The sequence below is a fragment of the Streptomyces sp. NPDC052682 genome (assembly GCF_040678435.1).
In the GTDB taxonomy this organism is placed as follows: Bacteria; Actinomycetota; Actinomycetes; order Streptomycetales; family Streptomycetaceae; genus Streptomyces.
In genome coordinates this window covers 1-54,664 of record NZ_JBFATS010000031.1, presented here as the reverse complement: position 1 = coordinate 54,664, position 54,664 = coordinate 1, and the positions used below count along the sequence as shown (strand labels likewise).

Below are 54,664 nucleotides of genomic sequence, written 5' to 3'. Positions count from 1 at the left end.
CGGCACCACCCGCCGGAACAGCATCCATAACTCGTCCGGTACCAACCGCTCAACCAGATCCATCATGGACGGATCAACGAACGATCACACCAAAGGAAACGGTATCTAAGTAGAACTCACGTTCACGCCAGTCCCCCTCAGATCCCTCCTCTTCCCTACCTGCTCTGTCCTGCCGAATCAAGGTTTCCCCGAAGGACTCCGGGGCCGGCCGCTCACAGTGGGCTCCGTTCGGACAACCGCGCCCGGAACAAGGATCACTTCATGCGCATCCGGATCGGAACTCTCTGCGATCGCCTGGCACACCGCACGGGCCATGCAGTCGGCGGTGACGTTCGGCACATCCCCGCGGGTGCGGGGAGCACCGCCGGTCAGCCAGCCCAACGGCAGCTCATCCGGATCATCCCCGCGGGTGCAGGGAGCTGGCCGTAGTTGACGCCTGCGGCGACCTGCGGGCCCCGGTCGGACTGGAGGGTGACCTCGTCGATGTCGTCCCAACGCCGCGGGTGCGGGACGGTCGGGCAGGAGCAGACTGTGGATGTCGGCGACGGCGCAACATCGGCATGGTCACCCGCGCCGGTGTGCGCGTCTACCTCGACATCGGCCCCGGCGGAGAACTGCCTTCCTCCTTCCGCATCACCAGACTCATCCCGGCCCGCACCCAAGACGGGCGGCCGCAACTGCGTGTGCGGGTCCACAACACCGGGGCCCGCGCGGTCGATATCAGCGGCAGCCTTCGCCTCGACGGCGGACCGGACGGGCTGACCGCCGGACCTTTCACCAACGACCGTGTCCTCGCCCTGGCCCCACGCCACAAGGGCACCCTGGCGTTCACCCTGGGCAAGAGCCTGCCGAAGGGCCCTTGGAAAGCGGTGGTCACCCTGCAGTCCGGCATGCTGAAGCAAACCGCCGGCGGCCGCATCAGGTTCCCTGACGCCGGCACGGGCCATCCCGTTCTCGCCGTGCTGACCTCCACCAGGTCTTTGCCGCTGCTGTGGATCCTCCTCGCTCTCCTCGCCGCAGCACCGTTGGGCTACGCCGTCCGCAAGCGGCTGATCAAACAACGCTGAGGGAGGCCGAGTGCGCCCCGTTGCCCTCCTGAGCGCCGCCCTCCTCACCACGGTCGCCCACCCGGCACACCCCGCAGCCGCTGCACCACAAGCAGCGGTCGCCTGAAACCGGCATCGCCGCGGACGCCGACACCACCGTCACACTGCTGACATCGTGGACGGGTGAGTCTTCGGCCTTCTGGTGGCAGCGGCGCTGCGCTGAACCAGCCTGTCCGTGTGCTACTGCTCCCCGCCCCCGCGGGATGGTCCCCGGGCTACCTGCCGACTGCTGCCCGCATCCTTCCCTGCTCTCCGCGCCCGCTCCTGCCGCTGCCGGTGGCGGCCGCGATGCGGGCCTCACGGAGCGTGCGGTAGTCGCCCTAGTGGTCTGGCGGACTGAAGCAGGGGCCCTTCTGGGTCGGCGAGAACCGGGCCGCGTCGCTTGTTTCCGATCCGTACGGCGGCGGGCAGTGCGTGGCGCAGGTGCGACTCAGCGACGAGCCAGTGGGTGCCAGAGGCTAGGGGGCGAACGTTCCCTTGCTCCCCGCCTTTCGTACGAGGACCGGATCCGCCAAGCAGTTGGCGAGCCACGCGTCACCAGCCTCGTACCGGCGGGGCGCGGCTGTGTTCGCGTGCACACCGAGTGGTCCTCTCGCCGGAGTGCGTCCGCCAGCCGCATGGCTACGTCGGCGCGTACGCGTCCCAGCTCCACGAGGCGGAGGCTCGGCGAGGCCAGGTCTACCGCAACGACGGCAGCACGATTCCGGCTTGGTCCAAGGCTGCCCTGAGGGCTTCCACGGCCGTGAAGGGGTCGACGTCTGGCGTCGAGGGTGCTGATGCCATGCCGGACCGTATGGAGTGGCGTGGGCCGCTGCCATGCGGTGGTCTCTAATGTTCTCGGGGAATGACCGGATGTTCTCTCGTGGTCTCACGGAGTTGGGCGCAGGCTGTAGTACGCGGCCTCTGGCGTGGTGATGCTGAAGACACCAGCGACAACGGGAGGACGTCCATGACGCGACGACTGCGGTTCACGGACACCGCCTCCTCTGGGACGTCATCGGCTGCTCCCCGCGCCTGCGGGGATGGTCCCGGCGCCGCAGCCGCCCGCGCGACCACGTCCCGCTGTTCCCCGCGCCTGCGGAGATGGTCCCGAGGGTGCCCTTGGTAACGTTCGTCGACTGCTCCTCGCGACCTGCAGGGATAGCCCGGGCCCACAGCGCCCGTCCTTCTCGTCTCTAACGAGCGGCGCGCGAACTGGCCGCAAGTGTCCACCGCCCTGACCAGCCCACCGTCTGCCAGTCCACCGAGTAGCGCAGGGGTGGCGCACGGCCTCTTCCTCCAGTCAAGGGCAGCGTGGAGGCCCGCCTGGTAGACAGTGTGGGTGCAGGCCCCCGCCCATCTCCCCTGTCCCAAGGTTATCGGCGCTGATCTGCTATCAGGGCGAGATAGCGGTCGTACTGGGTGTCGGCGTTCTGCCAGTTGCGGACGAGGCTCCCCTCCTCCATGCGGTACGTGCGATCCGGATCACCCTTGAAGGAGAGCCAGTTGAAGGAGGTGGTTACCCATACATCGTCGTAGACGAGGACCTTGGCGTGGGTTGCCTTGAGCCGGGTGAAGGTGAATTTGTCCGGGTAGCGGTTGGCGAGGTTGGTCAGTTTACGGACAGCGGCTGCGTCGGTTTTGGTGTCGTTTTCTTCGTAGCCGTAGGCGATGTCCACCTTCACGCCGCGGGTGAGGCGGCTTTCCAGCTTGCTGAGGAAGGTGGTGGTGATGATCGCGTTCTTGATCCAGGGCGAGATGATCAAAAGGCGGCGACGTGCCTGGCTGAGGGCCTCGTCGAGGATGTCGGGGTGCTCGAAGACTCCGATGGCGCGGATCTCGTCGGCCTGTGGCCGGAGGGCGGCTGGTGGGCCAGGGATGGGGGGCTGGGAGCCGAGTTGGAAGGCGGCCTGCTCGGCGCGGTGCTGGGTCACCTCCTCCAGGGGGATGCGGGCCTTCTCCAGGTCAGGGGCGAGCAGGGGGCGCTCGGGCGGCGGGGCGACGGTGATATTGAGGGCCTTAGCGCCGCCATGACCGATGAGCGCAAGTTCGTGGGCCTTGCTCAGTTCACCGTCGATGACCACGCCGATTTCGATGTCGCTGCGGTCGCTGTCAGTGTAGACGAGCAGTTTCACCGGCAGGACGTGCCGGGCCTTGGCCTGGGTGATGCTCTTGACCTGAAGGACTTCTCGGTCGGTGATGCCTTGTTCGCGCAGAAGTGCCGTGAGCTCGGCTGCGGTGACGTCGCCATCGTCGAGCGGTCCGGACCGGGCGACAGGCAGCGTGATCATGCCGCTCTCTTCGGCCTGGCCGCGCGGGATCGTGGTGCGCCGGTCGTAGGGCGCCCCCTTCCACAGCATCTGGTCGAAGATGAGGGGCTGGTTGGTTCGCACGGGCGCTACAGCGGCCGCCTTCTGGGCCGTGAGATGGCCTTTGTCGGTCAGGCGCAGGTTTCGAGTCTGGCCGGTGTCGCCTGCCGGCCTTGACCATCGCAGGTCGTCTGAACTGAACAGTACGGCGACGGTCTGGTCGACCATGGCCTTGGGCAGGCCGAGTACACCGGCGATGCCGGGGGTGCTGGTGACGTTGTGGTTGACCAGGCGCAGTACGAACTCCTCCAGCAGTGGGAGTTCCTTGCTGTCCTGGGCGAGGACGTCGGCCGTAATGCGGGCGACGGGTAGTGCAGCGTCGACGATCTGGACCAGTTCGAGTCCTGGGCGAGTGTTCTGGAAGCGGACGGCCAGGAGGCTGTCGGCACTAAACGTAGGCATCGCGGATCTCGCAGTCTTCCGGGTGGCCGCTCATGTAGTCGAGGACTTCGCGCAGGGCGCCGGGTTTGCTGCGGCAGAAACCGGCGTCGCCCACGATGATCAGGCCGTAGCGGGCACGGGAGAGCGCGACGTTGATGCGGCGCCAGTAGGGCTGGCCGAGGAAGCCGAAACGCCCGTGGACGTTGCTGCGGGTCACCGAGAACACAGCGAGGTCGCACTCGCGGCCCTGTACCGCGTCGACGGACAACACCTCCGGTGTGATGTGCTTGAGCTTCTTGGAGGCCAGGCGCCGGGTGAGTTCCTCGACCTGGCGGCCATAGGGGGCGATCACCAGAACGTCCAGGGGCCTGCCGTTGGGCGTCTTGATGACCTGCTTGTCGATCGCTTGGTCGATGACTTCCAGGCGGCGCAGGGCGAGCTGGGCTTCGAGGCGGTTGGAGATGCTGGTCTCTCCTGCAGACCGCTCGGATTCGCGCCGTCCGGGCAGGGCGCTGGTGTCCAACCAGAGCACGGGCTTGTTGACCGTGTCGTAGCCGGGCAGCGCATGGTCGTTCGGTGAGATGAGCTGGCCCCGGTAGAAGCAGGTGCTGATCATGTTTCCGATCGCCGGGGTCATGCGGTATTGCTCGCGCAGCAGGTGCTTGACCGGCGCGTCAGTGTGGTTGGCGAAGTATTGGAACAGGGTGGTTTCGACCAGTTCTGGGATGAGCTGGTGATCGGACATGATCTTTTCGTTGCGCAGCAGATCCTCGTCGACGGGCGGCAGCTGGTTGGTGTCGCCGACCAGCACCCATCGCTTAGCGCGGGCAAGCGGCACCAGTGCCTCGGTCGCGGTCGCCTTGGACGCCTCGTCGAAGATGCACAGGTCGAAATCGAGGTCCCGCGCGGCCGGGTGGCCGAGGAAGCCGAGTGCGGTGCCTCCGATGACGTGCCTGGTGCGCAGGAAGCCGGCGACCAGGTTCTGGTCGGTGCCGATGCGTTGCAGCCACTCGCCTTGCAGACGCAGCAGCTTCATGAGGTCGCGGCCCGGTCCGGTGGGGCCCAGGAGTGCCTCGACCGCGTGGCGGGCGTCAGCGGCGCTGAGGTCTTCGCGCAGGGTGAGCTCACCGGCGAGCATGGACTGCACCTCGGCGAAAAGCTCGGCGCGCTGCTCAAGGAGCTGTTCGCGCCGAGCGCGGGTGTTGACGACTTCCTCGCCGAGTTCCCTCGCGGACGTGGTGCGATCAGGGACGGGTTGGTTCGCCAGATCCTCGAGCCGGGCCTCGATATGAGCCTGGTTGGCGGCTACTGCGGCCAGTTCTTCCAGCACTAGGGCGGCCTTGAGGTGGCTGGCGTGCTGTCCACTGTCGGCGGCCACTGTCTCCAGGTACTTCTCGGCTCGTGCCCGCACGCCCTGGGTCCACTTCTTGACCTGTTTGTCGAGCAGTAGCGGCTGGGCGCTGTCGGCGACCCGGGGATCGTCCACGCGACCGAGGCGGACCAGGCCGCTGATACCGGCGTCCTCGAGCCGCTTGAGCGCGTTATCGATGGCGATGTGCGTCTGGCTGACGATGAGGATGCGGGCGTTCGGGTTGCGGCTGAGGGTCTGTTCGACGATCTCGGCGATCACCGTGGTCTTGCCGGTACCGGGCGGCCCTTCGACGAGCAGGAGGTCCTGGGTGCCCAGGGCATGGGCGACGACGTTTTGTTTGCTCTTGTCGAGGTCGGCACGGACCCAAGTGGCAACTTCGGTGGGCGGACGTACGGGGATGGCCGCCGGGTTGTCGATAATCTCCCGCAGACGGGGGTTGCTGGTCTGACCTGTGGCGACGGCCGTGAGGGCGTCGCGCTGCCGGTTGATGCCGTTCTGGCTGGGCCCAAGGAAGGGCAGTAGGACACCCCGGGCGGGCAGGAGAGCGTTGGGGCGGCTCATCCGCAGCACGACGGTGTCGTCGGTGCGGTTGGTCACCTCGCCACGGTCGACGGGCCGACTGTATGGGTACTCCGCCACCGACCACTCGTCACCGATCTCCACCGTGGTATCGGGGGCGGGCAGGTGGAAGACGCGGGTTCGGCCAGTTCCCTCCAGACGTTCATAGTCGATGGGCTGCCGCCCGTTGGCAGCGGCCTCCTCGCGTGCTTCCAGCACCCGCCGCCAGCCGTCAAAGAGGTCACCCAGTTGCTGCCGCTTGCCCTCCCTGGCCCGCTGCTCGCGGGCATCGAGTTCAGCCTCCAACTGGTCCAGCACGAGGTCGAGACCGTACCTGGCCGGGTCTTCACCGGGATCATCGAAGGTCCAGTTGAGGACAGGCCCTAGTCTGACCGCGGCCTCGCGGCGCCTGGCCATCCACTCCTCGGCCCGCTCCTCCGCCGAGATGATCACGCACCGATCGCGGAACTCCTCGTCGTTGACGAGTCGCAGGAACATGGCCCGGCCGAACACTCGAATGGTGCTCGTGTCGACCGTTCCGTCTTGGGCGTTATAGCCGTAGTCGACGTACACGGTGCCGGAGACGTCCTCAAGTACCGCGGCCTTGACCTGGGCCCAATCCTCATCACTTGCCGGTGTGGTGCCGAGGCCCTCGGCCGCGCGGAGGGTCATCTTGAGCCACAGTGCGTTGCGGCGCCGGGCTTCACGGTTACCGCAGACCTGTTCGGCCTGAAGGAGCCGGTGCTCCAACACGCTGGCGTTGGCCGGCCGCTTCTTCGGGTCGTAGTCGATGCACGACTTCAAAATGGTGCGGATGCTGGAGTCAAGGTCCAGTTCATCAAGGATGGACGCCAAGTCAGGGTAGTCACGGGCCTTGCTGCGTGACAGGACCTGGATCGCGAGCACGGCGTACGCGTATACGTCGCGGACGTAGGGGATCGCATCGCTCTGTTCCGGTGGCGCGTACAGCGCGGAGCGGAAGTCGGCTACGGTCTCGTCCGTGGCCACAGCAGCCTTGGAAAGGATCTTGGCGATACCGAAATCGGCGAGCTTGACCGTGCCGTCATCGGCCAGCAGGACGTTGCCCGGCTTCAGATCGCGGTGCTCGACCTGACGCTCGTGCGCGTACGCAAGAGCGGACACCAGCGGCTTGCCGATCCGTGAGAAGTAGGACGACCAGTCGAGCGGCCGACCGTCGGTCATATCCTCTTTTAGGGTGCGATCGATCCACTCCAGCGCGATGAAGTACCGCTCCAGTTCGCTGTCCCAGCCAGAGTCGAGCATCCTTACGATGTGCGGATGCTCGAGCGCTTTGAGCGCCGATGTTTCCCGCTCCAGGAAGATCTGAGTGATCGCGTCGTCCTCGCGCTGCTTGAGCAGTTTCACGGCTACGTGATCGCCGCTCGGACTGGTGACGTCCACCGCCCTGCGGACCTCAGACAGGCCGCCCTTGCGCGCCTCATCCGGGAGCAGCAGAAACCGGCCGTTGATCGTCGTCCCCACCTACTGCTCCTTGTTCACCCCTGCTGCCCTGCAGCCCGCCCTTGCGCCATCTTGCCAGCGACGTGCAATGCTGATCAGCACTTTTCACAGATTCCCGCAAAGTTGAAGAGCTTGAGGCAGCAAGGCAAAGGCCGTAAGGGTGACACGTCGCGTTTGCCGGTGGGAAGCTGAGCACGACTGACACTAAGACGATCGGAGCTCCGCACGGTCGGAGCTCCGACTGCACGCCGGTTCGGTATACGGGGCTGCTGACGGCAGGCCAGCATGCCTGGAGATGTCGGACGACCCACGCGCAGATCGGAGTAGACGCTGCTCCCCGCGTGTGGAGCGGGATACTGATGCCTTCTCAGCACGGGGCGACCAGGGGAGTGGATCGGTGAACTCTGCCGGAGGCAAGGGCGGTCGGGGCGGGCGGCATGCGGTGGTCGTGGGCGGGAGCCTCGCGGGGCTCCTGGCGGCGCACGCCCTGGCCGGGTACGCCGACCGGGTGACCGTCGTCGAGCGCGACCGGTTGCCGGACGGCAGCGCGCCGCGGCCCGGCGTGCCGCAGGGCCGGCATCCGCATGTCCTGCTGGAGGGCGGGCAGGTGGCGCTGGAGTCGCTGCTGCCGGGCTTCCTGGCACAGCTGCGGGCGGCGGGGGCGCCGCGGGTGGGCATGCCGTCGGACATGGTGCAGTGGCAGGACGGGCGCTGGTTCCGGCGGCTGCCCGCGACGACGCACATCTACACCGGTTCCCGCGCGCAGCTGGAGGATCTGGTGCGGCGGCGGGTGCTCGCCAACCCGGTGATCAGCGTGGTGGAGGGGACCGACGTCACCGGGCTGCTCGGTGACGCCTCCCGGGTGCGGGGCGTGCTGCTGCGGGACCGCTCCGGCGACGGCGACGCCCGCGGACAGCGGCGGGATCTTCAGGCCGACCTGGTCGTGGACGCCTCCGGCGCCGGCACGAAGGCGCCGCAGTGGCTGACGGCGCTCGGGGCGCAGGCACCGTACGAGGAGACCATCGACACGGGGCTGGCGTACGCCTCCCGCGTCTACCGCGGCAGGAAGGGCGTCCTCGACGGCGACACCGTCGGCTACTACGTCTATCCCAGCCCCGCCCAGGTCCATGGCGGCGGGGCGCTGCCGCTGGAGGACGGCACCCATCTGGTCATCGTCTCCGGGCTGCGCGGCGACGAACCGCCCACGGACGACGACGCGTTCGTGACGTACCTCAAGAGGCTGCCGCACCCGCTGCTGCACCGGTGGCTGGAGGAGGCCGAACCGGTCACCCCGGCGTTCGGCTTCCGGCGGACCGCGAACATCCGCCGCCGCTACGACCTGTCCGGCCCGCGCCCGGCCGGGTTCCTCGCCACCGGCGACGCCCTGTGCACCTTCAACCCGATCTACGGGCAGGGCATGGCCGTCGCCGCGATGAGCGCGGTGGCGCTGCGCGACGCGCTGGCCGATCCGCGCCGGACCGCCACGACGCGGCGCGTGCAGCAGGCGCTGCTCACGGCGTCCCGGCAGGCGTGGGACATCTCCGCCGGGGCGGACCGCAAGATGCCGGGCGCGGTCGGCACGGCGGTCGACGGCGGGCCCGCGGACCGCGTCGCCGGCTGGTACCTGCGGCGCGTCCAGGAGCGCTACCCCAGCGACCCCGTCGTGGGACGCGCCTTCCGCTCGGTCCTGACCCTGTCCGCGCCCGTCAGCGCCCTGTTCGCCCCGCCCGTGGCCCGGGCGGTGCTGCTGCGCCCGCCCGCGCCGACGCCCACCGAGCCGCCGTCGGCACCGGAGCGCCCCGGGGCGTGAGCTCACCGGCCGGCCGCGCGCGCGGTGGGGCCCTCGGTGTCGAGGTGGGGCAGCAGCCGGTCGAGCCACCGCGGGGTCCACCAGGCCGCCCGGCCGAGCAGGGTCATCACGGCCGGCACCAGCAGCAGCCGTACGACGGTGGCGTCGATGAGGACGCTGGCGGCCAGGCCCAGGCCGAGCATCTTGACCACGACGTTGTCGCTGAGGATGAAGGCCGCGAAGACACTGACCATGATCAGTGCCGCGCAGGTGATGACGCGGGCCGTGATCTCCAGGGCGTGGGCCACCGCGGCCCGGGGGTCGCCGGTGCGCAGCCAGGCCTCATGGACGCGGGAGAGGAGGAAGATCTCGTAGTCCATGCTCAGGCCGAAGATGATGGCGAACATCATCATGGGCACGTAGCTCTCGATCGGCACGGTGCCGGACACGCCGAGGGCGGGGCCTCCCCAGCCCCACTGGAAGACCGCCACGACGACGCCGTAACTGGCCGCGATGGACAGCACGTTGAGCACGGCGGCCTTCAGGGCGACGACGGGGCCGCGGAAGACGACCAGGATGACGAGGAAGGCCAGGCCCACGACCACGGCGATGATCAGCGGCAGGCGGCTGGAGACGATGTCGAGGAAGTCGATCTGCGCCGCGGTCGTACCCGTGACGTAGGTGCGGGCGGGCGTGCCCGACACCGCCCGGGGCAGCACGTCGTCGCGCAGACGGTCGGCCAGGTCGGTGGTCCGGGCGTCCTGCGGCGCGGCGGTGGAGTACGCCGTGGCGATCAGGACGTCCTGGTCCTTCGTCGGCGTCAGGGGGCTGATGTACGCGGCGTCCGGCACCGAGCTCAGTGCCTTCTTCGCCTGGTCGGCGAGCGCGGAGCGCTGGGAGGCGGCGACTGCGCTCTGGTCGACGACGAGGGTGAGCGGCCCGTTGGAGCCGGGCCCGAACGCGTCGGACATCAGGTCGAAGGCGCGGCGGTCCGTGAAGGAGGTCGGGTCGGCGCCGTCACCGATGTGCCCCAGCCGCATCGAGAAGACCGGCACGGAGAGCACGGCCAGCAGCACGAGACCGCCGAGCAGGAACCACCAGGGGCGGCGCTCCACGCGCTGCGCGTAGCGGTGCCAGGTGCCCTGCGGTCGCGCACCGTGGGAGGTGCCGGTCTCGGCGACCGGGGTGCGCACCCGCAGCCGGTCGACGCGCCGGCCCAGCAGGCCCAGCAGGGCGGGGACGAGCGTGAGGGCCCCGATGACGGCGGTGACCACGGTGACGGCGGCCGCCAGCCCCAGCTTCCCGATGAACGACACTCCGGAGACCCACAGTCCGGCCAGGGCGATGATGACGGTGCAGCCGGAGACGAGGACGGCCTTGCCGCTGGTCGCCGTGGCGTGTCCGGCGGCGTGGACGGGGTCGGCGCCGTCCATCAGGTTCTGCCGGTGGCGGGTGACCAGGAACAGGGCGTAGTCGATGCCGACCCCGAGCCCGATCATGGTGGCCAGGGTGGGCGAGACCGTGGCGAAGACGAACGCCGCGGCGAGCAGCCCCAGCAGGGCCAGCCCGCAGATGACCGCGATCAGCGCGGTGACCAGCGGCAGTCCCGCGGCGAGTACGCTGCCGAACCCGAGGAGCAGCACCAGGATCGCCACGCCGAAGCCGATGGCCTCACTGCTGCGGTCGTCCGCCTTGGGCCGGGCCAGCTCGCCGAGCGGACCGCCGTACTCCACCTGCACCCCGGCCTGCCGCAGGGGCCGTACGGCCTGGTCGACGCCGTGCAGGTAGCCGTCGCCCAGGGTGCTCGGCTGCACGTCGAAGCGCACCGTGATGTACGCCGTCCTGCCGTCCTTGGACAGCGGGCCGACGTCCGGGGCGTTCGAGGGCTGCTGGGGCGGTGTGCCGCCGCCGCCCGGCAGCGGGTTCTGGGCGGAGAGCACGTGCGGCAGCTTCTGGAGGCTGCTCACCGCCGAGGAGACCTGGCTGCCCACGTCGGTCAGGGGTGCGCCGGCGTCGTGCAGCACGATCTGCGAGGAGTAGCCTCCCGCGGCCCTGTCGTGGGCCCGAAGGACCTCCAGGCCCTCCTGCGACTGCGTGCCGGGCAGCGAGAAGTCGTCGCTGTAGTCGCCGCCCCAGTTCCGGTCGGCGACCTGGAGCAGGGCCAGCGCGGCCAGCCACGCCACGAGTACGACGATCCAGTGACGGGCGCACCAGCGCCCCGTCGCCTCCAGCGGGCCGCTGCGGGGCCGCACGGCGGTCCGCCGGGCGGTTTCGGTGACGGGCATGCGTTGCTCCCAGCTGCGTCGGGTGCGCCGTGGCTCCCCCTGACGGCATTCAATGCCGAGCACGCCGTGGCGGGCACGCCGGGCGGCTCGCCAGGGTGATGACGGCCCTGGCGCCCGTGCGCGGGCGGGGCATCATGCGGCACCGGCGCCGCGCGCTCGGCGTCGGTGAAGCCACCGAGCACCGGCTGCATCAGGTGGCCGCATCAGATCCGTGTTCGAAGTGGTATGGGTCGGGCTGTGCCTGCGCACCGGCACCTCAGGGGGCTGGTTCAGCCCGCGAACTCACGGGCCGGCAGGCCGGTGACGTCGACTCGGGCCCGGAACAGTGAGCCTGCCAGCGGGTCCTGTGCAGGTTCGAGGTTCTCCCGGGACGTGGTGATGAACAGCTCGTCCAGGTGCGGGCCGCCGAAGGTGCAGGCGGTGACCTTCCTCGCCGGCAGCTCGATCACCTCGTCGAGCACACCCGCTGGAGAGTAGCGTCGCACCGCACCACCGTTGTTGAGGGCCACCCAGACGCCGCCTTGTGCGTCGACGGTCAGGCCGTCCGGCCGCCCGGCCTCGGCCGGTACGGTCGCGAAGACACGCTGCCCGGTCAGGCCGGACTCGAAGGTGTAGTCGAACACGGCGATGCGCTGTGTGGGTGTGTCGTTGTAGTAGGCCTGAGTGCCGTCGGGGCTCCATTCCAGGCCGTTGGAGACGCTGACCCCGGTCAGGACCACCGTGACGGATCCGTCGGGCGCCAGCCGGTACAGGGTGCCTGCGCCGGGGCGCTTGTCGTAGGCCATCGAGCCGCAGTAGAAGCGGCCGTCGGGGTCGCAGCCGCCCTCGTTCATCCGTATCCCGCGGTCGCCGTCCCACAGGGCGGGCAGGTGTGTCACGGTGCCGTCGGCGTCCTCCAGGGCGAAGCCCCGCTCGACGCCGATGACCGCGCCTCCGTGGCGGCGGGGACGTACTGCCGCGGCGACATCGCCCACATGGCGGCGGGTGACGGTGGCGTCGTCGGCGAGGGACAGCACGTCCCCGGCCAGCATGTCGACCCAGCGCAGGCCGCCCCAGCCCGGCGACCATACGGGTCCCTCGGCGTGGTACGCGATGGGGTCGGTCACCTGTTCCACGCGCATCGGCGCCTCCCGGTACAGAGGCTAATTTGGGCTGATAGTTCCTTGCATCCTCTCTGTGTCATGGTGCCTGAATCAGGAGATCGCCGTATGGCCCGTTCGCGCACGGCAGCAGCGTTGCGGAGGTGGCTCACCGAGATCTGGCCGTTGGCGCAAGCGGCGGCTGCGGCCACGGTGGCCTGGGTGATCGCCCTGTGGATCGGTGATCACGATGCCCCGTTCTTTGCTCCGATCGCGGCAGTGGTCGCTCTCAGTTTCGGCCGCGGCGAGCGAGGTCTGAACGCCCTGCGGCTGGTGTTCGGGGTGTGCATCGGCATCGTGGTCGGAGAACTCACCATCGCGGTACTCGGCGGAGGCTGGGGGCGGCTGGCGCTGGCCACGTTCGTCGCGCTGGTCGTCGCCCAGGCCGCGGGAGCCCATCGCCTGATGAGGGTCCAGGCCGCCGCCGGGGCGATCCTGACCATTGCGGCGGCCGATGGCGAGGCCGGCTGGAACCGCCTGGTCGATGCGCTGATCGGTGCCGGGGTGGCGCTGGTGTTCACGCAGGTTCTGTTCACCCCCGAGCCGCTGGCCCTGGTGCGCCGCGCGGAGAGGGCGGCGCTGGCGATCATGGCCGATGGGCTTCGGCTGGCGGCTGAGGCGATGGAGGAGGGGACGTACGACGAGGAGCGGCACGCGGGGCTCATCAGGTGCATGTCGGGGGTGCGGGAGCATCTGGCCGAGGTGGGCAGGGCCGGACCGGCCGGCGTACGGGTCGCCGGTCATTCGCTGATCTGGCGGCACCGGCGGCCCGCCGTCACGCGGACGAGTGGGGAGGCGGTCCAGGTGCAGCTGCTCGGAGCCAGCTGTCTGATGCTCATGCGCACAGCGGCCGGCGCGGACCCGCCCGGGCAGGGCAGGCTCGCGCAAGCGGTGCGGGAGCTGGCCGGAGCGCTCGCCGACCTCTCGACCGATCTGGGCAGTCACCGGATCCGCCAGCGCGCGGTGGACCGGGCCGTGACCGTGGCCCGCCGGGCCGGCCAGGCCCCGGCGCCGCATGTGACGCGCGAAGCAGCGGAAGCCGGCGTGCGCTTCCTCTGTCTGGACATCCTGGTCTTCGCCGGGGCCGACCCCGCCGAAGCCTCCGCCGTTCTCCAGCGGGGCGGCGGCGAGCTGCGGGCGGCCGCACCGCCGGACGACTCTCACCTGCTCGGCCTGCCGCACCCTGCGATGCCGAGCCGTCTGCGACGCACGCTGGCGGGCCTCAGGCGTCGGCGTTGACCACCGGTGATACCGGTCGGGCGTCAGGGCGGGCCTGCGCTTCCCGCCGCGTATTCCTCCAGAGGGACCAGTCCGGCGTTCCAGGCGTCCAGGACGGGCGTCACCACGTGCCAGGCCGCTTCGGCCTCGTCGCCGCGGACGGACAGCGCGCTGCCGCCGGAGAGGAGGTCCAGCAGCACATGGCCGTAGGCCGGCAGGTCGGCCGGGGGAGGCGGCGCGGCCAACGTGACAGGCGCAGGGGTCAGCGGATCCAGGGACACTGCGCCGGTCAGGTGCAGAGCGAGCTCATCGGGGCCGTCGAGGCCGATCCGCAGCTCGTTGGCCGGGGCTCTCAGGGGCAAAGGGTGCTCGGCCGGCCGGAAGAGGACCGTGACCTGCTTGCGGCGGCGGTGCAGCGCCTTGCCGGCCCTGAGCAGGAAACGGGTGCCCGCCCACCGCTCGCTGTCGAGGTCCAGCACGACCTCGGCGAAGGTCTCGGTACTGCGGTCCGCGTCGACACCGTCCTCGTCCCGGTACGCGGGAACGGCGCGTCCTGCACCGCCCGCGGGACCGGGGAGCCACCCGGTGGCGTAGCGGGCGCGGCGTGTCCGGGACGCTGCCTCTTCGCGGCTCAGGCGGCGCACTGAGCGCAGGGCGTCGACCTTGCGATCCCGCACCGCCTGCTCGTCGAGACAGGCCGGCAGGTCCATCGCGATCAGGGACAGCACCTGCAGCATGTGGTTCTGCATCACGTCCCGCAGGGTGCCGGAACGGTCGAAGTACCCGGCCCGGCCTTCCAGGGCCAGGTCCTCCTCCCACAGGATGTCGATCTGTTCGATGTGCCGGCTGTTCCATACGGGTTCCAGGACCCGGTTGGCCAGGCGCAGCGCGAGCAGGTTCTGGACGGTCGGGAGCCCGAGGACGTGGTCGACGCGGAACACGGTCTGTTCTCCGGCGGTGCCGGCCACCTGGGCGAGGAGCCGGTTGAGGGCCACGGCGCTGTCGAGGTCCTCGCCGAAGGGCTTCTCCAGTGCGATACGGCTTCCCGCGGGAAGCCCGGTCGTGCCGAGTGTGGTCACCACCGCCGTGTACAGGCCGGGGGGCAGGGCCAGGTAGACCGCCACCGGCTGCCGGACGCCGGACAGCAGGCTGCTGATGCTCGCGGGGTCGGTCATCTCGGTTCGCCGGTAGCGCACACGGCGGACGACGTCCTCGCGGGTCGCGGCCGGCACCAGCGGCGCGTGACGCTCGAGGCTTTCCGCGGCCCTGCGCCGGAAGGCCTCCTCGCCCAGGTCCTGCCGGGCGGCCGCGAGGACCTGGAAGTCGTCGGGAAGCCGCTGCGCGGCACGCAGTACGGCAAGGGCGGGCAGCAGATACCGGCCGGCGAGGTCACCGGTCGCACCGAGCAGCACCAACGTCTTGATCACTTGCCGGCTCCCTGTGCGACGGCATCGACAGCACCCCACAGCCCAAGACGCTGGTTGGCCGACCATTCCGGCTGAGTAGCGAGCTGCTGTCGGTTTGTGAAGAATTTCCAGTATGCCCGATCTTGAGTCCGCAGGTTCGGAACCGCAGCGGCCCCCTGCGGTGGTGACGCTCGCCGCGCTGTACGGCACGGGCGGCGTCGTCATCGGGCCGGAGGTGGCGCGGCGGCTCGGCGTGGCCTTCCTCGATCGTGCCATTCCCGCCACGGTCGCCGCGCAGACCGGCATGCCCGAGGAGGTCGTCGCCGCCGCCGACGAGCGGCCGGTCAGCCGCGGGCAACGGCTGCTGGCGACGCTGGCCAGGGCGCCCAGCCTGACCGCCGGCCCGGCCCAGGAACGCTGGCTCCTGGAAGAGGGCGAGATGCGCGCGGAGATCCGGCGCTTCATGGCCGGTTCCGCCCGCTCCGGGGGCGTGGTGCTGGGGCGCGCCGGCGCGATCGTGCTGCGCGAGGTCCCCCACGCGCTGCACGTGTATCTGGGCGGTCCCCTTCAGGCCCGTATCACGCGGGCCGCGCAGGCCGAAGGAGTCGATCGCGCCACTGCAGAGCGGCGCGTGAAGGCCAACGACTGGGCGCGACGGGAGTACGTCAGGAGGGCCTACGGCGCCGACGGGGATGATCCGGCCCTGTACCACCTCGTGATCGACGCCACCGCCTTCCCTGAGGACGCGTGCGTGGAGCTGATCGTCGCGGCGGCCACCTCGCACGTGCCGCGCCGCACCGACGCCACGAGATGAGGAGCGGCCATGCTCAGGCCACGCGAGACACCCACCCGCGAGCGCACCTCGCTCAACGGCCTGTGGCGGTTCGCCGTCGACACCGACGGTGCCGGCCGGGCTGACGGCTGGTGGCGCCGTCCCCTGCCCGGCAGGCGGGAGGCGCCCGTACCGGCCAGCTACAACGACCTGTTCCCGGACCCGGCCGTCCATGACCATGTGGGTGACGTCTGGTACCAGAGGGCGATCCGGATCCCGGCACGGTGGGAGGGGCAGCGGATCGTGCTGCGTCTGGACTCCGCGACCCACCGGGCGGTGGTCTGGGTCGACGACACCGAGGTCGCGGCACACGAGGGCGGCTACACGCCGTTCGAGGCGGACCTCACCGATGTGGTGACACCGGGCGCCGAGCACCGGGTGACGGTCGTGGTGGACAACAGGCTGTCGTGGCAGTCGATCCCGCCCGGCTACGTCGAGCAGACCCCCGACGGCCCGCGCCAGCGCTACTTCCACGACTTCTTCAACTACGCCGGCCTGCACCGCAGCGTCTGGCTCTACACGACACCCCGCACCCACATCGGCGACATCACCGTCGTCACCCGGCTCGACGGGGCGACCGGGACCATCGACTACCAGGTCCAAGCAGTCGGCAACGAGGAACAGGACGTCCGCGTCGTCCTCAAGGACGCCGACGGCGTCGAGGTCGCGCGGGCCGCCGGCGCCACCGGGAGGCTCACCGTCGAGGACGTGCACCCGTGGCGACCGGGAGAGGGATACCTCTACCACCTGCACGCCGAACTGCGAGGCGCCGGTGACGAACCGGGCGACGCGTACGCGCTGCCGGTGGGGGTGCGGACCGTGGCGGTCGAGGGCAGCCGGTTCCTCATCAACGGAGAGCCGTTCTACTTCACGGGATTCGGCAAGCACGAGGACAGCCCGGTCCGCGGCAAGGGCCACGACGACGCCTTCATGGTCCACGACTTCGCGCTGATGGAATGGCTCGGCGCGAACTCCTTCCGCACCTCGCACTACCCCTACGCGGAGGAGGTCCTCGAGTACGCGGACCGGCACGGCATCGTGGTCATCGGCGAAACCGCCGCGGTCGGACTCAACGCCGAACTCGGCGCCACGCTCGCCGAGGCGGTGTTCTCCACGTTCTCCGAACACACCATCAACACCGCCACGCAGGAGGTCCATCGCCGGGCGATCGGCGAGATGATCGCCCGGGACAAGAACCATCCCAGTGTGGTGCTGTGGAGCATCGCCAACGAGCCGGAGTCCACCACGACCGCCTCCCGCTCCTACTTCGAGCCGCTGGTCGACCACGCCCGGCGCCTGGATCCCTCCCGCCCGCTGGCCTTCGCCAACTTCATGAGCGCCACCCCGGACAACGACGTCATCTCCGGCCTGTTCGACGTCCTCATGCTCAACCGCTACTACGGCTGGTACAAGGACCTCGGCAACCTCGCGGCGGCCGAGCGGAACCTGGAAGACGAGCTCCGGGCCTGGACCCGCAAGCACGACAAGCCGATCATCATGACCGAATACGGCGCGGACACGCTCATGGGCCTGCGCACCCTCATGTCCACTCCGTGGACCGAGGACTACCAGGCCGACGTGCTCGCGATGTACCACCGCGTCTTCGACCGCGTCGAAGCGGTCGTCGGCGAGCAGATCTGGAACTTCGCCGACTTCGCCACCGCCCCGGGCCTGCTGCGGGTCGACGGCAACAAAAAGGGCGTGTTCACCCGCGACCGCAGACCCAAGACCAGCGCCTGGCAGCTGCGCGAACGCTGGCAGGCACGCCGATGACCACCCGGCCGGCCGACCAGGTCCCCAAGCTGCGCACCGTCCAGTACATCGGCTACGGCGCCGGAGACTTCGCCAACAACCTGGCCTTCTCCATGGCGTCGATGTTCCTGCTCCTGTACTACACCGACGTCGTCGGGATCTCCGCCACCACGGCGGGAACGCTCTTCCTGATCGTGCGGGCCTGGGACGGGATCGGCGACGTGATCGCCGGCCGCATCGTCGACCGCACCTCCACCCGTTGGGGCCGATACCGCCCCTACCTGCTGTTCGCCTCGGCTCCCCTGCTCCTGCTGCTCGTCGTGCTCTTCTCCGTACCGGGCGGACTGAGCCAGGGCAGCGCACTCGTGTACGCCTACCTCTCCTACGCGCTGTTCTCCTTCGCCTACGGCCTGGTCAACATCCCCTACGGCTCCCTGGCCACGGCCATGACCCAGGATCCCGACGAGCGTTCCCGCCTCTCCAGCGCCCGGGCCCTCGCCACCAACCTGGTCATCCTGCTGCTGGCCGTCGTCGTCTCACCGCAGATCGCCAACTCCGACGACCTCCAGCGGTCCCTGACGATCACCACCCTGGGGCTGGTGGTGATCGGCATGGCGCTGTACGCGTTCACCTTCTCCACCGCCAAGGAGCGGGTGCAGCGTGAGGTCGAGAAGGTCAGCCTGCGCCAGGCGTGGGACACCGTGAAGCAGAACAAGCCGCTGCTCCGGCTGGGCCTGTCCAGCATGCTGTTCCTGTGCGGCATGTTCGCCCTGGAGACCACCGCCATCTACTACGCCCGGTACGTACTCGACAACGCCGGCCTCTACATCGTCCTCGTCGCCGTGCAGGTCGTCGGCATGCTCCTGGCCACTCTGGTCATTCCCACCGCGGTGAGCCGGATCGGCAAACGGACCTCGTATCTCGCAGGCGGAACCATCACGGTGCTGGGCGGCGTCCTCACCGCCCTCGCACCCGGGTCCGTCCCCGCCATCGCCTTCGTCGGTTTCGGCATCCTCGGTATCGGGATCGGTGCCATCAACACCCTGATCTGGGCGCTGGTCGCCGACACCGTCGAGTACGGGGAATGGAAAACCGGCGTGCGCGCCGAAGGCGCCACCTACTCGGTCCTCTCCCTCAGCCGCAAATTCGGGCAGGCCATCGGGGCCGCCGCCGCGGCCTACATCATCGGCCTCGGTGGCTACGTATCCGGCGCCGCCACCCAGGGCGACAGCGCCGTCACGGCCATCAGAATCGCCGCCGGGGCCGTTCCGGCGCTGGTCACCATTCCCGCGATCGCCGTCATGGCGACCTACCCCCTGACCGAGAAGAAGTTCCGCCGCATCGTCGCCGACATCGCTCAGCGCCAGGCGGGATCCGACCCGGACAGTCGTACGCTCCGCCGAACCGGAAGGCAACAGTCGTGAAGATCAACATTGTGGGCCCCGGCAACATGGGCCGCGCCATCGCCACCCGTGCCCTAGCCGGCGGCCACGGCGTGTGCCTGGTCCACCCCGACGCCGACCCCGCACGGGCACTGGCCGAGGAGCTCAAGCAGCGGTTCCCCGACGGCGAGAGCGACTGGGCCGCCTCGGTGGAGGCGGCCGACGTCACCGTGCTCGCACTGTGGTACGACGCGGCATTGCGGGTCGCCGGATCAGCCGGGGCCGCACTGGCCGGGCAGGTCCTGGTGGACATCTGCAACCCCATCGACGCCTCGACCATGGACGGGCGCCTGACACCCCCGGACAGCTCGGCTGCCGAGGAGATCCAGCAGATCGTCGGCACGGACGTGAAGGTGGTCAAAGCGTTCAACACCACCTTCGCCGGTCCGCTGACGACAGGCGAGGGCCATGACTTCCCGCTCGACGTCCTGATCGCCGGAGACGACTCGGCCGCCAAGGACAAGATCGCGGAATTCGTCCGCTCCGGCGGGATGCGCCCGTTCGACGTCGGACCCCTGCGCAGAGCTCGGGAGCTGGAGGCGATGGGATTTCTGCACATCGCCATCCAGCAGCCCCTCGAGCTGAACTGGCAAAGCACGATCAAGATCCTGCCCTGACCGGATCGCTGCGACTGTCGTGGCCGGCAGACCGGGGCTGGCTGCCGTGCACGGCGTCGGCGTGTGCCCGGGCTGCGGGATCGCGCCGGGACCTGGTCACAAGCAGTGCCGCACCCAGAGCGATGACTCGTACCGACAGCAGATGTTCACCACTTCGGGAGGCACGACGGCCAGTGGTCGTTCGATTTCTGCCGAGGCATGTGAGGTACGGAAAGGGCCGCTGAGATTGATCTTGGTCTGATCTGCCACAGCTGCCGGGATCGGCAGCGGGTGAGGGCTTAGACAAAAGGCCTCGCGCCGGACAGCGGATTCTGAAGGTCCGCGCGAAATCCCCTTGCTCAATGGTCAAGAATCGTTGACCATTGCGGGCATGCCTACCGATGATCTTCCCGAGACGTTTCACGTCACCACGGACGAGCATCTGCGCGCCGTCTCCAATCTCACACGTCACCGGATCATGGCCGTGCTCCGCTTCGAGCCGGCGACGATCACGCAGATCGCCGAGCGGGTAGGCCTTGCGAAGGGGAGTTCCAGCTATCACGTGCGGCTGCTGGAGCGGGCCGGCCTGGTGAAGGTGGTGCGGACGCGGAAGGTGCGGGGTGTCACCGAGCGGTACTACGCGATGGCCGCGCGGTCGATCGTGCTGCCGGATCCGGGCGAGGGAGGGCCGGATGTGCTGATGCGGCATGCGGTGGCGGACCTGGAGGCGTCGCCGGTGGATGGCGAGCGGCACGTACGGATGGCGCATCTGCGGCTCACCGATGAGCAGTTCGCGGAGCTGGGGGCGCGGCTGCAGGCACTGGCGGACGAGTACCGGAAGCTGTCCGATCCGTCGCTGCCGGACGCGTCACTCGTCTTCGCACTCTTTCATCCGGCACCGCGCGAGCAGGCTGAGGGAGGCGCCAAGTGACCTCAGACGTCCGGAAGTTGCCGACCGGGTTCGGACGGCTGTGGACTGCGCAGACGGTGTCCTCGCTCGGTGACGGGGTGTCGCATGCCGCGCTGCCGCTTCTCGCGTTGACGTTGACGCGGGATCCGATGGCGCTCGCCGTCGTCACGGCCGCCGGGACGCTGCCGTGGCTGCTCTTCGGGGTGCTCGGCGGTGCGCTGGTGGACCGCTGGGACCGTCGGCGCACGATGTGGGTCATGGACGCGGCGCGCGCGGTGCTGCTCGCGATAGTGGCGGCGGCGGCCGCGCTCGACAGCTTGAGCATTCCGCTGCTCGCGGCCGTCGCCTTCCTGCTCGGCCTCGGCGGACTCTTCTTCGACACGGCCGCCACGGCCTATCTGCCGGATCTGCTATGCCGCGACCCTGCACTCTTGGAGCGAGCCAACTCTCGCCTGCGCGGTGCCCAGACCGTCATGTCCGGCTTCGCGGGGCCGCCTGCGGGAAGTGCGCTGCTCGCGCTCGGGCGAGCGGTTCCGCTGCTCGCCGACGGGGTGTCGTTCATGCTCTCCGCACTGCTCGTACGGTCGCTTCCCGCCATGCCCCGGCCGGTGCCGGAGGTCCGCGAGTCGCTGCTTCGGCAGGCGCGGGCCGGGGCCTCGTACGTCTTCCGGGACCGGTTGCTGCTCGGGCTCGCGCTCCGCCCGGCGGTCGGGAACGTCGCCTTCCTCGCTGTGGAGACCGTTCTGGCTCTCTTCGCGCACGAGCGTCTCGGCATCGACACCTACGGCTTCGGCCTGCTCCTCGCAGCGGAGGCCACCGGCGGTCTGCTCGGTGCAGGCGTCGCCTCCTGCCTCGGCCGACGATTCGGCACCGGCACAGCGCTGACCTGCACGGCCGCAGTCGAAGGGCTTGCCGTCCTGGGCCTTGCCGCTGCCTCGAACCCGTACGTGGCCGGTCTGGCGCTTGCCGTCTGCGGGGCCGGCATGGGCGCCACGATGGTGCTCGGGCCCTCCCTCCGGCAGGCGATCGTCCCGGCCCACTTCATGGGCCGGGTCGCCTCCACCTCCCGCATGCTGGCCATGTGCGCCGCCCCCATCGGGGCCTTCCTCGGCGGCTGGCTGGCCACCACCTACGACATCCGCACCCCGCTCTACGCCGCCGCCGTTCTCCTCCTGGCGATGACGGCCGTCACAGCATCCATGACCAACAACCGCCGAGTCGAAGCGGCGCTGCGTGCCGCCGACCCGTCCGGCGGTCCGGATCATCCGGCATCCAAGGATCCCGCCCAGAAGAGTGCACCTGACGCGTTGTGACCGCCTGCCGCGCCTTCCGAAGTGGTGAACATCTGCTGTCGGTTCTCGTGAACAGAGCCAAGCGGGCGGGCGGCGAGCCCGGTGAGCCGGTCCTTCCACGGCGCGGGCACGGCCGCCTCGGTCTGGGCGGCCGCCCGCTCGCGCAGCTGCTCCAGCCGCGTCGCCAGCAGGTACCGCGCGGTGCGCTCCCGGGCCGCGTCGGCGGTCTTCGTCGCCGCCGCGACGGCGTCCGCACCGGGCTGTGCTTGTACCAGCGGCGGTTCTGCTCGGTCTTGTACGCCCGCCGGGCCTCCGCCTCGGCTTCCTCGGTCCGTCCGACCCGTCCGAGGGCGCTGCTGCGGTACTCCGGCAGGGCCTGCTCCACGGCCTGGAGCGCGGTGAAGGCGAGCGCGGACGCCGCCAGGACCGGGTCCGCGTCCAGCGCGCCCGGCTCCATGAGCTCCAAAAGCTCTGCGCGGGCACGCTCGATGTCTGCCTTCAGGCAGCCACCAGGGGCAGGCGGTGCACCGCAGGCTCACCGGCGGCGGCCTGCTCGGTGTACCGCTGCGCCGTGCCGGGCGGGCGAGGCTCGCGCTCAGTGCTCCCACGCGTCGGGGCCGCCGCCCCGCCACTCGATCAGCGCCGAGTGCCGCACCCAGTCGTCGTCGACGTCGTCCAGTCCCGCCAGGCGCAGGAACTCGACGATGTCCAGCAGCCCGTACGCCAGCCCGACGAACCGGCCGTCGACGCGGACCCGCCGGCCGCCGTCCTCGGCGGGCGGGTAGATCACGATGGGGTGCGCACCGGCCATGGCATCAGCCTGCCGCCCGTGGGCAGGGGGCGCTCGCTGTGCTGCGCCGTCCGGCGCGCCCGCTCCGTCCCGGTCTGGGAAGATCGGTACGGGCCTGCTGTGCGTGAGGAGGGACGCTCGTGGCCACCGAGGACTTCGACACGGTCGCCGACGACCTGTACGCGCTGCGGCCGGAGGACTTCACGGCCGCCCGCAACGTCCGCGCGGCGGCCGCCCGCACGGCCGGGGACCGTGCTCTCGCCGAGCGGATCGGCGCTCTGCGCCGGCCCAGCCTGTCGGCCTGGGCCAGCAACCTGCTGGTGCGCGAGCAGCCCCGCGAGGCGCAGGCGCTGCTCCGCCTCGGGGAGGGACTGCGCCAGGCCCACCATGACCTGGACGGCGCGCAGCTGCGCGAGCTCAGCCGCCGGCAGCACGCCCTGATCACCGAGCTGTCGCGGCGGGCGCGGCAGCTGGCGGCCCGGTCCGGCCATCCGGTGGGCGACGAGGTCCAGCACGAGGTCGAGGCCACCCTGCACGCCGTCCTGGCCGATCCCGACGCTGCCCGGGAGTGGGCCGGCGGCCGCCTGGTCAGGCCGCTCAGCGCCGCCGTCGGCTTCCCCGCGGCAGCTCCTACGGCGGTGCCGTCCCGGGCGCCTGCCGCGCCGCCGCCGGACCGTGCCGCGCCCGCCGCCCGCCGCGACACCCGCGGCGAGGAGCGGCGGCGGCAGCTCGACCGGGCCCGGACGGCCGCGAAGGACGCCGAGCGGGAGCTGCGGGAGCGCGAGGACGAGGCCGCGGGCGCCCGGCGCGAGGCCGAGGAGGCGGCCGAGCGGGCCGGGCGGCTGCAGCGGCGCGCCGACGCGCTGGCCGAGGAACTGCGCGGGGTGAAGGACGAGCAGCAGCGGGCGCGGGCCGCCGAACGGGCGGCACAGCGCCAAGCCCGGGACGCCGGGCAGCGCGTCACGCAGGCCAGGCGCCGGGCCGAGGAGGCCGCCGCACAGGTCAGGCGCCTGACGGCGCGGGACAAGTGAGGGGCGGCTGCGGCTGCCGGCCGGGGGGCCGCGCCGGGAGCCGGTAGACCGACACGTGCGAGCGTGACTCGGCGGTGAACTCGGCACCGACCCAGTCCGCGTGCCTGGATTCCAGGGCGAATCCGGCGAGGCGCGCCATGAGGTCGAGTTCGGCCGGCCAGATGTAGCGGTGGGGGCTGCGGGCGAGCCGGGCGGAGCCGGTCCCGTCGAACCGGACGTGGTGCGAGACGACCTGCTGGTGCAGCACGTCGTAGGTGTCCAGGCCGATGTAGCCGGGTTCGCAGTGCCACACGGTGGCCGTCTGGCCCGGGGGCAGCTTGCGCAGCTCGGGAACCCACAGTTCGACCACGAACCGGCCGCCGGGCGCGAGGTGACGGGCCGCGTTGCGGAAGCACGCGACCTGCTCGTCCTGGGTGAGCAGGTTGGAGATCGTGTTGAAGACGAGGTAGACCAGACTGTAGGTGCCCGGGGCCACGGTGGTCGCCATGTCGCCGATGATCACGGGGATCGTCGCCTCGTCCGCCTTGGCGCGCAGCCGCTCCACCATCGGCCGCGACAACTCGATGCCGGTGACGGGCACACCCCGCTCGGCGAGCGGGACGGCGATCCGGCCGGTCCCGATGGCGAACTCCAACGCCGCTCCCCCGTCGGCGAGTTCGGCGAGGCGCTCCACGGTCGGCCCCACGACCTCGGGGGCGAACATGCCGGCGCCGGGTGTGTCGTACTCCCGGGCCGTCTCGGCGTTCCAGATGTCCTCCTGTCGCATTCCCCCCACGCTCGCGGCCGCACCGCGTCCTGTCCAACGGTTTTCCCGCGGCGAAGCCCGGGTGTGATGGCCGGTGTGATCGCTGCCGGGCCGTCGGCGTCGCCGGCCCCCGGCGACGCCCCGGAGCCGGTCAAGGCGCAACACGGCTGCGGGGCGGGCGAGTTGCGGGCCGGGCGGGGCCGGTGAGGGGCCCAACGGGTGCGCTACATTTTGCCTCGTCTTGACCACGATCGCGCGTGATCGAACCACGCGTGCTCCCTCACCCCCATGGAGCCGGCACCACCATGACCGACATCGTCAACGGACTGGGCCGGGCCACCGCCTACGGTGCCCTGGGCCTCGTTCTGCTCGTCCTCGGCATCGTCCTGGTCGACGTGCTCACCCCCGGAAAGCTCGGCCGGCAGATCTGGCAGGAGCGCAACCGCAACGCCGCCCTGGTGCTCAGCTCCGCGCTGCTCGGGATCGGCGGCATCGTGTTCACGTCGATCTGGACGACGTACGACGACTTCGGCAAAGGGCTGGCGTCCACCGCGGCGTTCGGGGTGCTGGGGCTGGTGATGATGGCGGTGGCGTTCCTGGTGGTGGATCTGATCACGCCGGGCCGGCTGGGGGCGACGCTGGTGGAGCCGGAGCCCCACCCGGCCGTGTGGGTGACGGCGTGCTGCAACCTCGCCGTGTCCGCCGTGATCTCGGCGTCGATCGCCTGACCCTCACCGGCCCGGGCGGGCCGGCAGGAAGAGGCAGAACGGGTGGCCCGCCGGGTCGTACAGGACGTCAGGCGTGGCGGGCCGGCACGGACGGGTGTAGTGCGGTCCGCGCGAGCCGAGGGGCGTCGGGGGCGTCGAGGGTCGTCGCGGACAACGTGCGGCGCGGTCGGGAATCCATGGCGTGCAGGTGCCCGGCTTCCTCACCGGGACACCGGTCCCCGGGGCTCCTTCCGCTCCGCCCGGACCGGTCAGGAATGAAGAAGCGGGGGCCGCCGGGCCGTGGCTAGTGTGGCCGTCGTGGGCATCGCCGGCCCGGTGCCGGAGCCGGGCCACGGGGCGTTCCAGCGACGAGGGAGAGACGATGAGCATGGCCACGACACCGGACACGTACGCGCCCGGCCCGCACGTTGCCGACAGCCACGACCTGATCCGTGTGCACGGCGCCCGCGAGAACAACCTCAAGGACGTCAGCATCGAGATCCCGAAGCGGCGGCTGACGGTGTTCACCGGTGTCTCCGGCTCGGGCAAGAGCTCGCTCGTCTTCGACACGATCGCCGCCGAGTCGCAGCGCCTGATCAACGAGACGTACAGCGCCTTCGTGCAGGGTTTCATGCCGACGCTGGCGCGGCCCGAGGTGGACGTCCTGGAGGGGCTGACCACCGCGATCATCGTCGACCAGCAGCGGATGGGGGGCGATCCGCGCTCCACGGTCGGCACCGCCACCGACGCCAACGCGATGCTGCGCATCCTCTTCAGCCGGCTCGGGCAGCCGCACATCGGCCCGCCCAGCGCGTACTCCTTCAACACCGCCTCGGTGCGGGCGAGCGGTGCGATCACCGTCGAGCGCGGCAACAAGAAGGCGGTGAAGGCGACGTACTCGCGCACCGGCGGGATGTGTCCGCGCTGCGAGGGCCGCGGCACGGTCACCGACCTCGACCTCACCCGGCTCTACGACGACTCCAAGTCGCTGAACGAGGGCGCGCTGACCATCCCCGGTTACAAGGCGGGCGGCTGGAACTACCGCCTGTACACGGAGTCGGGCCTGTTCGACCCCGACAAGCCCATCCGCGACTTCACCGAGAGGGAGCTGCACGCCTTCCTCCACCACGAGCCGACCCGGATGAAGATCGCGGGCATCAACATGACGTACGAGGGTCTGCTCCCGCGGATCCGGAAGTCGATGCTCGCCAAGGACCGCGAGGCGATGCAGCCGCACATCCGGGAGTTCGTGGACCGGGCGGTCACCTTCACCACCTGCCCCGAGTGCGACGGCACCCGGCTCAGCGAGGGCGCCCGGGCGTCGAAGATCAAGGGCATCAGCATCGCCGACGCGTGCGCGATGGAGATCCGCGACCTGGCCGAGTGGGTGCGCGGCCTGGCCGAGCCGTCGGTGGCGCCGCTGCTCACCGCGCTGCAGCAGACCCTCGACTCGTTCTCGGAGATCGGGCTCGGCTACCTGTCGCTGGACCGGCCCTCGGGCACGCTGTCGGGCGGCGAGGCGCAGCGCGTGAAGATGATCCGCCACCTGGGCTCCTCGCTCACCGACGTCACCTACGTCTTCGACGAGCCCACCGCCGGTCTGCACCCGCACGACATCCAGCGGATGAACGACCTGCTGCTGCGCCTGCGGGACAAGGGCAACACCGTCCTCGTCGTGGAGCACAAGCCGGAGGTCATCGCGATCGCCGACCACGTCGTCGACCTCGGCCCCGGCGCCGGTACGGCGGGCGGCACCGTCTGCTTCGAGGGCACCGTCGAGGGCCTGCGGGCCGGCGGCACCGTCACCGGCCGCCACCTCGACGACCGGGCCGCGCTGAAGGAGTCGGTGCGCAAGCCCACCGGCACGCTGGAGATCCGCGGCGCGACGACGCACAACCTGCGCGGCGTCGACGTCGACATCCCGCTCGGTGTGCTGTGCGTGGTCACCGGGGTGGCCGGCTCGGGCAAGAGCTCGCTCATCCACGGGTCGCTCCCCGCCGGGGCGGGTGTGGTGACGGTCGACCAGACGCCGATCCGCGGCTCGCGGCGCAGCAACCCGGCGACGTACACGGGACTGCTCGACCCGATCCGCAGCGCGTTCGCGAAGGCCAACGGGGTCAAGCCGGCGCTGTTCAGCGCCAACTCCGAGGGCGCCTGCCCGACCTGCAACGGCGCCGGCGTCCTCTACACGGACCTGGCGATGATGGCCGGGGTGGCCACCCCCTGCGAGGACTGCGAGGGCAGGCGGTTCCAGGCGTCGGTGCTGGAGTACCGGCTCGGCGGCCGGGACATCAGCGAGGTGCTGGCGATGCCGGTGACGGAGGCCGAGGAGTTCTTCGGCTCCGGCGAGGCGCGTACGACGGCGGCCCACCGGATCCTGCGGCGGATGGCGGACGTCGGCCTCGGGTACCTGGCCCTCGGCCAGCCGCTCACCACGCTGTCCGGCGGCGAGCGGCAGCGGCTGAAGCTGGCCACGCACATGGCCGACAAGGGCGGGGTGTACGTCCTGGACGAGCCGACCACCGGCCTGCACCTCGCCGACGTGGAGCAGCTGCTCGGCCTGCTCGACCGGCTCGTCGACTCCGGCAAGTCGGTCATCGTCATCGAGCACCACCAGGCGGTCATGGCGCACGCCGACTGGATCATCGACCTGGGCCCGGGCGCCGGTCACGACGGTGGCCGGATCGTCTTCGAGGGCACGCCCGCCGACCTGGTCGCCGCCCGCTCCACCCTCACCGGGGAGCACCTCGCGGCCTACGTCGGCGCCTGACCGGGCCGGCGGACACCCGCCCCGCAGCCGGGCGGCACCGTGGCAGCGCGCCGCCCAACGGGCCCCCACCCCATGTGTGTTCGCGCCGCAGGAAAAGAGCACCATCGTGACGCCGGTGTCCCGGTCGCGCCATGTGAACCGGGCCGCTCGCAAGGCTTCCGGTCGTCGGCCTGTGAGCTTTGCCGGGATGAGAGGGCTGAGCCGCCCGCAGGCGGGTAATCGGGTGCGTAGCGGGTCAAGTACGGGCATCCGAGGAAAGGAGCGTCATGCCAGGCATGCTGGAGCGCATCAAGCGGTTCGCCCGGAGTCCTCAGGGGCGGCGCACGATGGAACAGGCGCGGCGGCAGGCGGCCGATCCCCGGCGCCGGGCCCAGGCGCAGCGTCTCCTGGGCAGGTTCCGCGGCGGCCACGGCCACCGCTGATCCACGCGCGACACCACACGCGCGGCCCGGCCCACGACAGGGCCGGGCCGCGCCGTCGTGTCCGGCCGCGCGCACACCTGGTTCATGCCGCGCGAGCGCGCTGCGCGCGAGGACGCACCGGTCGCTCCTGGGCGGCCCCCGTACGGGTGGCGGCCGTGGCCGGTGTGCGGGCGGTGGTGGCGCGCGTACGGCCGGCGGCGGCCGGCGTACGGGTGGCGGCCCGGACGCGGTAGGTGGTCCTGGCCGGGTCGACGACGGGCTCGCCGAGCGTGATGCGGCCGGCGGCGTGCAGCGCGTCGCATTCCTCGGTGGGCAGGGCCACGTAGCAGCTCCCCCGGCCGGTACCGGGGTCGTAGGGCTGCCAGTAGCTGTACCTGCGGCGCCCGTCCGCGTGCACGGTGAGGAACACGGGGGTGCCGGGGTCGGAGACGATCCGCACGAGGTCGGCCCCCGTGGGGCTGAGCCGCCGGTGCGCGACCTGCTTGGAGCGCGCGGTCGGCAGGACGACGAGGGCCTGTGCCGGGCCGGGGACGGGCTGCATCAGTGATGGCCTTCCTTCACAGCGAGAACTGACGATCGCCTACCCAGCGCGGGCGATGTTGATCTCCTTTGTGACGGCATTGTCGAACATGGCACTGACAACGCGGCCGTGCCGGCCGCCGGTGGGACGGCCGGTCAGGACGTTCCGCCCGGACTCTCGGCCGGGGAAAGGGCCGCGGCCGTCTCCTCGAGGAGAGCCGGGTAGTCGTCCCCGTAGGTGACCACCGCCGCGAAGACCGCGTCCAGCGCCGCCCGGAGCGGGTCGGCGACGGCGGCCGCGAGCACCGCGGGAAGGGCCATGTGCGGCTGGGACAGGCGCAGCGGCGGGCGGGGTCCGCCGCCGACGGCGAGGCGTGCCGTGCCGCCAGGCGCACAGTCGGTGAGCGGGCCCGTCGACGGCAGGCAGGCGGCCGCGGGGCCCACCACGTGCGACGGTCCGGCGGCTGCCGGGTCCTTCGGACCGTCGGCTGCGGGGCCCACCAGCTCCGGCGGACCGTCGGCTGCCGGGCCCACCAAGTCCGGCGGACCGGCCGCATCACGGCCCACCAGATCCAGCGGACCGGCCGCACCAGAGCCCACCAGATTCGACGAATCAGCCGCACCCGGGCCCACCGGATCCGACGAATCAGCCGCACCCGGGCCCACCGGATCCGACAAACCAGCCGCACCAGAGCCCACCAGATCCCACGAACCAGCCGCCCCAGAGCCCACCAGGTCCGACGAACCGGCCGCAGGCTCGAGCGTGGTGCCGGCCGGGGTGGGCGGCCGGAAGGGCGGTCGCTCGGGAGGGACGGCCGCGCAGACGGTCCGGTCGGGCACGCGCGGGTCGGAGTTCAGGACCTGCCACATGCGGTCCCCGTCGTCGAAGGGCGGCGGCAGCGGACGGTCCTCGGCGAGGGCCGCGAGCGCGCCGGCGACCCAGTCGAGACCGGCCAGGCCGGCCGCCTCGCAGGCGCGGCGGGCCGCCAGCACGGCCACCCGCCGCTGGACGGCGGGTCCGGCGGCGTCGATGGCGTGCACCAGGGCCGGGTCGAAGGGCAGCAGCCCGTGTACGTTGCCGCCGGCTTCGCGCAGGGCCCGGCTGGGCAGCTCCCCGCCCCAGTACCAGCGGTCGTAGGCGAGCCGGCGTTCCTCCTCGGCCCGTTCCCGGGCCAGCCGGGCCCGGCGTTCGGCCTCCGCGCGTTCGGCCGGAGTGGGGGCCGGCGGCTGCTCGCGGGCGTAGGCGTGCCAGTAGGCCGCGATCGCCGACGTCTGCTTCAGGACGCGGTCCGGCGCGGGCGGGGCGGGCCAGAACTGGAGGAGGTAGCGGTCGGCCTGGGGCCGGTCGAGCCGGGTGTCCATCCGGTGTCCCGCGTCCATGCCGCGGGCGCAGTAGCGCACCCGGTAGTCGGTCTGTTCCAGGCCGAGGTCCCAGGAGGCCTCGCCCGCCCACTCCATGAGCGTGCTGCTGTCCGACACCGGGCGGAAGGACACCTCGACCACGTCCTCCCACGTCTCGTCCAAGGGCGGTGCCTGGTCGTGCACTTCGACGGTGAACCCGACGCTGCCCGTGTGCAGCCCGGTGTGCAGCCACAGGGCACCCGGTACGGCGGCGCCGCACAGTCCGGCGCTCTGCCCGGCGAACGCCTCATCGAGTGCCGGGCCGTACGCGTCGGGATCGCTCTCGACGTAGATCTGGCCGTAGTGCACGTGCACTTCGCCGTCGACTGGTCGGCGCACCGTGTCATCCCCCTCGCGTCGCGGAACAGGTCGTGACCGGGAGCCTAGGGACGACCACTGACACACCGCGGGGCGGGCCGGCCGCGGGACCTCACCGGCCGGGGGCGGCCGTCGGACGCGAGGGGCCCGTTTCACACCGTCCGGCAGCCGATGCCGAGCAGGCTCGCCGCGGCCCTGAAGTCGGCCGTGTGGTGGCCGAGGGCGAGGGACCAGTGGTGGCCGACGCCGGTGGCGCTCCAGGCGTCGACCCACTCGCCGGGGTCGCGGCCGAAGTCGACCCGGCTGGTGGTGTTGCCGATCTCCAGCAGCGGGCCGGGGACGACGGTGCCCTCGCAGGTGACGAACGACAGGGTGCCGTCGGCGTCCTGGCCGAGGCCGAGCAGGGTGACGGGGCCGGGCCGGACGTCGCACTCCACGCTGACGCCCCAGCCGCGTTTGCCGTGGTAGACGCCGAGACCGCGCAGCAGGGGGTCGTGGGAGCCGACCGCGAGGTGCCCGGGCCCGTCGTGGCCCATCTCCACCACGCCGTCCTCGAAGTCCAGGGCCTGGATCTCGGTGAAGGAGCCTCCGCCGCCGACGCAGTGGGTGGCCAACTGGGCGACGCTGGTGCGCAGTTCGAACTCCCCGGCGGCGGGCACGCCCCGGGCGGTGAGCAGGGAGGCACCGAGGATCATGCCGGCGCCGAGCCGCTCGTGCAGTTCGCCGTCGAGGCCGCGGTGGTAGTACGCGAGGGTGTCGAGCCCGAAGTCCGCCACGAGCCGGTCGAGGGCGACCGACACGGTCGCGCCCCACGCGAAGTCCTCCTCCGCGACGCTGTCGTGCAGGGTGAACACCCGCCGGGCGAGCGCCATGCGCTCCCGGGTCTCCGCCTCGGACACCTGCTCCACCCGGTGCCGCAGGTCGTCGAACTCCAGCACCTCCACGTGGGAGCCGAACGTGGCCGGCAGCAGTGTCAGATCGGTCGACACGTCCAGCATGCCCGGGTACAGGTGCCCCATCAGGCCGTGCCGGGCGTGCCGCAGCGCGGCGCGGACGTGGGCGGCGCGGATCCACTGCTCGATGCGCCGCCAGGCCGGCTCCTGGCGCAGCCACCCGGAGACGGACCGGAAGGGGATGCCGGCGCGGCGGAAGACGTTGCCGACCTCGGGCACCGGGCACTGTCCGCAGTACGCCAGCCAGGCGCCGGTGTCGAAGCGGGCGTGGTCCATCCGCTCCGACGGCTGGAGGTCGATGACCAGCACGGGCGTGTGCGTGCGCTGCGCTATGGGCAGCACCATCGACGAGGTCAGGTAGGTGGTGAGGAACAGCACGATCAGGTCGCAGTCGGCCTGCCGCAGTGTCTCGGCGGCCTGGGCTCCTTCCCGGTCGTCGGAGATGAATCCGACGTCGGTGACGTCGGCGTCCATCTGCCGCAGGCGCCCGGCGACGTACGCGGCCGACTCGCGCAGCTGCGGCAGCAGTCCGGGGAACTGCGGCCAGTACGTGCCGAGTCCGCCGGCGACCAGGCCGATGCGGGTGCGGCGCCGGGTGACCGGCGGGAGCAGTTCGTGCAGGGCGGCGGTGGTCACGGCGGTGCCGTCCGCGGTCGTGGCCATGGCTGGTGCTCCTCGGGGCTGAGGGGAGGCGGGTTCAGGTGCCGGCGACGCGCAGCTCGGTCCGGTCGGGCACCGCGCGGGGAGCGCGTGGGACCAGGACACGGACGATGAAGGCGCCGGCGCACGCGGCCAGCACCATGCAGACGGTGATGGACCACAGCAGGACCGCCGCGCTGTACTCGGCCAGGGCGGGGGTGAAGAACGCGGCGACGGCGAAGATCCCGCGCGACAGGGCGTAGGTGAGCCCCTGGGTGGTGGCGCGGGTGTCGGCGGGCAGGGTGAGCTGCGACCAGACCTTGTAGTTGGCCTCGCCCGCGAAGGGGTTGGACAGCTGGTAGAGGACGAAGAAGACCAGCATCCCGGCGAGGGCCCCGGCCGTCAGGGAGGCGATGACGAACGCGAGGACCTGCACGGCCGCGGCCGTGTGGAACAGCCGGTCGCGCCAGGGGCTGTCGGCGACGCGGACGAAGGCGAGGGTCAGCAGCAGCCCGATCGGGACGAAGGCCAGGTTGATCCCGGTGGCCAGGCTCTGTGAGGCGTCGCTGACGGTGACCAGCAGGTAGGTGCCGAACTGGCCGAAGGTGTTGGCGCCGAGGCCCCAGGTGACGTAGAAGACGAAGGTCGCGGCCATCGGCAGCAGGGCGGCCCGGGTGCACAGGGCACGCAGCGGGACACCGCGCGGGGCGCCGGCCTCCTGGGACGCCGGGGGTTCCTGGGCGGCCGGAGGGGGCTCGGTCAGGTGCAGCCGGGAGCGCAGCAGCCAGGTGACGACGGCCGCCAGGGCGAGCTGGCCGGTGATGATCCGCGCGCCGGTCATGCCGGTGGTGGACAGCACGAAGCCGAGGAAGACGGCGACGGTGATGCCCAGCATCCACATGACCTGGGTGAACGCCACGAGCCGGCCCCTCGCCCAGGCGGGGGCGGCGTCCGAGACGACGGCCAGGGACGTCGGCAGGTCGGCGCCGGCGGCCAGGCCGGCGACGAGGACACCGGCCAGCAGCACGAGGTCGTTCGGCGCGAGCGTGATGACGAGCGCGCCGAGCGCGAAGCAGAAGATGTCCCAGTTGTAGACGCGGCGGCGGCCGAACAGGTCGGCGATCCGGCCGCCGACGAGGGACCCGACGGCGATGCAGACGGTGACGATCGCGCTGATCGCGCCGGCCATCCACACGCCCATGTCGTAACTGTCCCGGTAGATGGCGAGGTTGACCGAGATGCTGACGATCAGTCCGGCGTCGAGGTACGAGGCCATGCCCGACAGGGCCGCGGCCTTCCATAAGTGCGCCGGGAGGGAACGGGTACGGGCCATGATGCGACTCCGTCGTCGGGTGACATGGCGGCTGCGGGGCCGGGTCGCAGTGAATATAGGGGGCGGAAAACGTTCCAACAAGGTGGCGTGCGGGCATCGGCGCAGCGCCTCGATCCCGCCGCACCCCTGGTGCGCGCTGCCCGGCGTCTCTACGGTGTCAGCGGTCGGAAAACGTTTCAGGGAAAGGGGTCGCACTCGTGCTCTGCCCCGCGCTGCGCCGGCTCTTCGACGACCCGCCCCGGGACTTCGGCCCCACTCCCCTGTGGTGGTGGTCGGGTGCGAAGGTCACCCGCGAGCGTCTGGAATGGCAGATGCGCAGGTTCGTGGACGGCGGGGTGCACAACCTGGTGGTGATCAACCTGGCGCCGGCCGGCCCGGCGTTCGGCGCCCGGGGCGACGATCCGGCGTGGTTCGGCGAGGAGTGGTGGGAGCGCTTCACCGACGCCTGCCGGATCGCGGCCCGGCTCGGGATGCGCCTGTGGTTCTACGACCAGATCGGCTTCTCCGGCGCCAACGTCCAGGGCGCGGTCACCCGGAGGCATCCCGAGGCGGCCGGGCGCGCGCTGCGCACCCGCACCGCGACCGTCTCCCGGGGCGCGCTCGCCCTGCACGACTCGGAGACGCTGCTCGGCGTGTACGACACCGACGGCCGGCGGCTGTCCGCGCTCGTGGAGGGCGGTTGTCCGACCGTGCGGGTCGCCGCCGCCGACGGCACCGGGGTACGGCTGGTGACCGCCGTGCCGACGGCGTTCGACTACCTGCACCCCGACGCGGTGCGGCTGCTGATGGACGCCGTCCACCACGAGTTCGACCGCCGGGTGCCCGAGTACCTGGGGAACGTCGTCGCGGGCAGCTTCCAGGACGAGCTGCCGGGCACCAACTCCTTCAGCCGCCGTTTCGCCGGTCAGTTCCGTGCCCGGCGCGGCTACGACCTCCTCGACCACCTGCCCGACCTGTTCGGTGCGCATCCCACCGCCCGGGCCCGGAAGGTCCGCTCCGACTACTACGCAGTGCGCGCCGAGCTCGCCGAGGAGGCCCTGTTCCGGCCGCTGGCCGCCTGGCACCGGGAACGCGGCATGCTGCTGGGCTGCGACCAGGCCCACCCGGCGCGCGCGGGCCACCCGGTCCAGTCGACCCAGCTGTACACCGACTACTTCCGCACCCACCGCTGGTTCGGCGCCGCCGGCAGCGACCACCACGGCGACGCCAAGGTGCACTCCTCGATGGCGCACCTGTACGGCCACGAACGGGTGTGGATCGAGGCGTTCCACTCCTCCGGCTGGGGCGGCACCCTGGAGGACACCTACGACTGGCTGCTGCCGTTCCTGCGCAGCGGGGCCAACCTGTACAACCCGCACGCCAGTTACTTCGGTACGGCGGGCGGCTGGTTCGAGTGGGCGCCGCCCTCCACGGACTGGCGCCAGCCCTACTGGCAGCAGTACCCCGCCTTCTCCCAGGCCGTGGCCCGGATCTGCTCGGTGATGTCCTGGGGCAGCCACGCGGCCGACGTGGCGGTGCTGTACCCCACCGCCACCCTGCAGGCGCTGCTCCCGCTGGACGCGCCCGTGCGGCACTTCGGCGACGGCGGGCTCGGTGCGGCGCACGCCGACGCCGACGAGACCCAGCGCCACTACCTGGACCTGTGCGGCAGCAACAACTGGCTCAAGCCCCGGATCGGCGCCCTGGACCGGCACCGGATCTCCTTCGACATCGTCGACGACGACTCCCTCCAGCGCGCCACCGCCGCCGGCGGCGCGCTGCGGATCGGGGACCTGGCCTACCGGGTGGTGCTGCTGCCCTCGGCGAGCGTCCTGGAGGAGGGGACGGCGCGCCGGCTGACCGGCCTGCTCGACGCGGGCGGGCGGGTGGTGGTCGTGGGGCGTAGCCCCGAGGCCGCGGCCGGTACGGCGGGTGACGACTCGGTCGTCGCGTCCCTGCCGGCGCATCCCCGGCTGGAGCGGGTGGACGACGCCGAGGCCGCTGCGGCGGCGGTGGCCGGCGCGGCCGGGCACGCCACGGGCGAGGTGCCGCTGCTGGTGAGGAGGAGGGGCGGGGAGGCCGTCGCGCTGGTGACGGGGACCTTCCCCGACGCCGGTGTGCCCGAACCGCGCACCGGCTCCGCCGTGCCCCGCACCGAGTACGTCGTGGATCCGGCGCGCTACGCCCGCACCTCGACCGTCACCGTGCGCGCCCCGGTCGCCGAGGCCGAGGTGTGGAACCCGGCGACCGGCGCCCGCGGTCCCGTGCGGGTCACCGTCCTGCCGGACGGGGTTTCCACCCTTGAGGTGCCGTTGGACGGGGCGCCCGCCGTCCTCGTCGTCTGGCGCGAGGGGGCGCCGGCCGGGGCGCCGGCCGGGGCGGCGGCCGGGGCGGCGGCCGGGGCACCGGCCGGGTGGGCGCGGGTCCGTGACGTGTCGGCCGGCTGGCAGGGCCGGCTGGTCCCCACCCTGGACAACACCTGGGGTGATCTGGCGCTGCCCGCGGGCTCGTGTGTGGCCGAACCGCAGATCTGGGACATGCGGTGGACCGAGGGCGACTCGCCGAACGCGATCTGGGCACCGGCCCGTGCGACGTACGGCAACCGGGTCCGCATCCTGCCACCGGTGCCGCGTGCGCAGGCGCCCGAGCCGCTGGACGCCGGGGCCGTCGACCGGGTCGTGGCCGGCGAACTGCCCCTCGCGCCATCCCACTCGGGGTGGCAGGTGCAGTCGTACTCGGCGAGCCGTGGCATCCCGGATCCGGACGGGCTGCTCGGCAACAAGGGGCTCGTGCCGGAGGAGTTCGTCCGGGTGCCGGTCCCGGACGGCGGCCGCGTCGCCCGGGTCCGCGCCGTCGTGGAGTGCGCCCACCGGGGACCGGCCGACCTGCACGTCGGTGCGGAGGCGGACACCCGCGTGTGGTGGAACGGCCGGCTGCTGGAGACGAGCGGCGGGTACCTGGCCTCCGCCCGGGTGACGGTGGAGCGGGCCCGCAACGTGCTCGAGTACGAACTGTCCGGCGCGCAGGACCGGCCCGTGGCGATCTCGGCGAACCCCGGCACGCCGCTGGGCAGTTGCTTCTGCCTGGCACGGCCGGGGGACGGGTTCGCGCGGCGGCCGCGGTTCATGCGGCTGCCCGACGGTGTGCGGGCGGGCGGCCGGGTGACGTACCGCGGGCGGCTGCGGGTCCCGCGCGGCAGCGCCCGGGCGGTGCTCGTCGTGGGGTCCGCGACGGCGGTGACCGTGCGGCTGGGCGGTGCCGTCGTCGCGCGGCAGGAGAGGGCCGAGTACTACGAGGCCGACTGGGGCGCGGTGCCGATGTTCTTCCGTCACGAGCTGGACCTGGGGGCGGGTGAGCAGGTCCTGGAGGTCGTCGCCGACGGTGTCCGCTGCCGGGACGCGGTGTTCGTCGACCTCGTCGCCCGGTCCGGGCCGGCCGTGACCGCGCTGGTCAGCGGGCCCGGCTGGGAGGCCGCGGCGGGCCGGTGGCGGGGCCGGACCGTCGAGGACGAGGTCCGGCGGGGCGAGACGCAGCACTGCCATGCCGCCCTACGGCCGCATCCGCTGCCGGACACCGAGTGGCTCACGGGCCCGCCGGAGCTCGGCGCGGCCGTACTGCCCGTGCGGTGCACCGACGACGTGCGTGAGGCACCGCAGCGGTTCCGCTTCACCGTGCCCGCCGGGACGGTGGCGGTCGGCCTGCCGCTGGCGCTGCCCGCCCGGGCCCGGGTCGCAGACGGCGAGCCGCGGCCGGTGGTCGGCGAGGTCCTGACCCTCGATCAGCCGCTGGACGAGCCGGCGCAGGTCGAGGTCGTCACGGAGCCGACGGCCGTCCTGCGGGGCGGTTCGGCCTGGCGGGGCCCGGCCCGGGTGGGCACCGTGGCGGCGCCGCTGGCGCTGGGCGACTGGCAGACGCTCGGGCTGGGCAGCTGGAGCGGGGGTGTGGCCTACGCGCGGGTGCTGGAGGTGCCGCCGGGCCCGGATCCGGTGCTGGATCTGGGGCGGGTACGGGGCAGCGTCCGGGTGACGGTGGACGGCAGGTGCGTGGGTGAGGCGTTCTGCGCGCCGTACCGCTTCCCCCTGCCGGGGACCGCCGGGCGTACTGTCCGGGTCGAGGTGAGCGTGTACAACACGCTGGCGCCGTACCTGGCCGCGGCCACCCCGACCGCCTGGGCCTTCCCGTCCCAGCGGACGTCGGGTCTGCTGGGGCCGGTGACCCTGCGCACGCCCCGGTCCGGCTAGAGCGTGTCTCTTTGGTGGGCTCATCAGTTGATCGGATGTGCCTGTCCGATTAGTGATCACTGATGCGATGTGGGACCGGATCGAGCCGCTGATGCCGGCCGATCCAGTTCGCGGACGGCGGTGGGCCGACCACCGCCGTACGCTCGAAGCCATCGCGTGGAAGTACCGCACCAACTCGCCCTGGCGGGATCTGCCCGAGGAACTCGGCTCGTTCAAGACCGCTCACAAGCGGCTGATCAGGTGGGCCGTCGACGGCACGTGGGAGAAGATCCTTGCCGCCGTCCTCGCGCAAGCCGATGCCGTCGACGACATCGGCTGGACCGTGTCGGTCGACTCCACCGTCGTCCGGGCCCACCAACACCCCGCCGGAGCACTCAAAAAGGGGCCGAAGGCCGCAACGAGCCGGCCGACCACGCACTCGGACGCTCCCGCGGCGGGCTGAGCACCAAGATCCACCTGGCGGCAGACGGCCACGCCCGCCCCCTGGCTCTGGCCGTCACGGCAGGCCAGGCCGGTGACGCACCCGCCTTCGAGACGGTCATGGCCCGCATCCGGGTGCCGAAAACCGGACCTGGCCGGCCCCGGACCCGCCCCACCATGGTCTTGGCCGACCGCGCCTACTCATCCCGCGCGATCCGCGGTCACCTGCGCCGCCGACAGATCCGCGCGGTCATCCCGCAGCCGTCGGACCAGGTCGGCCATCGCCTGCGGCGCGGCCGCCAAGGTGGGCGCCCGCCCGGCTTCGACAGCGAGGCGTACAAGCAGCGCAACACCGTTGAGCGGTGCATCAACCGCCTCAAACAGTGGCGCGGCCTGGCCCACGAACCGACAAACTCGCCATCGCCTACCAGGCCGCACTCCACCTCGCCGCCATCCTCATCGGGGCACGACGCTGACCAAAGAGACAGAACCTAGCCGCCGGCCGGTGGGCGCGTGGAGTCGCGTACCACCAACTCCGGCGCGAACACCCGGGTCTCGTGGGCGTGTTCGGCGCGGGCCTCGATCTCGTCGAGGAGCATCTCGACGGCCGCCGGGCCGAGCTGCTCGACCGGTTGCCGGACCGTCGTCAGGCTCGTCGCCCCGAAGCTCGCGACGTCCAGGTCGCCGTAGCCGACCACCTGGACGTCCTCGGGGATGCGCACGCCCCGGTCGGCCAGTCCCCGGCACAGACCCGCCGCGAGGAAGTCGTTGGTGCAGAACACCCCGTCGGGCAGGTCGTCGAGCTGCTCGGCGATCTTCGTGCCGTACGCCACCGTCATCTCCTCGGCGACGACCTGGTCCAGCCGTGCCTCGCGCCGGGTGCGGACGGCCTGCCGGGCGCCCTGGTACCGGTCCGCGCACTGGCGTATGGCGCGCTCGCCGTTGACGACGAGGAGGGTGCGCGCCCCCCGGTCCAGCAGGTGCTGTGCGGCGATACGGCCGCCGGCGACGTCGTCGACCGAGACGGAGCAGCCGTCGCGGTCCGGCATCGCGCGGTCGGCCAGCACCAGCGGGATGCCGCGCTCGCGCAGCCGGGTCAGGCGACCGGGGTCGGCGCCGAGCGGCACGACCACGACGCCGACGGCCCGTTGCTGCACGAGCATGGTGAAGTAGCCCTGCTCCCGCTCCGGCGCGTCCCCGCTGTGGCACAGCACGAGGGAGTAGCCGTGGTCGTACGCCGCCTCGGCCGCGCCGCGTGCGATGCGCGAGTAGAACGAGTTGGCCACGTCGGGCAGCACCAGCCCGATCGAGGAGGAGTGCCCGGTGCGCAGTCCGGCGGCTCCGGGGTGGGGGACGTAGTCGAGGGCGGCGATCGCGTCGCGGACGCGGGCGGCGGTGCGGGCGTTGACGCGCTCGGGGCGGTTGAGGACGTTCGACACCGTGGACACCGAGACACCCGCCGCCGCGGCGACGTCCTGGATGCGGGCGGGGCGTGCCGCGATGGCGTCCACCCCCTCGCTGTGGCGGCCGTGCGCGCGGGCACGGCCGGGGTCCTCATGAGCGCGGCAAGTATAACGCGGCGCGTGTAAAACGATTTGCGCGTCGTGCCGGTTTGCAGTAGGTACCCCGTCCGGGAACCCCACCAGCCGACCGGCACGACGTGCCCGCGTGGGCACCCCTCGGGCACGTCGCGGCAGTGTGCGTGGCTGCCGCGGCGGGCCCGGCCGTGGCCAGAGCGCCGAGCGTCCCTCAGGCCCGCAGCGGGTTGCAGCGCGCCGCCGCCATCAGATACCAGGCGGTCGCCCCGGTGTGGCGGTACGGGTAGTAGCCGAAGCCGAAACCGGTGTCCAGCGGGCTGCTCGCCGAGACGACCCCGCTGCGTTCGGGCAGCGCCTTGCCGCCGACGGTCTGGCCGGAGCCGAGCAGGTCCTGCGCCCGCTCCAGGGAGGCGATCAGCCGCCGGGCGCGCGTCTCGTCACCACGGCCGTGGCGGTCCCGCAGGGCGAGGGCGAGGTGAGCGGTCCCCTCGAACCACACGGCGTTGCGGTCCGGCCTGGGCTGGCCCTCCGCGATCGGGGCGCCCTCGTTCGCCACGAGGCTCGCCGAGCTGAAGGTGACGCCCTCGTACGACTGTCCCGCGGGCACCGTGCTGTTCGGGCGGTCGGCATGGTCCACGACGGCCAGGTGCGCGGCGCACCAGTCGAGCGAGCCGGAATAGGCGCGGGTGCGGGAGGCGAGGGCCAGGTGGGTCCAGGTCTGGGTGTCCTCGGGGAGGGGCGACTTGTTGATGGTCACGCCGTCGTTGGTGCCGGTGTAGAAGAAGCCCCCGTCCGGTTCCCACATCCGCTGGACGAACGCTTCGGCCCGGGCGCGCCGCTCCCGCCACACCCGGTCGCCGGTGAGCCGGGCCAGCCGGCCGAACAGGCAGACCAGGTCGGTGTTGTGCTCGGTGGAGGTGAACGGCAGCTTCTCGTCGGCCCCGTTGACACCGAACTTGTAGCCGCCCAGGGGTTCGTCGGTGCGGCCGGTCCGCTCGATCCACTCGCCGATCCGCACGGCACCGGTGAGGAACCGGCGGGCCCGGGTCCGGTGGGCGAGGGCGCTCAGCGCGATGCCCGCCCAGGCCATGTCGCCCACGGCCGTGCCGGTGAAGCCGAACTGCGTCCCCACGTTGACGGTGCCGTCGGCCCGTACGAAGCCGTCGGGCTGCCGCGTGCCGTCGTAGAAGGTGTACGGACCGACGTTGTAGGCCTGCCTCAGCCTGCCGTCGTCGTACACCGGGTCGTGCAGCTGGGCGTAGAGCAGGGCGTCACCCAGCGCCACGGCCCTGGACAGGCCGACGGGGGTGCGCGCCGAGAGGTGGGCCAGGATCGCGAGGGCGTTGTCGTAGGTGAACGCGGTGCTGAACAGACCGGCCTGGTCGGTGTAGCTCTGGGCCAGGCGGACGGCGCCGTGCTCCGGGTAGGCGTCCATGGCGGCGGCGAGGAAGGCGTGGCCCCGGGACGGGGCCGAGGGCGCGGCGGCAGGCGCTGGGGCCGCCTGCGCCGTGCCGGAGCCGGCCGCGGTCAGCGCCGCGGCACCGATACCGAGGCCGGTGCCGAGAAGCGCGCGCCGGCTGAGCGCCGGACCTTGTCTGCCGGTCATGGGACTCCCTGGAGGTGGGTGCGGGACGCGGGAAGGGCGCGGACGACACCGCCCTGAGAGCGCTCTCAGGACGGCGCGCACATTCTGCTCGTGCCCGCCCGGGCGGGTCAACGGCTGTGTCGTACCGCGCTGTTGCCTGGGCCTCCCCGCCCCGGGCCCGCGCCCGGGGCGTCAGGACAGGACCCGCCCGGGCGAGCGCTCACCGCGGTGCTTCCGCGACGGACTCCCGCCCGTCACCGCTCAGGACTGGTACGGCTGCTGATACGGCTGACCGGCCGGCTGACCACCGTGGCCGCTCGCCGCCTGCGCCTGGAGCTGCTCCGCCTGCTCCTTGGTCACCTTCTGCTCCGCGCCGCAGAACGTGCACTGCGTAGCGAACTTGGTCGAGATCGGGAACAGCGGCACGAAGAACAGGGTGAACTTCGTGACGCGCTTCCTGAGCGTGTGCGCGGCGGGGTTGCCGCACCGGCCGCACACCAGCGTCAGTATCGCGAGCTGGTACAGGTACCCCTTGGTGCCAAAGATGATCATGTCGCTGTCCTTCCCGGAACACGGCCTGTCGACGAAAGGCCGGCGAGCGGCGCGGTGCCTTCACTGATCAAGTGTCCTGCACCGGGTCGCCTGCGGTCGTCCGCCCCCTCGGTCTGCGGGGCCGGGGTGGGGAGCGGCCGGTCGGGGCCGCCACAGCCGATGAGGATGGCGCGAGGGCGCTACACTGCTCCCCCACTCTGTCGGGAGGTCACCTGAGTGTTCCCCGCACGGGTACGTGCCGGTGTTCCGTCGGCTCTGGTGATGCTCGCCCTGTCCGGCTGCTCCTCCCCCTGGGGCTGCACCGACACGGCCGCGGAGCGCGGTGAGGCCGGTGCCAGGGTGCAGGTGGTGGACACGTACGGCAAGCCCCTGGGCGTCACCGCCGAGATCGTCGACTGGCGCCTCGAGCCCCACCCGCAGGTGCCCGACGAAGGCGACCAGGTCTCCTTCCGCTACCGCTTCGACGGCGCCGACACGACATCATCCGGCCCCGCGGTGGACGCCTGCGCGGTCGACAAGCAGCGCGTGGCGTTGGGATGCCGGACGCTGTATGCGGCCTGGGCGTTCGGGCCGAACGGTGACCCCACGGGCCACGACTGGCTCGCCGTCGAGCACCCCGAGCGGGTGGCCGGGGTGCTGGTGATCCCCAATGACCAGTCCTACCGCGGACGCAGCTGCGAGGTGGACATCAAGGACGGGGGCGGGATGCATCCTCCGGACCCGGCGGGCATCGGCGACCAGCTGTGACGGAGTCGGCCGGTGAAGCGGCCGGAGGCGGTCACCGCCGAGGGCCCCCGAGCGCGGACCGCGGGTCCCAGGGGGACACGAGGGCCGGACTCCGCCGGCCGGAGCCCGGCCCCTGGGGTCCGCGGCCCCGTCGTGCCGTGCCGCGGGTCAGTCCACGATCACCCGGTCAGGACGTACCGCCGGGGCCTGACCCGTGAGCGCCCCGCCGAAGTTCGCCTCGACTTCGGACCGCTCCGCCGCGTTCGGGTACGGGTTCCGGCACGCCACTCCCGCACTGGAGCCGGACATCAGGCTGGAGCAGGGACCGGGCTTGCGGTCCGGCAGGCCCAGGATGTGGCCGAGTTCGTGCGCCGAGATGCGTACCGTGTCGTAGCCCTGGTCGACGGCCTGCCGGCCGATGTAGACGGTTCCGCTGCCCAGGGCGGTGGGCAGGGCGCGGGGCCAGCCGTTGTCCGCCAGGACGCGGATGTTGGCGCGCTGCCCGGCCGCGGCCGGACGCAGCTCGACACTGTCGACGCTCTCGTTCCAGATCGCCGCGCCGCGGTCGACGGCGGCCTTGAACTCGGCGGCGCCGCCGGCGTCGTAGGTCACGACGCGCGGGGCCGGGGCGCGGACGGCGTCCCCGGAAGGGGCGGCCGCGGCCTGGCCGCCCGACAGGGGCAGGGCGAGCGCCAGGACGGCGGCGGCTCCGGTCAGCGTAGGGACGTGCATGGGCGACCTCCTCGTGGGGAAAGGCAGTCGTGCACATGACATTCGCGCGCTGCCTACCCGCCGCACGGGGACGCCAATCCGTCAATCCGGCCGCCGCACCCGGGGGTTCGCCGCAGTGACGCTGTGCGTGACCGTGACGTCGGCGGGGCGCGGCGGGGACCGTGACGGCGAGGACCTGGCGGTGGCGGATCGTGCCGTGTGGGCTTGACGGGCACGAGGCGGGGTGGGCCTACTGGAGGGCGCAGCCAGGGGCAAGGGGGGCGCGTTCGGGGCCGGGCCGGTGGTGGTGTCCGAGGGCCGGACGGCAGATCCGTACTGGTGCATCCGTACGGGTGGGTCCGACCTCCGCAGACACGCAGGGTCAGGGGTCCGATGGTGCGGCGTCGATGGGCAGCAGCGGTGGTCGCGCTGGCTTCCGTGCTGCTGCTGCACCTCTTCGTACCCGGGGCCGCCCAGGAGCGGAGCGCGCCGGCGCGCACGGCGGTCACGGCGAACTCCGAGGCGGGCGGCGGCGCGCAGCCGGGCGCGGGCGGCAACACCGAGCGCCGGACAGCCGGCGGCACACCGCCCCGTACCGACAGCAGCACCCGCCCCGAGACAGGCGGCAACACCCAGCCCTGCACAGCCGGCGGCACACGGCCGCAAACAGCCGGCGACGCACAGCCCAAGACAGACGGCAACACCCCGTCCCACAAAGCCAGCAGGACACCGCCCGAGGCAGGCGGCAGCACCAGCCCCGAGACAGGCAGTAACACTCAGCCCCACACAGCCGGCGGCACACCGCCCGAGGCAGGCGGCAGCACCAACCCCCGCGCAGACAGCAGCACCCAGGCCGATACAGCCGGCGGCACACCGCCGCAAACAGCCGGCGACGCACAGCCCAAGACAGACGGCAACACCCCGCCCCAGACAGCCAGCGGCACACCGCCCGAGCCAGGCGGCAGCACCAACCCCCGCACAGACAGCGGCAGCCAGCCCGATACAGCCAGCGGCCCCCGGAGCGAGCCGGGCGCCGGGGCGGGGGCCGAGGGGGCCGGGGAGTCGTGCCCGTGTGAGGAGGACGGCGCGGTCCGCGGCCTCGCGGCACGGTCGCCGAGGACCGGCAAGGCGGCGGGCTCCGGACAGCTTGCGGCCGGAGCCCTGGCGCGGCTTCCCCTGACGCGCCGCGACGGCTCGGCCCCGGTGTCCGCACCAGGGGCGGAGTGTTCCGAGGCGGCGGCCCGCCCCGTCCGGAACACCGCCGCACTCCAGGCGTTCCGCTGCTGAGCGACGGCAGTACTCACCAAGGCCTGCGCCGTGCGGCCTGGATACTGCCCGGTGCCCAGACGCGGTCATGAGCAGGCCTTCGTGTCCTTTGTTCCCACGACACGGGAGGCACAGTTGCCGAAAAAGCGCGTTTTGGTCGTCAGGCCGGAGGAACTGACCGTGAACGACCACAAGATGTGGCGCGAGATCCGCACGGAGTCCGGGGCACCGGCGAATCCTTTCCTCGACCCGGTGTTCACCACGGCCGTCGGGCAGGTCAGGCCCGGCGCGAGAGTGGCGGTGTTGCAGGAGGACGGCTCACCGGTCGGGTTCTTTCCGTACGAGGCCGGGCCGTTGGGGCAGGGCCGGGCCATCGGGCTCGGGGTGTCGGACAGCCAGGGGGCCGTCCTGCGTCCGGGCATCCGGCTCGACGCCCGGAGGCTGCTGAAGGCCTGCGGGCTGTCGTCCTGGGAGTTCGACAACCTGGAGGCCGGGCAGGACCCGTTCCTGCCGTACGCGGCGGACGCACTCGCCTCGCCGGTCGTCGACATCGGCGAGGGATTCGAACGTTACACACGGGCGCTGCGCGAGAAGTCGCCGACCTTCCTCAGACAGACCCTGGCCAAGGAACGCAGGCTGGCCCGGCAGGTGGGCGAGGTGCGCTTCGTGTACGACGCCCAGGACCCGGACGCGCTGCGGGCGTTGATGGCGTGGAAGTCGGCGCAGTACCGGCGCACGGGGCGGCGGGACCGGTTCGCGCAGCAGTGGATCACCCGGCTGGTGGGGCTGCTCGCGGCGGGCGACGAGCCCGAGTGCCGTGGGGTGCTGTCCGTGCTGTACGCCGGCGGCCGGCCGGTGGCCGCCCACTTCGGGCTGCGCTCGCGGACCGTGCTGTCCTGGTGGTTCCCCGCCTACGACCGGGCGTACGGCAAGTACTCCCCCGGGCTGGTGCTCCAGCTGCGCATGCTGGAGGCCGCCGCGGCCGACGGTGTCCGGACGGTCGACCTCGGCAGCGGGGCGGCCCGTTACAAGGAGTCGTTCAAGACGCGTGATGTGCGGGTCTACGAGGGGGCGGTGGTGTGTCCCGGACCGGGCGGGGCCGCCTACCTGCTGCGGCGGGAACCGGCGCGGGCCGCCCGCCGGTTCGTGCGCGACCGGCCCCGGCTGGCCGGTGTCGCCGCGCGGACGCTGGCGGGGGCGGGGCGCCTGCGGGAGCGGCGGCATGCACCGCAGGGTGGCGCGAGGGCGGTACGGAGCTTCACCAGCACCGATATCAACACCGATATCAACACCGATATTACTGAACCGTAACCTTCCGACTGCTACCGCGGGTAACAGCGGCGTCGGTACCGTCCTGACAGTTCGTCTAAGAACGGTACTGCGCCCCGGCCGGACGAGCCGGGGTCTCGTGTGCGCCCCGCCCTGTCCGGGCGGGGCGTCCCTCACCGAGCCGCAGAGGAAGGCCTCGCCTCCCCTCTCCCCAGGAGGTCCGCCATGCCCGCATCTCCCCGGCTGCTGGCCGCGGCCGTCGCCGTGGCCGCCTGTCTCGGCGCCCAGGCCGTCCCGGCCGCCGCCACCACCCCCGGCTCCGGCCCCGTGGTCTCCCGCGGGGTCACGATCCCGGCGTTCTACACCCCGCCCGCCACCCTGCCCGCCCAGAACGGCGCCCTGGTGCGCAGCGAACCGCTGCCCCTGGCCCTGACCCTGCCCGGCATCGACGGCCCGCTGCCGGGCCGGGCCACCCGCCTGATGTACCGCTCCACCGACTCCGCCGGCACGCCGGTGGCCGTCACCGGCGCCTACCTGGAACCCACGGCCGCCTGGGAGGGCGACGGCCCCCGGCCCCTGGTCGCCGTGGCACCCGGCACCCTGGGGCAGGGCGACCAGTGCGCCGCCTCCCTCGGATTGCAGCACCCACTGCTGTTCAACGGGCAGACGCTGTCCGTCGGTTACGAGACGCTGGCCGTCTACCGCCTGCTCGCCCGGGGCATCGCGGTGGTGATCACCGACTACGGTGGCCTGGGCACCACGGACCGGCTGCACACGTACGTCAACCGCGTCGACGAGGCCCACGCCGTCCTGGACGCCGTCCGAGCGGCCCGCTCGCTGAGCGGGGCCTCGGTCACCCGCACCTCACGCGTGGGACTGTTCGGCTACAGCCAGGGCGGCGGCGCCACGGCCGCCGCGGCCGAACTCCAGCCCTCCTACGCCCCCGACGTCGTCCTCGCCGGAACCTACTCCGGGGCGCCGCCCGCCGATCTCGCCGCCGTCACCGAGGCCATCGACGGCAGCGACCTGGCCGGGGCGCTGGGTTGGTCGGTGAACGGCTTCCTGCAGTCCGATCCGGCGCTGAGACCGATCGCGGAGAAGTACCTCAACGCGGCGGGCAAGGCCGCGCTGAAGGACCTGTCGACCATGTGCGTCGGCGACGCGCTCCTCGCCTACAACTCGGCGCGCAGCACCACCTGGACGACCGACGGGCGTTCCCTGGGCGACGTCGTCCGGGCCGAACCCGCGCTCCGCGCCTTCCTGGAGGAGCAGCGCATCGGGACGATGCGGCCCAGCGGGCCGGTCCGCGTGGCGACCGGCGTCAGCGACGACCTCGTGCCGCACGCCCAGTCCCGCCGGCTCGCGGTCTCCTGGTGCGCCAAGGGCGCGGACGTCACCTACAAGCCGGTCGTCCTGCCCGACGCGGGGCGGGCGCTGCTCAACCACGTCGCGCCCCTGCTCGCCGACCAGGGCAGCGCGATCTCCTGGCTCAGCGACCGCCTCGAGGGTGAGCCGGCCGGCTCGAACTGCGCCACCCTGCCCGCCCAGCCGTGAGGCCGGCGCGGCCCGGGCCCGCCGGGCCGCGCCGCGTCCCCGGACCGGGGCGGGGTCAGCCGCCGAGTGCCGCCAGCACCACGGACTTGGCCTCCTCCTGGACCTGCCGGAGGTGGTCGGGCCCCTGGAACGACTCGGCGTAGATCTTGTAGACGTCCTCGGTGCCCGAGGGGCGGGCCGCGAACCAGGCGTTGGCGGTGGTCACCTTGATGCCGCCGATGGGTGCGCCGTTGCCCGGCGCCTCGGTGAGGATCGCGGTGACCGCGTCCCCGGCCAGGGTGTCCGCGGTGACCTGGGCGGGAGAGAGCTTGGCGAGCAGGGCCTTCTCCTCCCGGGTCGCCGGGGCGTCGATGCGGGCGTACGCGGGCTCGCCGAAGCGGGCGGTCAGGGCCGCGTAGTGCTCCGACGGGGTCTTCCCGGTGACCGCCGTGATCTCGGAGGCCAGCAGCGCCAGGATGATGCCGTCCTTGTCGGTGGTCCACACCGAGCCGTCGCGGCGCAGGAAGGACGCGCCGGCCGACTCCTCCCCGCCGAACCCGATCGAGCCGCTGACCAGCCCGTCCACGAACCACTTGAACCCGACCGGCACCTCGACCAGCGCGCGGCCCAGGTCCGCGGCGACCCGGTCGATCATCGCGGACGACACCAGGGTCTTGCCGATGCCGGTGCCGGCGGGCCACTGCTCGCGGTGGGCGTACAGGTAGGAGATGGCGGCGGCGAGGTAGTGGTTGGGGTTCATCAGCCCAGCGTCGGGGGTGACGATGCCGTGCCGGTCGGCGTCGGCGTCGTTGCCGGTGGCGATCTGGAACCGCTCCCGCTGGTCGATGAGCGAGGCCATCGCGTACGGCGACGAGCAGTCCATACGGATCTTGCCGTCCCAGTCCAGCGTCATGAACCGCCAGGTGGGGTCGGTGAGCGGGTTGACGACGGTCAGGTCGAGGTGGTGCTGCTCGGCGATGCGCCCCCAGTAGGCGACGGAGGCACCGCCCAGCGGGTCGGCTCCGATCCGCACACCGGCCGCGCGGATCGCGTCCAGGTCCAGCACGCTCGGCAGGTCGGCCACGTAGGTGCCCAGGAAGTCGTAGCGGCCGGTGGTGGACGCGGCGAGGGCCTGCGCGTAGGGGACGCGCCGGACGTCCTTCAGGCCGCCGCGGATGATCTCGTTGGCCCGGTCCTGGATCCAGGAGGTCGCGTCGGAGGCGGCCGGACCGCCGCTCGGCGGGTTGTACTTGAACCCGCCGTCGGCGGGCGGGTTGTGGGACGGGGTGACGACGACACCGTCCGCGAGGCCGGAGGTGCGGCCGCGGTTGTGGGTGAGGATGGCGTGCGAGACCGCCGGGGTCGGGGTGTAGCCGTCCGCGCTGTCGATCAGCACGGTGACGTCGTTGGCCGCGAACACCTCCAGGGCGGTGACCTTCGCGGGCTCCGACAGCGCGTGGCTGTCGGCGCCCAGGAAGAGGGGCCCGTCGATGCCCTGCCGGGCGCGGTACTCACAGATGGCCTGGCTGGTGGCGGCGATGTGGTCGTCGTTGAACGCGCTCGCCAGGGACGACCCGCGATGCCCCGACGTCCCGAAGGCGACGCGCTGCCCCGGGTCCTCCGGGTCGGGGCGCAGCGCGTAGTACGCGGTGACCAGCCGGGCGACGTCGACGAGGTCTTCGGGACCGGCCGGCCTGCCCGCTCGCTCGTGCTGCATGTGCCCGCTCCTCCATAAGGGGTGATCCTTCGCTTGTGGTGACATCATTCCTCGCCGTGCCACCGGTACACGAGTGGGGGGCGGGCTGTCCGATGCCCCCGGTGCCCTGAAGCAAGCGGTCCACACGGAGGCGGGTGGCCTCCCACCGGCGCCGGCCGGAGCGTGACCGCCCGGAGTCGCACGGGCACGCGGCCGCTTCCCGAGCGCCGACCGGGCCGTGGCCACCACCCGGCAGACACGCGGGCATACGGCCGCTCCCCGAAAACCGACCCGGCCATCGCCACCACCCGGGCAGACGCGCGGGCACATGGCCGCTTTCCCGAGCGCCGACCGGCCCGTGGCCACCACGCGGCAGACGTGCAGGCACATGGCCGGTCCGGGGGCGACGGAGTTGCGGCTGCCCGCCGGAAGACGCGAGCGCGCGTGGCCAGGGCCCGACAGCGGACCGGGCTGAGGCTGCCCGTCCGCAGAGACGCCAGCGCCTGGCCGGTTTCCAGAGCGGCGAAGTCGTAGCTGTCGACCCAAAAAGACGCGGGCGCGTGGCCGGTTTCCGGGCCCCGCCCGGGCCGTGGCCGCCCGCTCGGAGACGCAGCGGCGAGTACGGCTCCTCCCCCGGGGGGGAGCGCGATGGCCCGGGCCGTGTCCTGGCGCTCGGCAGCCTCATGGCGCTGGTGACCCGCCCGGCAGACCACCGCTTCGGCCTCCTCCCCACCCTGCCGGAGTGCCGCCACCCGCCCGGGCGGGGCGCACAACCGCCAGGGCGGTGTCCGCCCCGCCGAGGGCGATGCTCCTCGACCGCTCCCCCGCCGGACTACGACGGCCTCCGGGCAACAGGGCGGCCGCCGAGGTGTGATGATCACGGGCCGTCGCGCCGGGGCTGCCGCGCCGCCTGTCCTCCGGGACTCAGATGCGGCCGCCGGTGAGGCGGGTCAGGGGGCCGTACGTCTGGCGCTCCGCGCGGCGCCCCACGGCGTAGGACGCGGCGGTCAGGGCGGTCAGGCCCGCGGCGGCGCCGGCGGCGACGAGCTTGCGGTGGGCGATGGCCGTCCAGGCCGTCTTCGCCGTGGCCGCGACCTGGCCCGAGGCGGTGATGACGGCCTGACGGCCGGCCTCGACGCCCTTGGCCGCGGTCTGCACGGCCCCGCTCGCCACCGCGACCGACCGCTCGGCGCCGGACTTGGCCGCTGACGAGGCGTCACCGGCCTTCGCCTCGGCGGTCCGGGCGGCTCGGGAGGCCGGGGCGGTGGCCTGCTCGGCGGTGCGGCGGGCCTTGGACTCGGCGTCCCGTACGGCGGTGGACTTCTGACTGTTGTTCTTCTTCTGTTCCGTCATGGGACATCGCGTTGCCGCGCACACCGGCGGCAAACCAGCCGGGTCCCGGTCGATCATCACTCGCCCGGAGCAGCATGCTCCGGCTGAGCCCGGGCACACGGGTCCGCACCGGGGGGACGTTCCTGCGCCGCTCCGGGCCGAGGGCGGGCCGTGGCCGGAACCCCGAGCCGACTGCGGCCCCCTCAGCGACCGGTGCCGCGAAGACCGCCCCCTCGCGACCGTTCAGGGCACATCGCCCCGCCAGTCGTACCGGCGCCCGTCCGCGGCCCGTGGCACGTAGACCGCTCTTCCCCCCGGCCCGTGACGGCCTATCTCGGTGGGCAGCGCGACGCCCTGCCCCACCTCGTCCTCGCGGCGGTCGGTGATGTCCAGCAGCAGGCCGTCCAGCGGACCGCCGACCAGCTCCGCGTACCGGCGCCCGTGACGCGGCCCCGGGTCGTCGTGGTCGGCACCGTAGACCCGGCCACGCATGAACTCCAGCTCATCCATACCCGCAGGGTCGCAGCCGCCACTGACAACGGGGTGCCCCCGGGCACGCGAGCGGGCCCCCGCCGGACACATCGCCGGCGGGGGCCCGCCCTGCTCGAAAATCGATCAGGTCGTGTCAGTGGCGGAACACGTCCTTCGTCTTCTCCTTGGCCTGCCGCGCGTCGCCCTTGGCCTGCTCGGCGCGACCCTCGGCCTCCAGCCGCTCGTTGCCCACGGCGCGGCCGGCCGCCTCCTTGGCCTTGCCCTTGATCTGCTCGCTCTTGGCCTTGCCCTTCTGCTCGCCAGCCACAGCTCTCACTCCAAGCCGATAGGGGACGTGATGTTGTCCCCTCCCGGGTGGCCGCCGGACCGCCCTTCAAACATGGCCCGGGCGATACGGGAAACCCGGTGGGCATGACCGCGCACGAGCAGCATCACAGGTCCTCCCCGGACGACGTGCGGGGCGTCGAGCGGCTGGTGCCGGTGTGGCTGGAGGAGACACAGCGCCACGACGCCGAAGCCGCCCGCGCGGCCCGTGAGGGCTGGCAGAGGGGATCGCTTTCGCCGGACTCCGCCCAGGATCTCGCCCACTGGGTCACGGCACGGGTCACGGACACCGGCTTCAACGAGGACGAGGGGCCGGACGTCCAGGGGCCCGCCCGGATCACCCCGGCGGACAAGGAGGCCGTCCACAGGTGGCTCGCCGGGCAGGGGCACCCCGTGTGATCCACCCGGCAGCCGGTGTGGCCCGGGCAGGTGGATATCCGGCCGAAGGGAACCGACCCGCCTCCGGGCGCGCGTCCGTGCCGGACCGGACCGCCGGTGGCGGGTGCGCAAGAGCCGCTGGTACTACCCGCTCCTGGGCCCGACCTTCCTCGGAGCGGCGCTCCTGCTCGCCCTGATCGGGGGTGTCGTCATGCCGTTCCTCACCCTGGCGCTGGCCACGGTGGCGTACCTCTTCTTCCGGTTCCGCCGGGCCTACCTGAGGAAGGCCCGGCGAGGCGCCCGTCGACCTGGTGGAGACGGCGGGCGGGATCTTCGGCCGGGCGGTGGGGCCCGACCAGCTGTGCGACGTGCTCGTGCAGGATCTCCGGGGCAGCCGGTTCCACCGCGCCCACGTGGTGGTCGGCGGGGTCGGCGCCGGCAAGACCGCGCTGCTGGTGCTGCTCACCGAGCGGCTCGCCCGGCAGGGCGCCGTCCCGGTGCCGCTGCGGCTGCGCGGCGTCCAGGGCGACCTGGACTTCCGGCAGCTGGCCTACGACCGCTTCCGCCGCGAGGTGCAGGGCACGTGCGGTCCGAGAGCTAGGCGGAGAAGGTTTGGCGGCGGCTGTGCCGGCAGGGACGTGTCGTGGTCCTCGCGGACGGGCTCGAGGACGCGCTGCCGGGTGACGACCTGGCGCAGGAGCGGGACACCGTCATCCGGCTGGCGATCCGCCGGGCATACGACGAGCGGCTGCCGCTGGTGATCGCCTGGCTGCGGGCTCCAACTGCCGTGACGACTGCGCCTTCGAACTGTGCCCGTACCCGCCCAAGGGCCTGGACAGCCACCGCGAGGAGCTGACCGAGGCCTTCTGCCGGGCGGCCTTTGGGAGCGGATGGGCCGCCGCGCGCAGAACGACCTGCGCATGAGATGACACCCGGGGCCGACTGACGCTCCGTCAAATACCCGTCTCCGTCTCGTACTACACAAGACGGAAATCCACGCCTCACAGCCAACCCACAGCTCTTGTGTCTCCTCTTCCTCTGGGAAACACCCCCCTCAGGAAGGGACACACTGTGCGTACGCGCAAACGGACCACCTCTGCCCTGCGCGTGGTGCTCGCGCTCACCGCGACGGGCTCCGTGCTGGCACCCGCGGCGCCCGCGTTCGCGACGGATCCGGCCGTCCGGGCCGATCTGCGGGCGGACGTCGACCGCGACGGGCGCGTCGACGTCACCGGCGACACCGACACGGCCGGCGAGGACACCTGGTCCGTCGGGCGGGGAGCGCTGTACCTGCCCAACATCGACGACGACTCCCGGCGCTGCCCGGTCACCGGCCCCGGCGGCAGACCGCTGTCCGACGCGAAACTGGCCGCCTGCAACGACGCCTCCGACACCAAGGTCAACGGCACCGCCGACGCCGCCGACCTCGCCCGGGTGCGGTCCGTGCCGCTGCCGGGCCTGGCGAACGACGCCAAGGGCAGCGTGCGGGTCACCACCGGGGCCGAGCACACCCGGGTCTTCGTCAAACGGTCCTCCGGCTGGACCCGGGTCACCGCGCGGACCCGGCTGTCCGCCGCCGAGTTGCGTGCCGGGGTGGAGTTCGGGGTCGAAGCCACCGACGTCATCCGGGACAGCGCCCGGTGGGACGGCCGGACGGTGATCCGGCTGTCTGTCACGTCCGGCGGTACCACCACCTCCGACGCGGTCACGCTGCGCGTCGCCCCGCTGCTCACCCACCACCCCGTGCAGAACGCCCGGCAGGTGATGGTCACCAAGGTGCGCGGCAGCGGCCCGTGGGAGCGCCTGCAGCAGAAGTTCGTCAAGGACCTCGCCCGGGAGGCCCGGCGGGCCGGTATCACCGAGCCGCTGGTGACCTTCGAGAAGTACGGCGACATCTGGGCGCAGGACTTCGTCGAGCCGGGCTACGTCAGCATGACCGGGTCCGGCGGGAAACGGCAGGTGATGCGGGTGCTGCTGCGCTCGGACCAGCCGGACCGGGAGGCGGGCCGCGAGCTGTTCGAGAAGGTCCGCGGCAAGGACGTCGGTGTCGTGCAGGTCAGCGACCGGTCCGCGCCGGACGACTGGTCGCTCAACTCGTTCGGGAACCTGGAGACCATCCCGCCCTACGCCCACGGCGGGCGCGCGTACCCGGCCGGGCGGATCATCATGGGCGAGCGCAAGGACAGCGGGGCACGTCCGTCGAAGGCGATGCGGACGCTGCTGCGCTCGCAGGGCCTGCAGGACCCGCTGCTGCTGGACACCTCCTGGCTGCACGTCGGGCACGTGGACGAGTTCGTGCAGTTCCTGCCCGCCGACACCCCGCGCGGCTGGCGCATCGGCGTCGCCGACCCCGAGGCCGGGCTGAAGCTGCTGCGGGACGCCCGGCGGGCCGGGCACGGCAGCACCCGTATGTTCTCCGTCCCGGGCCTGGCCGGTATGGCCGCGCCGAAGGAGACCGTCGCGCAGGCTCTCGCCTCCCGGCACCTGGTCGCCGACAACCAGATGGCCGCGCGGCGCATCGCAGCCAACCTGGAGATCCTCAAGCGCGCAACCGGCGTCAGCGACGACGAGATCGTGCGCGTGCCCGCGCTGTACACGCGCGGCACGGAGCAGGTGGCCCGGGCGGCGGACGGCACCCGGGTGCCGCGGCTGAGCCGCATGGGCGGCGGCCCGGCCCTGCTGGGGGCGATCGAGAAGTACGGGCAGCAGCGGCGGCTCGCCGGTGGTCAGCGGGCTCGCGGTGCGGTGGCCGCGCCGGCGGTGCAGACCAGCGCCTACGTGCCCGGCGCCGTCAACGGCATCCTGCTCGGCCGCGACCGCTACCTGGCGCCGCGCCAGTGGGGTCCGGTCATCGACGGCAAGGACATCTTCACCGAGGCGGTCACCGCTGCCTACCGGCGGGCCGGGATGAAGGTGTCGTACCTCGACGACTGGTACACCTACCACCTCGGCATGGGTGAGGTGCACTGCGGCACCAACACCCTGCGGGACGCCTCGGCCGCCTGGTGGACGAGCTGAGGCCGGATGCCGCCCCGGTCCCGCGCCGCGCGGCGCCGCGCGGCGCGGGGCCCCAGCCGTTCGCACGG

Annotated in this window: 39 protein-coding genes and 2 pseudogenes; 21 read left to right on the top strand and 20 right to left on the bottom strand. The window is 72.2% G+C overall.

From position 1 onward, the window contains the following. Window positions 1-560 precede the first annotated feature (560 nt). Window positions 561-1,067 carry a hypothetical protein gene (locus tag AB0K80_RS32380; protein WP_365675861.1) on the top strand — a complete coding sequence of 169 codons (507 nt, stop codon included), beginning with the start codon at window positions 561-563 and terminating at the stop codon, window positions 1,065-1,067. Between the two features lie 631 nt (window positions 1,068-1,698). Here AB0K80_RS32380 and AB0K80_RS32375 read toward each other — a convergent pair. The 3 genes and pseudogenes from AB0K80_RS32375 to AB0K80_RS32365 form a co-directional block, all read right to left on the bottom strand. Continuing rightward, window positions 1,699-1,889: pseudogene (locus AB0K80_RS32375) on the bottom strand (hypothetical protein); the annotation flags it as partial. A 572-nt stretch (window positions 1,890-2,461) separates the two neighbouring features. Next, complete coding sequence (locus tag AB0K80_RS32370) at window positions 2,462-3,856, bottom strand: hypothetical protein (protein WP_365675859.1); 1,395 nt, start codon at window positions 3,854-3,856, stop codon at window positions 2,462-2,464. After that, a complete protein-coding gene (locus AB0K80_RS32365; RefSeq protein WP_365675858.1) occupies window positions 3,843-7,268 on the bottom strand; it encodes an AAA domain-containing protein in 3,426 nt (1,141 codons plus the stop codon). The genes AB0K80_RS32370 and AB0K80_RS32365 overlap by 14 nt, the downstream gene beginning before the upstream one ends. A gap of 427 nt (window positions 7,269-7,695) precedes the next feature. Between AB0K80_RS32365 and AB0K80_RS32360 the strand changes: the two genes are divergently transcribed. Next, window positions 7,696-9,057 (top strand): FAD-dependent monooxygenase, encoded by a 1,362-nt coding sequence (locus AB0K80_RS32360; protein WP_365675863.1) that lies wholly within the window; start codon window positions 7,696-7,698, stop codon window positions 9,055-9,057. 2 nt (window positions 9,058-9,059) lie between these two features. Here AB0K80_RS32360 and AB0K80_RS32355 read toward each other — a convergent pair whose 3' ends face one another. Next, the gene (locus tag AB0K80_RS32355) at window positions 9,060-11,321 is read right to left on the bottom strand and encodes an MMPL family transporter (protein WP_365675857.1); all 2,262 of its coding nucleotides are present in this window, start codon (window positions 11,319-11,321) and stop codon (window positions 9,060-9,062) included. A gap of 269 nt (window positions 11,322-11,590) precedes the next feature. Then, the gene (locus AB0K80_RS32350) at window positions 11,591-12,442 is read right to left on the bottom strand and encodes an SMP-30/gluconolactonase/LRE family protein (RefSeq protein ID WP_365675856.1); all 852 of its coding nucleotides are present in this window, start codon (window positions 12,440-12,442) and stop codon (window positions 11,591-11,593) included. Between the two features lie 87 nt (window positions 12,443-12,529). Between AB0K80_RS32350 and AB0K80_RS32345 the strand changes: the two genes are divergently transcribed. Continuing rightward, window positions 12,530-13,699: an FUSC family protein gene (locus tag AB0K80_RS32345; protein WP_365675854.1), complete on the top strand. Its 1,170-nt coding sequence runs from the start codon at window positions 12,530-12,532 to the stop codon at window positions 13,697-13,699. A 23-nt stretch (window positions 13,700-13,722) separates the two neighbouring features. Here the strand turns inward: AB0K80_RS32345 and AB0K80_RS32340 are convergent, their stop codons facing one another. After that, window positions 13,723-15,105 carry a glucose-6-phosphate dehydrogenase gene (locus tag AB0K80_RS32340; RefSeq protein ID WP_365675852.1) on the bottom strand — a complete coding sequence of 461 codons (1,383 nt, stop codon included), beginning with the start codon at window positions 15,103-15,105 and terminating at the stop codon, window positions 13,723-13,725. 112 nt (window positions 15,106-15,217) lie between these two features. Here AB0K80_RS32340 and AB0K80_RS32335 point away from each other — a divergent pair, with 112 nt between their 5' ends. The 6 genes from AB0K80_RS32335 to AB0K80_RS32310 all read left to right on the top strand — a co-directional run bounded on the left by AB0K80_RS32335 (window position 15,218) and on the right by AB0K80_RS32310 (window position 21,929). Then, window positions 15,218-15,898 (top strand): cytidylate kinase-like family protein, encoded by a 681-nt coding sequence (locus AB0K80_RS32335; protein WP_365675850.1) that lies wholly within the window; start codon window positions 15,218-15,220, stop codon window positions 15,896-15,898. A gap of 9 nt (window positions 15,899-15,907) precedes the next feature. Next, window positions 15,908-17,689 (top strand): beta-glucuronidase, encoded by a 1,782-nt coding sequence (gene uidA, locus AB0K80_RS32330; protein ID WP_365675849.1) that lies wholly within the window; start codon window positions 15,908-15,910, stop codon window positions 17,687-17,689. Beyond that, window positions 17,686-19,092 carry a glycoside-pentoside-hexuronide (GPH):cation symporter gene (locus AB0K80_RS32325; protein WP_365675847.1) on the top strand — a complete coding sequence of 469 codons (1,407 nt, stop codon included), beginning with the start codon at window positions 17,686-17,688 and terminating at the stop codon, window positions 19,090-19,092. Before uidA ends, AB0K80_RS32325 begins: the two co-directional genes overlap by 4 nt. Further along, the gene (locus tag AB0K80_RS32320; protein WP_365675845.1) at window positions 19,089-19,727 is read left to right on the top strand and encodes an NAD(P)-binding domain-containing protein; all 639 of its coding nucleotides are present in this window, start codon (window positions 19,089-19,091) and stop codon (window positions 19,725-19,727) included. The genes AB0K80_RS32325 and AB0K80_RS32320 overlap by 4 nt, the downstream gene beginning before the upstream one ends. Window positions 19,728-20,097: 370 nt before the next feature. Next, window positions 20,098-20,637, top strand: a complete 540-nt coding sequence (locus tag AB0K80_RS32315) for a winged helix-turn-helix domain-containing protein (RefSeq protein WP_365675844.1) — start codon at window positions 20,098-20,100, stop codon at window positions 20,635-20,637. Continuing rightward, on the top strand, window positions 20,634-21,929 hold the full coding sequence (locus AB0K80_RS32310) for an MFS transporter (RefSeq protein ID WP_365675842.1): 1,296 nt from the start codon (window positions 20,634-20,636) through the stop codon (window positions 21,927-21,929). The genes AB0K80_RS32315 and AB0K80_RS32310 overlap by 4 nt, the downstream gene beginning before the upstream one ends. Window positions 21,930-22,503: 574 nt before the next feature. Here the strand turns inward: AB0K80_RS32310 and AB0K80_RS32305 are convergent. After that, complete coding sequence (locus AB0K80_RS32305; protein ID WP_365675840.1) at window positions 22,504-22,719, bottom strand: hypothetical protein; 216 nt, start codon at window positions 22,717-22,719, stop codon at window positions 22,504-22,506. Window positions 22,720-22,838: 119 nt separating this feature from the next. On the opposite strand from AB0K80_RS32305, the gene AB0K80_RS32300 reads away from it, so the two are divergent. Beyond that, a complete protein-coding gene (locus AB0K80_RS32300) occupies window positions 22,839-23,729 on the top strand; it encodes a hypothetical protein (protein ID WP_365675839.1) in 891 nt (296 codons plus the stop codon). On the opposite strand, the gene AB0K80_RS32295 is transcribed toward AB0K80_RS32300, so the two are convergent. Beyond that, window positions 23,701-24,495: a class I SAM-dependent methyltransferase gene (locus AB0K80_RS32295; RefSeq protein WP_365675837.1), complete on the bottom strand. Its 795-nt coding sequence runs from the start codon at window positions 24,493-24,495 to the stop codon at window positions 23,701-23,703. The genes AB0K80_RS32300 and AB0K80_RS32295 overlap by 29 nt on opposite strands. A 284-nt stretch (window positions 24,496-24,779) precedes the next feature. Between AB0K80_RS32295 and AB0K80_RS32290 the strand changes: the two genes are divergently transcribed. The 3 genes from AB0K80_RS32290 to AB0K80_RS32280 all read left to right on the top strand — a co-directional run bounded on the left by AB0K80_RS32290 (window position 24,780) and on the right by AB0K80_RS32280 (window position 28,373). Continuing rightward, window positions 24,780-25,202 (top strand): DUF350 domain-containing protein, encoded by a 423-nt coding sequence (locus AB0K80_RS32290; RefSeq protein ID WP_365675835.1) that lies wholly within the window; start codon window positions 24,780-24,782, stop codon window positions 25,200-25,202. A gap of 361 nt (window positions 25,203-25,563) precedes the next feature. Next, window positions 25,564-27,951, top strand: coding sequence for an excinuclease ABC subunit UvrA (locus AB0K80_RS32285; protein WP_365675834.1), 2,388 nt, complete (start codon window positions 25,564-25,566; stop codon window positions 27,949-27,951). Window positions 27,952-28,217: 266 nt separating this feature from the next. Continuing rightward, complete coding sequence (locus AB0K80_RS32280; RefSeq protein WP_365675832.1) at window positions 28,218-28,373, top strand: hypothetical protein; 156 nt, start codon at window positions 28,218-28,220, stop codon at window positions 28,371-28,373. Between the two features lie 82 nt (window positions 28,374-28,455). On the opposite strand, the gene AB0K80_RS32275 is transcribed toward AB0K80_RS32280, so the two are convergent. From AB0K80_RS32275 to AB0K80_RS32260, 4 genes are all read right to left on the bottom strand, one after another. Beyond that, window positions 28,456-28,914 carry a hypothetical protein gene (locus AB0K80_RS32275; protein ID WP_365675830.1) on the bottom strand — a complete coding sequence of 153 codons (459 nt, stop codon included), beginning with the start codon at window positions 28,912-28,914 and terminating at the stop codon, window positions 28,456-28,458. 134 nt (window positions 28,915-29,048) lie between these two features. Next, the gene (locus AB0K80_RS32270) at window positions 29,049-30,632 is read right to left on the bottom strand and encodes a hypothetical protein (RefSeq protein ID WP_365675828.1); all 1,584 of its coding nucleotides are present in this window, start codon (window positions 30,630-30,632) and stop codon (window positions 29,049-29,051) included. Between the two features lie 131 nt (window positions 30,633-30,763). Next, entirely contained in the window at window positions 30,764-32,227 is a 1,464-nt protein-coding gene (locus AB0K80_RS32265; RefSeq protein WP_365675827.1) for an L-fucose/L-arabinose isomerase family protein, read from the bottom strand. Window positions 32,228-32,261: 34 nt separating this feature from the next. After that, complete coding sequence (locus AB0K80_RS32260) at window positions 32,262-33,536, bottom strand: MFS transporter (RefSeq protein WP_365675825.1); 1,275 nt, start codon at window positions 33,534-33,536, stop codon at window positions 32,262-32,264. Window positions 33,537-33,733: 197 nt separating this feature from the next. Here AB0K80_RS32260 and AB0K80_RS32255 point away from each other — a divergent pair, with 197 nt between their 5' ends. Next, window positions 33,734-37,756, top strand: a complete 4,023-nt coding sequence (locus AB0K80_RS32255; protein WP_365675823.1) for a glycosyl hydrolase — start codon at window positions 33,734-33,736, stop codon at window positions 37,754-37,756. A 67-nt stretch (window positions 37,757-37,823) separates the two neighbouring features. After that, a pseudogene (locus tag AB0K80_RS32250) lies at window positions 37,824-38,652 on the top strand (IS5 family transposase). Window positions 38,653-38,667: 15 nt separating this feature from the next. Here the strand turns inward: AB0K80_RS32250 and AB0K80_RS32245 are convergent. The 3 genes from AB0K80_RS32245 to AB0K80_RS32235 all read right to left on the bottom strand — a co-directional run bounded on the left by AB0K80_RS32245 (window position 38,668) and on the right by AB0K80_RS32235 (window position 41,851). Then, on the bottom strand, window positions 38,668-39,687 hold the full coding sequence (locus AB0K80_RS32245; RefSeq protein ID WP_365675821.1) for a LacI family DNA-binding transcriptional regulator: 1,020 nt from the start codon (window positions 39,685-39,687) through the stop codon (window positions 38,668-38,670). Between the two features lie 238 nt (window positions 39,688-39,925). Next, window positions 39,926-41,320, bottom strand: a complete 1,395-nt coding sequence (locus AB0K80_RS32240) for a Tat pathway signal sequence domain protein (RefSeq protein WP_365675820.1) — start codon at window positions 41,318-41,320, stop codon at window positions 39,926-39,928. A gap of 240 nt (window positions 41,321-41,560) precedes the next feature. Continuing rightward, window positions 41,561-41,851 (bottom strand): zinc-ribbon domain-containing protein, encoded by a 291-nt coding sequence (locus AB0K80_RS32235; RefSeq protein WP_365675818.1) that lies wholly within the window; start codon window positions 41,849-41,851, stop codon window positions 41,561-41,563. 216 nt (window positions 41,852-42,067) lie between these two features. Between AB0K80_RS32235 and AB0K80_RS32230 the strand changes: the two genes are divergently transcribed. Further along, the gene (locus AB0K80_RS32230; RefSeq protein ID WP_365675816.1) at window positions 42,068-42,598 is read left to right on the top strand and encodes a hypothetical protein; all 531 of its coding nucleotides are present in this window, start codon (window positions 42,068-42,070) and stop codon (window positions 42,596-42,598) included. A 147-nt stretch (window positions 42,599-42,745) separates the two neighbouring features. Here the strand turns inward: AB0K80_RS32230 and AB0K80_RS32225 are convergent, their stop codons facing one another. After that, window positions 42,746-43,309, bottom strand: coding sequence for a snapalysin family zinc-dependent metalloprotease (locus AB0K80_RS32225; RefSeq protein WP_365675814.1), 564 nt, complete (start codon window positions 43,307-43,309; stop codon window positions 42,746-42,748). Window positions 43,310-44,689: 1,380 nt separating this feature from the next. On the opposite strand from AB0K80_RS32225, the gene AB0K80_RS32220 reads away from it, so the two are divergent. Both AB0K80_RS32220 and AB0K80_RS32215 read left to right on the top strand, forming a co-directional pair. After that, entirely contained in the window at window positions 44,690-45,865 is a 1,176-nt protein-coding gene (locus tag AB0K80_RS32220; protein WP_365675812.1) for a GNAT family N-acetyltransferase, read from the top strand. Window positions 45,866-46,048: 183 nt separating this feature from the next. Continuing rightward, the gene (locus AB0K80_RS32215) at window positions 46,049-47,377 is read left to right on the top strand and encodes a lipase family protein (RefSeq protein WP_365675810.1); all 1,329 of its coding nucleotides are present in this window, start codon (window positions 46,049-46,051) and stop codon (window positions 47,375-47,377) included. Window positions 47,378-47,432: 55 nt separating this feature from the next. On the opposite strand, the gene pgm is transcribed toward AB0K80_RS32215, so the two are convergent. From pgm to AB0K80_RS32195, 4 genes are all read right to left on the bottom strand, one after another. Further along, window positions 47,433-49,073: a phosphoglucomutase (alpha-D-glucose-1,6-bisphosphate-dependent) gene (gene pgm, locus AB0K80_RS32210; RefSeq protein ID WP_365675809.1), complete on the bottom strand. Its 1,641-nt coding sequence runs from the start codon at window positions 49,071-49,073 to the stop codon at window positions 47,433-47,435. A 903-nt stretch (window positions 49,074-49,976) separates the two neighbouring features. After that, complete coding sequence (locus AB0K80_RS32205) at window positions 49,977-50,405, bottom strand: hypothetical protein (RefSeq protein WP_365675807.1); 429 nt, start codon at window positions 50,403-50,405, stop codon at window positions 49,977-49,979. Window positions 50,406-50,627: 222 nt separating this feature from the next. Next, window positions 50,628-50,894 (bottom strand): hypothetical protein, encoded by a 267-nt coding sequence (locus AB0K80_RS32200; protein WP_365675806.1) that lies wholly within the window; start codon window positions 50,892-50,894, stop codon window positions 50,628-50,630. A 115-nt stretch (window positions 50,895-51,009) separates the two neighbouring features. Beyond that, entirely contained in the window at window positions 51,010-51,183 is a 174-nt protein-coding gene (locus tag AB0K80_RS32195) for a CsbD family protein (protein WP_365675804.1), read from the bottom strand. 104 nt (window positions 51,184-51,287) lie between these two features. On the opposite strand from AB0K80_RS32195, the gene AB0K80_RS32190 reads away from it, so the two are divergent. The 3 genes from AB0K80_RS32190 to AB0K80_RS32180 all read left to right on the top strand — a co-directional run bounded on the left by AB0K80_RS32190 (window position 51,288) and on the right by AB0K80_RS32180 (window position 54,596). Beyond that, window positions 51,288-51,599 carry a hypothetical protein gene (locus tag AB0K80_RS32190; RefSeq protein WP_365675803.1) on the top strand — a complete coding sequence of 104 codons (312 nt, stop codon included), beginning with the start codon at window positions 51,288-51,290 and terminating at the stop codon, window positions 51,597-51,599. 290 nt (window positions 51,600-51,889) lie between these two features. Beyond that, window positions 51,890-52,339, top strand: coding sequence for a hypothetical protein (locus AB0K80_RS32185; RefSeq protein ID WP_365675801.1), 450 nt, complete (start codon window positions 51,890-51,892; stop codon window positions 52,337-52,339). A gap of 310 nt (window positions 52,340-52,649) precedes the next feature. Beyond that, the gene (locus tag AB0K80_RS32180) at window positions 52,650-54,596 is read left to right on the top strand and encodes a protein-arginine deiminase domain-containing protein (RefSeq protein ID WP_365675799.1); all 1,947 of its coding nucleotides are present in this window, start codon (window positions 52,650-52,652) and stop codon (window positions 54,594-54,596) included. The last annotated feature ends 68 nt before the right edge of the window (window positions 54,597-54,664 follow it).

What these genes read in the sequence shown, in the direction of transcription:
- AB0K80_RS32350 (WP_365675856.1), bottom strand. Translation starts at nt 12,442, where the DNA reads ATGCGCGTGGAACAGGTGACCGACCCCATCGCGTACCACGCCGAGGGA.
- AB0K80_RS32190 (WP_365675803.1), top strand. Translation starts at nt 51,288, where the DNA reads ATGACCGCGCACGAGCAGCATCACAGGTCCTCCCCGGACGACGTGCGG.
- AB0K80_RS32205 (WP_365675807.1), bottom strand. Translation starts at nt 50,405, where the DNA reads ATGACGGAACAGAAGAAGAACAACAGTCAGAAGTCCACCGCCGTACGG.
- AB0K80_RS32290 (WP_365675835.1), top strand. Translation starts at nt 24,780, where the DNA reads ATGACCGACATCGTCAACGGACTGGGCCGGGCCACCGCCTACGGTGCC.
- AB0K80_RS32285 (WP_365675834.1), top strand. Translation starts at nt 25,564, where the DNA reads ATGAGCATGGCCACGACACCGGACACGTACGCGCCCGGCCCGCACGTT.
- AB0K80_RS32280 (WP_365675832.1), top strand. Translation starts at nt 28,218, where the DNA reads ATGCCAGGCATGCTGGAGCGCATCAAGCGGTTCGCCCGGAGTCCTCAG.
- AB0K80_RS32295 (WP_365675837.1), bottom strand. Translation starts at nt 24,495, where the DNA reads ATGCGACAGGAGGACATCTGGAACGCCGAGACGGCCCGGGAGTACGAC.
- AB0K80_RS32325 (WP_365675847.1), top strand. Translation starts at nt 17,686, where the DNA reads ATGACCACCCGGCCGGCCGACCAGGTCCCCAAGCTGCGCACCGTCCAG.
- AB0K80_RS32225 (WP_365675814.1), bottom strand. Translation starts at nt 43,309, where the DNA reads ATGCACGTCCCTACGCTGACCGGAGCCGCCGCCGTCCTGGCGCTCGCC.
- uidA (WP_365675849.1), top strand. Translation starts at nt 15,908, where the DNA reads ATGCTCAGGCCACGCGAGACACCCACCCGCGAGCGCACCTCGCTCAAC.
- AB0K80_RS32370 (WP_365675859.1), bottom strand. Translation starts at nt 3,856, where the DNA reads ATGCCTACGTTTAGTGCCGACAGCCTCCTGGCCGTCCGCTTCCAGAAC.
- AB0K80_RS32260 (WP_365675825.1), bottom strand. Translation starts at nt 33,536, where the DNA reads ATGGCCCGTACCCGTTCCCTCCCGGCGCACTTATGGAAGGCCGCGGCC.
- AB0K80_RS32235 (WP_365675818.1), bottom strand. Translation starts at nt 41,851, where the DNA reads ATGATCATCTTTGGCACCAAGGGGTACCTGTACCAGCTCGCGATACTG.
- AB0K80_RS32345 (WP_365675854.1), top strand. Translation starts at nt 12,530, where the DNA reads ATGGCCCGTTCGCGCACGGCAGCAGCGTTGCGGAGGTGGCTCACCGAG.
- AB0K80_RS32380 (WP_365675861.1), top strand. Translation starts at nt 561, where the DNA reads ATGGTCACCCGCGCCGGTGTGCGCGTCTACCTCGACATCGGCCCCGGC.
- AB0K80_RS32240 (WP_365675820.1), bottom strand. Translation starts at nt 41,320, where the DNA reads ATGACCGGCAGACAAGGTCCGGCGCTCAGCCGGCGCGCGCTTCTCGGC.
- AB0K80_RS32265 (WP_365675827.1), bottom strand. Translation starts at nt 32,227, where the DNA reads ATGGCCACGACCGCGGACGGCACCGCCGTGACCACCGCCGCCCTGCAC.
- pgm (WP_365675809.1), bottom strand. Translation starts at nt 49,073, where the DNA reads ATGCAGCACGAGCGAGCGGGCAGGCCGGCCGGTCCCGAAGACCTCGTC.
- AB0K80_RS32215 (WP_365675810.1), top strand. Translation starts at nt 46,049, where the DNA reads ATGCCCGCATCTCCCCGGCTGCTGGCCGCGGCCGTCGCCGTGGCCGCC.
- AB0K80_RS32305 (WP_365675840.1), bottom strand. Translation starts at nt 22,719, where the DNA reads ATGGCCGGTGCGCACCCCATCGTGATCTACCCGCCCGCCGAGGACGGC.
- AB0K80_RS32315 (WP_365675844.1), top strand. Translation starts at nt 20,098, where the DNA reads ATGCCTACCGATGATCTTCCCGAGACGTTTCACGTCACCACGGACGAG.
- AB0K80_RS32275 (WP_365675830.1), bottom strand. Translation starts at nt 28,914, where the DNA reads ATGCAGCCCGTCCCCGGCCCGGCACAGGCCCTCGTCGTCCTGCCGACC.
- AB0K80_RS32355 (WP_365675857.1), bottom strand. Translation starts at nt 11,321, where the DNA reads ATGCCCGTCACCGAAACCGCCCGGCGGACCGCCGTGCGGCCCCGCAGC.
- AB0K80_RS32335 (WP_365675850.1), top strand. Translation starts at nt 15,218, where the DNA reads ATGCCCGATCTTGAGTCCGCAGGTTCGGAACCGCAGCGGCCCCCTGCG.
- AB0K80_RS32200 (WP_365675806.1), bottom strand. Translation starts at nt 50,894, where the DNA reads ATGGATGAGCTGGAGTTCATGCGTGGCCGGGTCTACGGTGCCGACCAC.